Origin of the sequence: Yersinia sp. 1252 StPb PI (genome assembly GCF_048593885.1) — a bacterium.
In the GTDB taxonomy this organism is placed as follows: domain Bacteria; phylum Pseudomonadota; class Gammaproteobacteria; order Enterobacterales; family Enterobacteriaceae; genus Yersinia; species Yersinia enterocolitica_E.
The window spans coordinates 1-48,280 of record NZ_JAZGQE010000014.1; the positions used below are offsets into that span (position 1 = coordinate 1).

Here is a 48,280-nt window from a genome sequence, read left to right on the forward strand (position 1 = left end):
ATTTTATTGTTATAAAGCATCCCTGTAATAAGTAATATGTTAGAACATTGTTATTTAGTCATTCCTATTCACCAGGTTAAAATCTATTTCCCTGAAAAGGTAAAGTAACAATTTACTCTACCAGAGTCATAAACGTCAGGGGACAATTAATGAGCCATTAACCAGAATGGATCACGAAATTTCCTCACCCAGTGTCAGATGAGGAAATCCATGTTGCTTTATAAATTAACTTTCTCATCCTCTAACTTACAGGTATTACAAGGTAGATTTTTGCCAATGAGGAAGCGATAAACTGCGGCCCCGAGGCAAGCACCAATAATCGGCGCCACAATCGGAATAATGAAATAAGGGATATCACGGCCGCCGGTCATTGAGATTTTTCCCCAACCAGCAAAGAAGGTAAATAATTTAGGACCAAAATCACGTGCTGGATTCATGGCAAAACCAGTTAATGGAGCGGTAGAAGCACCAATAACCGCCACCAGAATACCGATCAATAGTGGACCTAATGCACCGCGTGGCACACCGTTACCATCATCAGTTAGTGCCATAATCAGCCCCATAAGAATCGAGGTGATAATAATTTCAACAAATGCAGCCTGCCATACGCTGATTGCCGGTGATGGGAAGGTGCTGAAGATACTGGCTAATTGCAGACTTTCCATGCTGCCACGCACCATCTGGTGTGCGGCTTCGAAATCAGTAAATAAATTATGATAGAGCATATAGGCCAGTGCCGCGCCACCAAAAGCACCGGCAACTTGAGCAATGCTGTACGGGATGACTTTCCGTGCGGGGAAACAGGCAAATAGCCATAACGCGATAGTAATGGCCGGGTTGAGGTGAGCACCGGAAATTCCTGCCGTCAGGTAGACCGCCAGTGAAATACCCAGCCCCCACACGATACAGATTTCCCACAAACCAAAACTGGCACCTGCTACTTTCAATGCAGCTAAACAACTAATACCAAAAAACAAAAACAGCCCGGTACCGAGAAATTCCGCAATACACTGCGCTTTTAGTGAGTCGTTCATAGGGTTACCCTGCTTGTTATTAAATTAATACGTTATATACCCTAAATAATTCAAGTTTCAGGAAGGCGGCAACTGAGTAAATCCCCAGGAGCTTACATCAGTAAGTGACTGGGGTGAGCGAAGGCAGCCAACGCACATGCAGCTCGAAGTATGACGGGTATGGAAATGCACGGCCCATGACCTAGCCACTATAAAGAGAGCAAAAATGAAAGTGTTGTCGTGATGTGCCATTAATTAAATAAAAAATAGACCTTGAATAACAAATTATTGTCATTTCCGTAGAAAAGTTAGCGCCAACACCGTGTTAACAGGCACTTTTATGCTTTATTCCGCTATATGACTTTCTTGCCATTTATTCTTTCCGTTATTGTTATCAAGCTCGCACTTTTGTGGCTACTCCCCCCTCAGGTGTATCATTATATTTATGCGCGCGATCACGCGAACTATTTAATCGGGCAGGCGCGCAATTAGCAAATTTAATAGCTACTGTCACCTAATAAATTGTAATTCTGAATATGTAATAGCCAGTTATTATCACCCAACATCAACGAAATAACGTTTTAAAACATAATATTAAGTTATAGCCATGACAATAATTTGTTATTTCCTCACTAACCATTCCCGTCAGTAAATTCAATACAGCCATTCTTTTTCATTGCTTGTTTGTATATTCGTTCTCAGCACGAACCTGACAACTTTATTTTTAAACTTACCGAATTTGTTTTTTTAAATTTACTGAATGGCCCCAACACGACAATTTTTATTTTAGAACCTGAAGCGCGTTTGAAACCGTAATAGCTGTATTTCCAACGAACAAACATCAGGTCCCTGACATCCCCGTCGAGGTATTTATGCAACAAGAAGCACTAGGAATGGTGGAAACCAAAGGGTTGACTGCGGCCATTGAGGCTGCGGACACCATGGTGAAATCGGCCAATGTGACATTAGTCGGCTATGAAAAAATTGGCTCTGGTCTGGTCACCGTCATCGTACGTGGTGATGTGGGCGCAGTTAAAGCAGCCACTGATGCCGGTGCAAGTGCGGCTGCGAAAGTGGGTGAAGTGAAATCGACCCATGTCATCCCACGGCCACACACCGATGTCGAGAAGTTCTTGCCAAAGGGAAATAGCTAATGAAAAGCAATGACCTGGTCGACCAAATCATGGCGCAGGTGATAGCAAAAGTCAGCGAACACGCTCCGGCGTCTTCTAAACAACCCTCCTATAAACAACGAGATACGGCTATGGCTGAGAAGACTTGCAGTTTAACGGAATTTGTTGGTACCGCGATCGGTGACACGGTCGGACTGGTGATCGCCAACGTCGACAGCGCCCTACTGGACGCAATGAAGCTGGAAAAACGCTATCGCTCCATCGGTATTTTGGGCGCACGTACCGGCGCAGGCCCGCACATCATGGCGGCCGATGAAGCTGTCAAAGCCACCAATACTGAAGTGGTCAGTATTGAGTTACCCCGCGATACCAAGGGCGGTGCCGGTCATGGTTCGCTGATCATCTTCGGTGGTGATGATGTTTCTGATGTGAAACGTGCCGTCGAAGTGGCGCTGAAAGAGCTGGATCGGACCTTCGGCGATGTTTACGCCAATGAAGCCGGTCACATTGAATTGCAGTACAGCGCACGTGCCAGCCACGCATTGGAAAAAGCATTTGGCGCGCCATTGGGCCGTTCTTGCGGTGTGATAGTCGGTGCACCAGCGTCGATTGGTGTTTTGATGGCGGATACCGCCGTGAAATCTGCCAACGTTGACGTGGTGGCTTACAGCTCCCCCGCACATGGCACCAGCTTCAGTAACGAAGTGATTCTGGTTATCTCCGGTGATTCTGGCGCAGTTCGTCAGGCAGTAATTTCTGCCCGAGAGATTGGCAAAACGGTACTAGCGACCTTGGGTTCTGAACCGAAAAACGACCGCCCTTCTTATATCTGACGCCACAGTGAGGCTGTTTCATGAAATCGAAAAGATTTGAAGCGTTGGCGAAACGCCCGGTTAATCAGGACGGCTTTGTCAAAGAGTGGATCGAGGAAGGCTTTATTGCCATGGAAAGCCCGAATGATCCAAAACCTTCCATCAAGATTGTTAACGGTGTGGTGACCGAATTAGACGGTAAGCCACAAAGCAATTTCGACCTGATAGACCACTTTATCGCCCGCTACGGTATCAATCTGGCGCATGCGGAAGAAGTGATGAAGATGGATTCCATCAAGTTGGCCAACATGCTGTGTGATCCTAACGTATCGCGCCGCACCATTGTGCCACTCACTACAGCAATGACCCCGGCCAAAATTGTCGAGGTGGTTTCTCATATGAACGTGGTGGAAATGATGATGTCGATGCAGAAAATGCGCGCACGTCGTACCCCATCACAACAGGCTCACGTCACTAACGTTAAAGATAACCCGGTGCAGATTGCCGCCGATGCCGCCGAAGGCGCATACCGTGGCTTTGATGAGCAGGAAACTACCGTGGCCGTGGCCCGTTATGCGCCATTCAATGCCATCGCGCTGTTGGTCGGTTCGCAAGTGGGTCGCCCTGGTGTGCTGACGCAATGTTCGCTGGAAGAAGCCACCGAGTTGAAGCTGGGGATGCTGGGCCATACCTGTTATGCCGAAACTATTTCGGTTTACGGTACTGAGCCGGTATTTACCGACGGTGATGACACGCCATGGTCCAAAGGCTTCCTCGCCTCGTCCTATGCATCACGCGGTTTGAAAATGCGTTTTACCTCTGGTTCAGGCTCCGAGGTGCAAATGGGTTATGCCGAAGGCAAATCCATGCTGTATCTGGAAGCTCGCTGTATCTATATCACCAAAGCTGCCGGGGTTCAGGGGCTGCAAAATGGTTCAGTGAGTTGTGTCGGCGTGCCGTCCGCGGTGCCATCAGGCATCCGGGCCATCCTGGCAGAAAACCTGATTTGCTCTGCACTGGATTTGGAATGTGCTTCCAGTAACGACCAGACCTTTACCCACTCCGATATGCGCCGTACTGCCCGTCTGCTGATGCAGTTCCTGCCGGGTACTGACTTTATCTCCTCTGGTTTTTCTGCGGTGCCTAACTACGACAACATGTTCGCCGGTTCCAACGAAGATGCCGAAGACTTTGACGATTACAACGTATTGCAGCGCGACTTGAAAGTTGATGGTGGCTTGCGTCCGGTGCTGGAAGCTGACGTGGTGGCGATTCGTAATAAAGCTGCCCGTGCGCTGCAAGCGGTATTTGCCGGTATGGGCCTGCCACCAATTACTGACGAAGAAGTGATTGCGGCGACATATGCACACGGCTCGAAAGATATGCCGGAACGTAACATCGTTGAAGACATCAAGTTCGCTCAGGAAATCATCAGCAAAAACCGTACTGGTTTGGAAGTGGTAAAAGCATTGGCTCAAGGCGGTTTCGAAGATGTAGCGCAAGACATGCTCAACATCCAGAAAGCCAAAATTGCCGGTGACTACCTGCATACCTCGGCGATCATTAAAGGTGACAACCAAGTGCTGTCAGCGGTGAATGACGTCAATGACTACGCGGGTCCAGCTACCGGTTACCGGCTGGAAGGTGCACGTTGGGAAGAGATCAAAAACATTCCAAACGCGCTTGATCCGAATGAGCTTGGTTAAGGGGTTCACGAGATGGTGGATATTAACGAAAAACTGTTACGTCAAATTATCGAAGGCGTATTGCAGGAAATGCAGGGAGACAAAAATACCGTCTCCTTTAAGCAGGATACCCAACCCGCAGCGGCTACGGCCACTGTTGCTGAAGGAAATTTCCTGACCGAAGTGGGTGAAGCCCGCCCTGGCAGCAATCAGGATGAAGTGATCATTGCCGTCGGCCCGGCATTTGGCCTGTCGCAAACGGCTAACATCGTCGGTATCCCGCACAAAAATATTCTGCGCGAACTGATTGCCGGTATTGAAGAAGAAGGCATTAAAGCACGGGTTATCCGCTGCTTTAAATCCTCCGACGTGGCGTTTGTTGCCGTCGAGGGTAACCGCCTGAGTGGTTCCGGTATCTCTATCGGCATTCAATCCAAAGGCACTACGGTGATTCATCAGCAAGGCTTACCGCCGCTCTCCAATCTGGAGTTGTTCCCGCAGGCCCCACTGTTGACGCTGGAAACTTATCGCCAAATTGGTAAAAACGCCGCGCGTTATGCCAAACGGGAATCACCACAACCGGTTCCTACCCTGAACGACCAAATGGCACGGCCAAAATATCAGGCCAAATCAGCGATTCTGCATATTAAAGAAACCAAATATGTGGTGACCGGCAAGAATCCTCAGGAACTCCGGGTGGCGCTTTAACAAAGGAAAACACAATGAATTCCGAAGCTATTGAATCCATGGTTCGCGATGTGCTGAGCAAGATGAACAGCTTGCAAGGCCAGACACCTGCGGCTGCTTGTGCGGCACCAGCAGCCAGTTCGCGCAATGATGCCAAAGTCTCTGATTATCCGTTGGCAAATAAACACCCTGATTGGGTCAAAACAGCCACTAACAAAACGCTGGATGACCTCACGCTGGCTAACGTTTTGAACGGCAGTGTTACTTCGCAAGATTTGCGGATTACACCGGAAATCCTGCGTATTCAGGCATCCATTGCCCGTGATGCGGGTCGTCCACTGTTGGCAATTAACTTCGAGCGTGCGGCCGAGCTGACCGCGGTACCGGATGACAAGGTATTGGATATCTACAACGCCCTGCGGCCATTCCGCTCCAGCAAAGAGGAGCTGAACGCTATCGCCGACGACCTGGAACAGACCTACCAAGCGACCATCTGTGCGGCATTCGTCCGTGAAGCTGCCGTTTTGTATGTCCAGCGTAAGAAGCTAAAAGGCGACGATTAACGCAGTGATATCAATCAAGGGGAAGCGTGCCGTGGGGGTCGTAGCGGCGTAAGCCGCCGGAGCGCCCCTAGTACGATAGCCCCGTTGATCACGACATCCAGTTATTAGTCATTTAAGGATCGGATATGGATTACATCGTCGGTGTGGATATTGGTAACTCATCAACAGAAGTGGCATTAGCACAATGCACGGCTGATGGTCAGTTGCACTTTATTACCAGTACCCTGACCGAAACGACGGGTATCAAAGGGACTCAACGCAATATTTTCGGCATCAACAAGGCGCTGAATATGTTGGTGGAAAAGGCCGGTATTGCGCTAAGCGATATCAGCCTGATCCGCATTAACGAGGCCACACCGGTGATCGGTGATGTGGCGATGGAGACAATTACCGAAACCATCATCACCGAATCCACCATGATCGGTCATAACCCGAAAACCCCCGGTGGACTGGGATTGGGGGTTGGGCTGACCATTACTATTGATGAGTTAGTTACCCGTGACCCTGCCCAACCTTACATTCTGGTGGTGCCATCAGCGGTGGATTTCGCCGATGTCGCGGCGGTGGTAAATGCCGCTAACGGCGCTGGCTACCGCATCACTGCGGTTATCTTGCAACGGGACGATGGCGTGCTGGTCAGTAATCGGCTGGCGTATCCGCTACCGATCGTTGATGAGGTGCTACATATCGACCGCATCCCGATGGGCATGCTGGCGGCGGTAGAAGTTGCGATGCCGGGTCAGGTGATTGAAACCCTCTCTAACCCCTATGGCATTGCCACCGTATTTGAACTGAGTGCCGAAGAAACCAAAAACATTGTGCCGGTGGCACGAGCGTTGATTGGTACCCGCTCGGCGGTGGTAGTGAAAACCCCAGAAGGGGATGTTAAAGCTCGCTCGATACCGGCCGGTCATCTGGAGTTATTTGCCGACGGTCGCACGGTGCGGGTGGATGTGGCGACCGGAAGTGAAGCCATTATGACCGCGGTTAACAGCTTTCGCCATTTGGACAATGTCAGTGGTGAAGCAGGAACCAATATCGGCGGCATGCTCGAACACGTTCGCCAAACCATGGCGGAACTGACCAATAAACCAACCAATGAGATCTTCATTCAAGACTTGCTGGCAGTAGACACTGCCGTGCCGGTCAATGTCACCGGCGGTCTGGCGGGCGAATTCTCGCTTGAACAAGCGGTGGGCATCGCCTCCATGGTGAAGTCTGATCGCCTGCAAATGGCGCATATCGCCAGAGAAATCGAAAAGACTCTGAATATTGATGTTCAGGTTGGGGGGGCGGAAGCCGAAGCGGCGATACTCGGCGCGCTGACCACACCAGGGACGCAACGGCCACTCGCCATCCTCGATTTGGGGGCGGGATCTACCGACGCCTCCATCATCAATGCTCAGGGCCAAATCGTCGCCACCCATCTGGCGGGAGCCGGCGATATGGTCACGATGATCATCGCCTCTGAATTAGATTTACAAGACCGCTATCTGGCAGAGGACATCAAAAAGTATCCGCTGGCAAAAGTGGAAAGTTTATTCCACCTGCGTCATGAAGATGGCAGCGTTCAGTTCTTCCCACAACCGCTGCCGCCAGAGGTCTTTGCCCGACTGGTGGTGGTCAAGCCGGAAGGTTTGGTGCCACTGCCGGGGGATTACGCGCTGGAAAAAGTACGCAATATCCGCCGCTCCGCTAAAGAGCGGGTGTTTGTTACCAATGCGCTTCGCGCCCTGCGTCAAGTCAGCCCGACCGGTAATATCCGCGATATCCCCTTCGTGGTGTTGGTTGGCGGCTCGTCGCTGGACTTTGAAATCCCGCAATTGGTCACCGATGCCCTCTCTCACTACAAATTGGTGGCGGGGCGCGGCAACATTCGCGCCAGCGAGGGGCCGCGTAATGCGGTAGCCACCGGGCTGATTCTGGCCTATCAACGGGAGAATCACGGATGAATTTCACCCATGACACCCCCGCAATAGTAATCAGTCTGACCACACCGACACCCGAAGCCGTCTGGCATCAGGTGCTGCTAGGTATTGAGGAGGAAGGTATTCCCTGGCGCTGGCAACAAGACGACGACGGCGATGTAGCACAACGCGCCTGGCAGGCCGCAACCCGCTCCCCGCTATTGGTCGGGCTGGCCTGTTCCGGCGACGAAGTGGTCGTGCATTTCCGTAACTTACCGCCCGCCAACCCGCTATTTCGCCAGCGGCGCGGGCAGAACGAGGACCAACTACGGCGGCTTGGCAATAACGCAGCCCGGTTAGTCAAAGGATTACCATTTAAATAACCCCATACAAATCTCAGGGCGTTGTCGGTGCAGGCAGTTTGGACTTGGCCAGCGCACAGCCACCGGAGCGTACACCTGGTGTTGTAAAAGCCAAGGTTCGTGAGGATGGCGAGCACTGCCCTGGTTCAAAATGGCAAACAAGATAGCCCTTACTTGATAACAAGGATAAATGAAACATGAATAACGCATTAGGTTTAGTCGAAACCAAAGGTCTGGTCGCTGCTATCGAAGCGGCTGATGCCATGGTCAAATCCGCCAACGTACAACTGGTGGGCTACGAAAAAATCGGCTCCGGTCTGGTCACCGTAATGGTACGTGGCGATGTCGGCGCAGTAAAAGCCGCTGTTGATGCCGGTTCTGCGGCTGCCAGCGCGGTGGGTGAAGTGAAATCCTGCCATGTGATCCCACGCCCACACAGCGATGTAGAAGCCATTTTACCGACCTCTGCCTAAGGGTAAGAAGAGGAGCACAGCGTGAAAACGTCACTGGGTTTACTTGAAGTTAGCGGTCTAGCGCTGGCGATCAGTGCGGCGGATGCGATGGCAAAATCAGCATCTATCAACCTGATAGGTATAGAAAAAACCAATGGTTCTGGCTGGATGTTAATTCGTCTGACCGGTGATGTGGCCTCGGTGCAGGCGGCAATCAGTACCGGTGCCGCCTTTGCCGAACTGCATCACGGATTGGTGTCGCGCGCGGTTCTGGCCCGTCCGACAAAAGCCCTGTTGGCCTATTGGCTGACAGAGACTGTTGAGGTCACGGCCCCCGAAATCGCTGTGGCGATAGAGCCAGTTGTCGCTACAGCGCCTATTAACGAAGAGACGGAAGCAGCAGAGACTCAGCCCGCTGCGGCTACCGCCACAGATGATGTACCTGAACCTGTCTTTAGTGCTGAAAAAATCAGCACCGAAGAAAGTAGTGTGGAAAGTGAGGCTCTAATCGCTCCCCGGGTGAGCTGTAATCTCTGCCTCGATCCGGCTTGCCGACGCCATAAAGGCGAGCCTCGCTTTCGCTGTATCCACTTGGGTAAACGAGGAAAAGTCTGATGGAAAAAGCGTTACTGGAACCCGTTGTCAATAAGATCCTCGACGAAATGCGTCTTCGTCCGATCCCACTTGGGGTTTCCAACCGACACCTGCATCTTTCGGTGCAGGACTACCAACGGCTGTTCCCGCAGCAGCCGATTACTGAAAAGAAAGCGCTGCTCCAGCCCGGCCAGTACGCCGCCGAACAGACGGTAACGCTGGTCGGGCCGAAAGGCAGCCTGAAAAATGTGCGTATTCTTGGCCCGTTGCGTAGCCACAGCCAGGTGGAGATCTCCCGTACCGATGCACGCACGCTGGGTATCAATGCCCCCCTGCGGATGTCTGGCAATCTGGACGATACCCCTGCCATCACGTTAGTCAGCCCGTTCGCGGAGCTGACGTTACCCCATGGGGTGATTGTGGCACTGCGCCATATTCATATGTCGCCGCTGGATGCCCTTATCTATCGGGTAAAACACGGTGACCGGGTACAAGTTGCCATTCAGGGCAGTGGCCGTCGCCTGATTCTGGATGACGTAGCGATCCGCGTTTCACCCCAAATGAAACTGGAAATGCATATCGATACCGACGAGGCCAATGCGGCGGGTGCCGACGACCCTGCGGCATTTGCCACGATATTAACCTCATCAGGGACAACGCGGCCATGAATCTGACTCAGGCGCAAACCGAACAACTGGTCAGCCAGATTGTCACGCGGTTAGTTGAGCGCGAACGCCGGGTTCACGCCCTGCTACTGCCTCAATTGCGCGCCGGGCTTGATCCATCGGTATTCGTACACCATGCCACGCTGCATCTGATGTTGCCAGACCTGGCATTTATCCACCGGCTGGCACAGTTCGATACCACCTGCCCTGCGGTGGCGGCGCTAAACGAGGCATGGTCGTGGGGCATGAAAGTGCATATCAGCTTACATCGCCAACTACTGGCTGCTCTGCCCTGTGCCGCGCTGCACTCATTGCCGCTCAGTTTCAGCGACAGTCAGGGCGTTGCTATACGGTTGCACGCGGGCAAGGTTCTAAGTTATCGCGATATCGCCACTCTCGACTCCGGCTGGCTACTCATTGCAAGCCACACGCTGGTTACACCGCTGGCGCAGGACACCGTGTCAGCCCGTCACATTCAACTGTTAAGGCAGGAGTAAATCATGCAACTGGCCAGAGTGGTAGGTTCCGTGGTCTCAACGCAAAAATCACCCACGTTGATCGGTAGGAAGCTGCTGCTGGTGCGCCGTGTTGCCGGTGATGGCTCACTGCCACCCGACAGCAAAACGCCGGACGAAGTGGCCGTCGATTCGGTCGGTGCCGGTCAGGGCGATTTGGTCTTGCTGTCAGGCGGTTCCAGTGCCAGACGGGTATTTTCCGAGCCGAATGATGCCATCGATTTGGCGATTGTCGCCATCGTCGATGAATGTTCTTACTGATGATTAATGTTCTTACTGATTGAACGGGGACCTTATGAGCATTTATACCAAAACCGGCGATGCGGGCACCACTGCCCTGTTCACCGGACAACGTGTGAAAAAGAGCCATCCCCGGGTGGAAACTTACGGCACGCTGGATGAACTCAATGCAGCACTGAGCTTGTGTGCCCGCGTGACGCAGGGCGAGGAAAACCGTCAATTACTCGATGCCATACAACATCAGTTGTTTTATTTCAGCGCTGAATTGGCAAGCGAAGGTATCGAAACACCGCCTGCCGGGCGCAAAAGCATTAATGAACCCGAGATCCAAGCGCTGGAGCAAGCCGTAGACCGCTGTATGGCGGGGCTGCCACCGGTACAGGGTTTTATTCTGCCGGGTAGCAGTGAAGCCGGTAGCCGATTGCATTTTGCCCGCACTCTGGCACGGCGCTGTGAACGGCGGCTGATTGAACTGGCTGAACAAGTCCCGGTGCGCCCGGTGTTATTGCAATACCTAAACCGTTTATCGGATTGCCTGTATGCACTGGCTCGTGATGAAGACCAGCGCCAACAGTTACAACACACCACGCAAACCGTGGTGGCCCGTTATCTGGCGGCAACAGCACTCCCTCCAGCCACAAGTCAGCCACAAACAGCGGCCTCTCTGGGATTTTCTGATGTTCATCAGTTAGTTAAATTGGCGGTCGATGCCGCTATGAAATTACAAATTGCCGTGGTCGTGGCACTGACTGACCGCCACGGCAACATGATTATGACCTACCGCATGCCAGACACCTTGCTGGTCAGCAGCGAACTGGCACCGAAAAAAGCCTGGACCGCTGTGGCGATGAAAACGGCAACTCACCAACTTAGCGACGCCGTACAACCGGGGGCCGACCTGTTCCAGCTTGAGGCCAGTACCGGTGGCAAAGTGGTGAGCTTTGGTGGTGGCTACCCGCTATGGCGTAACGGCCAATTGGTGGGGGGCTTAGGCATCAGCGGCGGTAGCGTCGAACAAGATATGCACATAGCAGAAGCGGCCATATCGGCTTTACATCTGAGGAATGAATAATGAATACCAATGACCTTGAATCTCTCATTCGCACTATCCTCATTGAGCAACTGACGCCCACACCCGCGTCTGCCTCCAGCGCCATTTTTGCCAGCGTGGATGAAGCTGTCAATGCCGCTCATAACGCATTTTTGCGTTATCAACAAAGCCCGATGAAAACCCGCAGCGCGATTATCCGCACCCTGCGTGAACAGCTAAAAGCACAGTTGCCTTCACTATCAGAACGCGGTGCCAGTGAAACCGGCATGGGGAATAAAGAAGATAAGTTGCTGAAAAACAAAGCCGCGTTAGAAAACACCCCAGGTATTGAAGATTTGTCCACCACGGCGCTGACCGGCGATGGCGGCATGGTGTTATTCGAATACTCGCCTTTTGGCGTGATAGGTTCCGTTGCCCCTAGCACTAACCCAACTGAAACCATTATTAATAACAGCATCAGTATGTTAGCTGCCGGTAATGCCATCTATTTTAGCCCACACCCAGGCGCTAAATCGGTATCACTGGATTTAATCGCCCAAATTGAAGAGATAATCTTCAACAGTTGCGGCATTCGCAATCTGGTAGTGACAGTGAAAGAGCCAAGCTTTGAAGCCACTCAGCAGATGATGGCGCACGACAAAATCGCCTTGCTGGCTATCACTGGCGGGCCTGCCATTGTGGCGATGGGCATGAAGAGCGGCAAAAAAGTGATTGGGGCGGGGGCCGGTAACCCACCTTGTCTGGTGGATGAAACGGCTGAATTGGTAAAAGCGGCGCAGGATATCGTGGCAGGAGCCTCATTCGATAATAACCTGCCCTGTATCGCTGAAAAGAGCCTGATCGTGGTGGAAAGTGTTGCCGACCGGTTGTTGCAACAGATGCAAGCCTTCGATGCATTACTTATCAGTAATCCGCAAGAGGTCGACAGCCTGCGCAAAGCCTGCCTGACCCCTCAAGGCCACGCCAATAAGAATCTGGTCGGTAAAAGCCCGCTTGAACTGCTGAAAGCGGCGGGTATCGCTTGTCCGGCCAAAGCACCGCGCTTGCTGCTGGTTGAAGTAGCCGGTGACGATCCTCTGGTCACTACCGAACAACTGATGCCGCTGTTACCGGTGGTCCGGGTAAAGGATTTTGATGCCGGCCTGACGCTGGCACTGCAAGTGGAAGGCGGCCTGCACCATACCGCCACCATGCACTCACAAAATGTCTCACGCCTGAATCTGGCCGCCCGACTGTTACAAACCTCTATTTTTGTTAAAAACGGCCCGTCCTATGCCGGGATAGGCGTCGGCGGTGAAGGCTTTACCACCTTTACCATCGCCACCCCGACCGGAGAAGGCACCACCTCGGCTCGCACCTTTGCGCGCCAGCGTCGCTGTGTGCTGACTAACGGTTTTTCCATTCGCTGAGCGAGGACGTATGAAGACTTTTTTCCTGCAAACACGTATTTACAGCGGGGAAGGCAGCCTTAAGGTGCTGCAACGCTTCCATCAGCGCAAAATCTGGATTGTCTGCGATGGCTTTCTGGCCACCTCGCCGTTACTGGATCGCTTAAAACAGTCGCTGGCAGAGGATAACCAAATCAGTCTGTTCAGCGACATTACGCCGGACCCGAACATTAACACCGTGGTTAAGGGCATTGAGCAGATGCATGCCTTGCGACCCGATGTGGTGATTGGTTTTGGTGGTGGCTCCGCGCTAGATGCAGCAAAAGCTATTGTCTGGTTTAGTCGTAAACAGGGGATAGAGATCGAGACCTGTATTGCTATCCCGACCACCAGCGGCACGGGTTCAGAAGTGACCAGTGCCTGTGTAATCAGCGACCCGGAAAAGAGTATTAAATACCCGCTGTTTGACGATGAGATTTACCCGGACATCGCCATTCTGGACCCGGCTCTGGTGGTTACCGTGCCGCCAGTTATCACCGCCAATACCGGGTTGGATGTGTTGACTCACGCACTGGAAGCCTATGTTTCACCACGTGCCAGTGACTTTACTGATGCGCTGGCAGAAAAAGCGGTGCAGTTGGTGTTCCGCCATCTGCCCACCGCTTGCCGCAAAGGCGATTGCCTGATTACCCGAGGCAAGATGCACAATGCTTCCACGCTGGCTGGCATGGCATTCAGCCAGGCTGGTCTGGGCATCAATCATGCTATCGCGCACCAGTTGGGGGGGCAATTTCATATCGCGCACGGTTTGGCGAATGCCTTGCTATTGGTGCCGGTGATTCGCTTTAACGCGCTTGATGCACGGGCATGTAAACGCTATGCGCGATTGGCAAAACTGTGCCATTTCAGTGCGGCAAATAGCGATGAGCGCAGTGCAGTTAACCAATTGGTCCATCAGATTGAACAACTCAAACGTCAATGCGGATTACCTCAGCCGCTGGCCGCGATGAAAATCAATGAAGGCCAGTTAGAGCAACGCATTCCCGACATAATTACCGCCGCACTTGCCGACGTGACACTGCGCACTAACCCGCGTGCGGCTGACGGCAATGATATCCGTGGGATTATCGAGGCGCTTTATGAGTGACCTACACATTGCGGATACCTGCTTGCTACCCGCCTACGGTGAACTGGCTGATTGTGATGCCGTGACTATTCAGCAACGGGTTCAGCACGCTGGCGTGGTCGGTGCCGGAGGTGCTGGTTTCCCAACGGCGGTGAAGCTACAAGCGCAGGCCGAGATTTTTCTGGTCAATGCGGCTGAGTGCGAACCAATGCTGAAAGTGGATCAGCAGTTGATGCCGCGCCAGGCAGCCCGACTGGTGCGCGGTGTGCTGTATGGCATGAGAGCCACCGGCGCGCGGGAAGGCATCATCGCCTTGAAAGCCAAATATAGTGAGGCGATTGCCGCACTAACCCCCTTGCTACCATCACAAATCCGGCTGCACATTCTGCCCGATGTCTATCCCGCCGGTGATGAGGTTATCACTATCTGGCTGGCAACCGGTCGCCGGGTGCCACCTGCGGCGCTGCCGGTCAGCATCGGTGTGGTAGTGAATAATGTGCAAACACTACTCAATGTGGCGCGGGCGGTGGAACAGCAGTGGCCGGTGACTCGCCGCACCCTGACCGTAAATGGTGCGGTGGCGAAACCCTTAACCCTGACGGTACCGCTGGGTACCCCGCTGCGCGAAGTTCTGGCGCTGGCAGGAGGGGCTACCATCAACAATCCGGCCTATATCAATGGCGGGCCGATGATGGGCCATGCCCTGCATGACCTTGACCAACCGGTAACCAAAACTACCGGCGGCCTACTGGTACTGCCCGCTGATCACTTACTGATTACCCGCCGCGCCCGCAGCGACCAGGATGTGTTAGCCATTGCTCGTGCCGTATGTGAGCAGTGCCGCATGTGTACCGAGTTATGCCCGCGCCACTTGATTGGCCATGAGCTACCCCCGCATCTGCTGGTGCGCGCGATAACCTACCAACAAGTTGCCACACCAGACATTTTACTCAGCGCTCTGACCTGCTCGGAATGCGGGCTATGTGAAAGCTACGCCTGCCCGGTAGATATCTCACCGATGCGCATTAACCGCCTGCTGAAAACGCAGTTGCGGGCGCAAGGTGCCCGCTATCAAGGGGCGCTACGTGAGGCCGATCCGATGGCTAATTACCGCATGGTACCGATATCAAGGCTGATTGCCCGTCTGGATCTCACCGACTGGTATCAAGCTGCGCCATTCAGCGAACAAGGCTACCGACCACAACAGGTGGTACTGCCATTGCGCCAGCATATCGGGGCTGCCGCCGAACCCGTGGTCACGGTCGGCGAACGGGTCGATCACGGTCAACTTATTGGCCAAATTCCGAATAACGCGTTAGGCGCACCGGTGCATGCCAGTATCAGCGGCACGGTCACGGCCATCAGCGCAAATGCCATCACCATTAAACGGGCTGACGTTTATTAAAAGGAAGGGCTATGTCACAAGCCATTGGAATTGTTGAATTAAGCAGTATCGCCAAGGGCATGGAGGTCTGCGACTTGATGCTGAAAAGCGCTAACGTCAGCCTATTGGTGAGCAAAACCCTGTGCCCCGGTAAATATCTGTTGATGGTCGGTGGCGATATCGGTGCCGTCACCCAGTCGGTACAAAACGGCGAGCGGCACAGCGGGCATCTGTTGGTCGATAGCATCGTCCTGCCCAACCTTCATCCATCCGTATTACCGGCGATCAGCGGCCTGAATACGGTGGAAAATCGTCAAGCGGCGGGTGTGGTGGAAACCTGGAGTGTGGCGGCCTGTATTACTGCCGCCGACCGTGCGGTTAAAGCGGCCAATGTCACGCTGGTGCGCATCCATATGGCGTTTGGCATCGGCGGCAAATGTTATCAAGTGCTCAGCGGCGATATTGCTGATGTACAAACTGCCGTGGACGTTGCCAGCCAGTGTGCCGGTGAGAAGGGATTATTGGTTTACAGCTCAGTGATCCCACGGCCCCATGAGGCGCTATGGCGTCAGTTAGTTCAGGAGGCATGATGGAAAAGAGCAGCACCCCCGAGCGCGTAATTCAGGAATATGTTCCCGGTAAACAGATAACCCTGGCGCATCTGATAGCCAATCCTAATAAGGCACTTTACAAAAAACTGGGGCTGAATGATGTCAGTAGCGCCATTGGCATTCTGACCATTACCCCTAGCGAAGCCTCGATTATTGCCAGTGATATCGCTACCAAATCCGGTGCGGTTGAGATTGGTTTTATCGACCGTTTCACCGGTGCGGTGGTGTTTACTGGTGATGTGTCAGCGGTGGAATATGCGCTGAAACAGGTGATCCACACCCTCGGCGACATGATGAAATTTACCGCCTGCCCAATGACCCGGACCTGATGCCATGCAACGCATCATGTTGATTGGCCCTAGCCAGTGCGGCAAAACCTCGCTTATCCAGCGTTTGCAGGGTGAGGCGCTTAATTACCAGAAAACCCAAGCCATTATCTGGCAGGACAATGCCATTGATACTCCCGGTGAATACCTGGAAAACCGCTGTTTATACAGTGCGTTACTGGCAAGCGCCTGTGAAGCGGATGTGGTGGGGCTGGTACAAAATGCGGATGCGACCCAAAGCTGGTTTGCCCCGATGTTGGCGCAGGTTTTCAACCAGCCGGTCATTGGCATTATCAGTAAAGCCGACACCGTTAACCACCCAGACCAATTGCGTTGGGCTGCTGACAGCCTCACGCAGGCGGGCGCACAACACCTATTTGTGACCTCGGCGCTGAGCGGTGAGGGATTAACCGACCTTATTACTTATTTGAATCATTCTGGAGAGTCGCATGCCCGGTAAGATTATGGCGATTAACGCCGGCAGTTCTTCGTTGAAGTTTCAGTTGTTTTCCTTACCTGATGAAAAAGTGATCTGTCAGGGATTAATCGAACGTATCGGTATGGATGATGCGATATTTAACCTCCGCGCCACAGATGTGAAATGGCGCGAGATTCTGCCTATCGCCGATTGCCGCCAAGGTGCTGAACACCTACTTCACGCGCTGATTGAACACAATATTATTGATTCGCTGGATGAAATTACCGGTGTCGGCCATCGTGTCGCGCACGGCGGTGAAGCATTCGCCGATTCGGTCGTGATAACCCCCGAGGTGCTGGATAAGATAGAGCAGCTTGGCGCACTGGCCCCCCTGCATAATCCGGTTAATGCGCTCGGTATCCGGGTGTTCCAACATGCCCTGCCCCATGCCAGCGCAGTGGCGGTATTTGATACCGCATTCCACCAAACGCTGAGCCAGACCGCCTATTTGTATCCATTACCGTGGCGTTACTATGAAGAGCTGGGTATTCGCCGTTATGGTTTCCATGGCACCAGTCATAAATATGTCAGTGCCGTTTGCGCCGAACGAATGGGGCGGCCCTTGGAAGAACTGCGCATTGTCTCCTGCCATCTTGGCAACGGCTCCAGCATTTGTGCTATCGGCAACGGCCAGTCGGTGAATACCTCGATGGGCTTCACCCCGCAGGCCGGTATCATGATGGGCACCCGCAGCGGTGATATTGACCCCTCCATCCTACCGTTTATTCAGCAAGCGGAAGGAAAAAGCGCCAGTGAAATCAACCATTTGATTAATAACCAGTCCGGCTTGCTGGGTGTCTCCGGCATCTCACACGATTATCGCGATGTCGAACATGCCGCCGCCAATGGCAACCCGCGCGCTAAAGTGGCGCTCGACCTGTTTGCCGAACGTATCCGCGCGGTGATTGGCAGCTATATCGTGCAACTGGGCGGAATTGATGCACTGATATTTACCGGCGGTATCGGTGAAAATGCCCGCACAGCCCGCCAGCAGATCTGCCGTGGTTTAGCCTTTCTCGGTATCGAGTTGGACGAAGAGAAAAATATCAACAATCAGCCATTTATCCAACATGACTCGGCGCCGGTACAGATTGCTATCGTCAATACCAATGAAGAATTAATGATTGCCCGTGATGTCATTCGCGTGGCCCTGAATCTGCCGGTACAACCGGCCCTCGCCGCACAATGAGAGGCAATATGAAAAGTGGGAAAGTTTGGTTGGTAGGCGCCGGGCCTGGGGATGCCGCGCTGATTACGGTGAAGGGATTACATGTTATTCGTCGCGCTGACGCGTTGGTCTATGACCGTTTGGTGTGTGCTGAGTTACTGGCAGAAGCCCCTGATGGTTGTGAAATGATCAATGTGGGCAAAAACCCCAATCACCATTTGGTGCCACAAACAGAAATCAATCAAATTCTGGTTGATTGCGCCCAACGTGGGCTAAATGTGGTGCGACTCAAAGGTGGTGATCCTTATGTCTTTGGGCGCGGCGGTGAAGAGGCTGAAACACTGGCGTTGGCGGGTATTCCGTTTGAGGTAGTTCCAGGGATAAGCTCCGCCATTGGCGGGTTGGCTTATGCCGGTATTCCGGTAACACATCGTGATTATGCCTCAGGCTTTCATGTGATAACCGGCCATTTGCGCCAAGGCAACGAGCCGCAGGACTGGGCAACATTAGCCAAGCTGGAAGGTACGCTGATTATCCTGATGGGAATGACACAACTGGCAACCATTTGCCAGCAATTAGTCGCCGGGGGGAAAGCCCCCACGACCCCTGCCGCCGTGGTGATGTACGCCAGCCACCAGCAGCAACAAGTTGCCAGCGGCACATTGCTTACATTAGCCGATCAAGTTGCCGCGCAGGGTTTATCGGCACCGGCGCTGATTGTCATTGGCGACGTGGTTCGCCTACGAGATGTGCTCGCCTTCACGCCGGAGCTATTGTCGCTAAACGCCATTCCCTCGCTGATATACCCAAAGTCATTGGCGTTATAGGTAGGCTGCAAGTAAACGCATCCCTATGAGTTTATTCATATAGGGTCAACTACAAGTAAGTGATTCGGGTGCGTGAGTGTAGCGAACAACCCTACAGCATCCAGGACGAAGGGTATGGTACTCTAAACGCACAAGTTATATAGGGGAATAGAGTAGCAATGAGTGAGCATGGTGGGAATGTGCTGGAAATGGCACTGAAAATCGGCACAGATGCAGCCAATATCGTTGACTTCAGTGCCAATATTAATCCGCTGGGCATGCCGGGATCCTTGAAAACGGCGATTATCGAACAATTGGCCCGTGCCGAACACTATCCTGATGTTGAGTATCGCCAATTACACGCAGCGCTGGCCCGCGCTCACCACTGCCTGCCAGAGAATATTATGGCCGGCAATGGTGCCACTGAGCTGATTTACGCAGTGGTGCAACATCTGCAACCCCGCACTGCGGTACTGTTGACTCCGGGCTTTGCTGAGTACCGCCGCGCCCTGCAACGGGTCGGCTGCCAGATTCATGATTATCAGATGAGTGAGTCAGATGGCTATCAGCCCGATGAACGCCTACTGGCGCTATTAGCCCAACAGCGCCCAGACTGCCTATTTCTGGCGACACCCAATAACCCGACCGGCCTGATGCCTGATGCCAAATTGCTGCAAGCCATTGTGCAGTGTTGCCATCAGCACCATATTGCTTTAATTATCGATGAAGCTTTTATCGATTTCTTGCCAGATGCGCCGGGGCTTACCCCTCAATTAGCGGATTTCCCACACTTATACTTGTTACGCTCACTGACCAAGTTCTTTGCCATTCCCGGGTTGCGCCTCGGTTATCTGCTCAGTGGCGACCTGGCGGCGCTGGCGCAAATGAAACAGCAACGCGAGCCTTGGACTATCAATGCTTTTGCCGCACTGGCGGGTGAGATTATTCTCGATGACCAACCTTATATTCAAGCCACACATCAATGGTTGGCGCAGCAGCGACCTTGGTTATATCAGCATTTAGCCGCCCTGCCCGCGTTGCAGGTGTGGCAAGGGTGCGCCAATTACATTTTCCTGCGCTGCCTTAAACCTGAACTTAATCTGCAACACGCGCTATTAAAGCACCATATTCTGATCCGCCATTGTGCTAATTACCCCGGTCTAACCCGCGACCACTATCGTGTAGCCATTAAAAGCGCGGCAGATAACCAACGGCTGATCAATGCCTTACAGCAGGTCTTTGGTCATGGCTGAAGCCCGTTGCCCGGCCTCTTGTGGTGAGCTGATTCAGGGCTGGATACTGGGGGGGGAGAAGCTTATCTCCTGCCCGGTCAACTGGTTTAGTACGGTTTCGGTGACCGATGGCGTACCGGGCAAGAATGAACGCCCACGGATGCGCCAGATGTTGGCGGCGGTACTGGCCTATTTTGGCCAACCGGCACAGATGGCTAATGGCCTGCACATCAGTTTTGATTCCACCATTCCGGTAGCAAAAGGACTTGCCAGCAGTACCGCCGATATCGCCGCCACCGCACTGGCAACCGCCCGCCATCTCGGTGAAACACTCAATGAAGCCGCACTGGCAGCACTGTGTGTCAGGCTGGAACCGACTGACAGCACCCTGTTTCAACAACTGACACTGTTTGACCACCAAACTGCCGCAACACAAATCTCTTATAACTGGCAGCCAGCGGTAGATATTTTGTTACTGGAAAGCCCACAGATTCTCAAAACCGAGGATTACCACCGCCGTGATCGTCAACCGGCGCTGTTAGCCAGTGCCATCTCACTGGAACGGGCATGGCAACTGTTTACCCAAGCCGCCGAGCGCCGCGATTGTTCACTGCTGGGCCAGGCCACCACATTGAGTGCGCAAGCCAGCCAGCGTTTACTGGTAAAACCTGACTTTAGCGCCCTGCTGAGGCTAGTGGAGGAGTTGGATTTATACGGGTTGAACGTAGCCCACAGTGGCAGCGTGGTTGGATTATTGCTTGACCGTCAACGGCATGACGTGGAGCAGGTGTTCTGGCAATTGCAGCAGCGCAATATCAACCGCCACTACCCCCGCCAACACCTGTTAACCATGGTGCCCGGTGGCGTGCGTTAGCCCGTAATTCAGCATCAAGCCATGATAGCGAAAAATTGAGAATCATCTGAACCAGAATATCCATGTAAACCTCACTGTTATTAACCTGCCGCTTACCATTTTTATGTAATTCTGTTTGTCTTGCCCCTCAAAATCATGACTTCAGTCACAAACAGGGAATGCAGCTATTTTATCCATGTAAATAGCATTCATGTATATGGGGGAAACTGCTATCAAGGTATTAGATCCCACCAGCAGGAAATGTAGTGAAGATGTAAAATCTGTTTCCTGTTAAATCTTCATTTTTTTAAAAACATAAATAAAATTCATGTAATACAGCATGCTGATTATTGCACCAATACCTTAAATAACAATTACCTCAACCTACATGAGTTCCGGGAGCCTTAAATGAAAAAATTGAGTGTGAAAACCCTGTTGGCAGCCAGTCTGTTCAGCATGATGGTGTGCTCGGGCAGTGCACTGGCGCAGGAAATCGAAGTGGTTAATATCTCAAAAATCGCCGGTATGCCGTGGTTTAACCGCATGGGCGAAGGTGTGGATCGCGCTGGTAAAGATCTGGCTATCAAAGCCTATCAAATCGGCCCTTCCAGTACCGATGCCCCGCAACAGGTTAAAATTATCGAAGACTTAATCGCGAAAAAAGTCAGTGCTATCAGTATTGTGCCCAACGATGCCGATGTACTGGAACCGGTATTCAAGAAAGCCCGTGAAGCCGGTATTGTAGTGTTAACCAACGAATCTCCAGGGCAACCCAGCGCCAACTGGGATATCGAAATCATCGATAACGCCAAATTTGCCGCAGATAACGTAGAAGAGATGGCAAAAGCCATGGGTGGTAAAGGTGGCTATGTGATTTATGTCGGCAGCCTGACGGTGCCACAGCATAACCTGTGGGCCGATCTGTTTGTTAAATATCAGAAAGAGCACTACCCCGATATGTTTGAGGTGACCAGCCGCATGCCTGTTGCCGAGAGTATTGATGATTCACGCCGTACCACGCTCGATTTAATGAAAGCGCACAGTGACCTGAAAGGTATTGTCGCCTTCGGTTCGCAAGGTCCGATCGGTGCTGGCCGTGCCGTGAAAGAGAAACGTGCGAAAAACAACGTCCATGTGTTCGGTATGATGATCCCTTCACAGGCGGCATCCCTGATTAAAAGCGGTGATATCGCAATGGGCGTGACCTATGACCCAGGTTCTGCCGGTTATGCACTGACCGCAGTGGCGGACAAAGTGCTGAAAGGTGAAAAAATTGAGTCAGGTATGGAAATTCCTGGCGTGGGTAAAGCTGAAGTTGACCAAGATAAGCATCTGATCCAGTTCCACAATGTATTACGGGTAACCAAAGACAACGTGGATTCGCTGTATTGATTCACTAAGTTATTGCGGAGCCGGACGCCCTGTCTGGTTCCGCAATTAATTAATTAAGAATCAAAAGGACACAGGATATATGCAGCCATTTATTACCCTGGAAAATGTTAGTAAGACCTTTTATGGCGTCAAAGCGCTAAATAAAGTGGCTATGACCCTGTTACCCGGTGAAGTACATTGTCTTGCAGGGCAAAACGGGTGTGGCAAATCGACCCTCATCAAGATTATTTCCGGCGTCTATCAGCCCGATGCTGATGCCACGATTACCATTGATGGCAAAACTTACTCAAGCCTGACCCCGATTGAATCCGTTCGCTTAGGGATTCAGGTAATTTATCAGGATTTGTCGTTATTCCCGAACCTGACTGTGGCCGAGAATATCGCCATGAACCATTATCACCATCACCTGTGGGTGGACAAACGCCAGATGCGCGCCACGGCTGAGCAGGTGATCAGCAGCATTGATGCGCATCTCAATCTGGATGAACTGGTTGAGAATTTGCCCATCGCCCAGAAGCAACTGGTGGCTATTTGCCGTGCCTTGGCACAGGATGCCCGGTTGATTGTGATGGATGAGCCTACCGCCTCCCTCACCCGACAAGAAGTTAATGGCTTGCTGCGGGTGGTACATGAACTGAAATCACGCAATATCTGCGTAGTCTTTGTCAGCCACCGATTAAGTGAAGTGTTGGAGATTTCAGACCGCATCACGGTGCTAAAGGATGGTGATTGGGTTGGCACTTACCCGGCCACCGAAGTGGACAACCAGCGGCTGGCGTGGCTGATGACCGGCATGAAATTTGATTTTCAGGTGCTACCGCCCTACAGTGCCGCCCGCCCGCCGGTGCTGGCCGTGGAGGAGCTTTGCCGTAGTAATGAATATCACAACATCTCATTGACGCTGCATCCGGGGGAAATTGTCTCGTTGGTGGGCCTGCTCGGTTCTGGCCGCACTGAACTGTGTCTTAGTTTATTCGGTTTGACCTCACCGGAGTCAGGCACCATCCGAATTAACGATAAACCGATGTATTTCAGCAGTAACCGTGATGCTATTGCGGCGGGGGTCGGTTATGTGTCAGAAGACCGAATGAGCACCGGGCTGATTATGGAACAATCCATTCGTGACAATATCAGTGCCACTGTTCTGCATCGCCTGAAAAACGTGTTCCATCTGATGCGTAGTGAGCGGGTCGATACGCTGGTCGAGGATATGGTGAAACACCTGTCGATCAAAATCGGCAACAGCGACCTTCCGGTCAATACGCTGTCTGGCGGCAATGCGCAGCGCATTGCTATCGCTAAATGGCTGGCAACCGATCCGCAAATTTTGATCCTTGACTCCCCCACTGTAGGTGTGGATATCGCTAACAAAGCCGGTATCTATAATATTATCAATGCATTGGCAGCTCGCGGTATCGCTGTGTTAATGGTCTGCGATGAAATTGATGAAGCTTATTTCAATAGCCACCGTATTTTAGTGATGCGGGCCGGGCGACTGGTACAAGAGTTTTTACCGGGTAACAGTAGCGAAGCAGCCATTGCGGAGGTAGTAAATGGCTAACCCCCATGCAGTTAATAAATCTGCGGTAGGTAAAACAGGTTTATTCAATAAAGAACAACTAAAACGCCATGAAGTGATGCTGGCATTCACTATTTTGCTTATTTCGACTTATCTTGCGTTCACCAGCCCGGATTTTCTGACCCTTGCTAATATTTATGATCTGATAAATAACTACGCCATGTTAACCATTTTGGCCTGTGGCTTATTTATCGTATTGATTTCTGGCGGTATTGATATTTCATTCCCAGCAATGACCATTATTTCGCAATATGTCATGGTGACACTAATTGTGAAGTTTGGTGGTAACTTCCCGGTCGCTTTTGCGCTGGCTGGTGGTATCGGCCTACTTTTGGGCTTGGTTAATGCCCTGCTGGTTAACCGCTTACGCGTACCGTCGATCATTATCACCATTTCCACACTGAATATTTTCTACGGTTTACTGTTGTATCTCAGCCGTGGTGTTTGGCTGTATAGCTACCCTGAATGGTTTGAACACGGGCCAATGCTGTTCGCCTTTACCGCTGCCGATGGTTATGACTACGGCCTGTCGCTCCCTATTCTAACGCTGCTAATTACCATTATTGTTACCGCTCTACTGATGACCCGCACCAGTATTGGCAGGCAAATCTATGCCTTAGGGGGCAATCAGGAAGCGGCGTCACGCATGGGGTTCAGTATTCTCAAACTGCAACTGTTCGTGTATGGCTATATGGGCTTTCTGTCCGGTATCGCCGGCGTAGTACAGTCTTATACCGTATTAACTGTAGCGCCTGATTCATTACTGGGCTATGAGCTTACAGTGCTGGCAGCCGTGGTGCTCGGCGGTACCAGTATTGTGGGTGGCCGTGGAACACTTACCGGTACCTTGCTGGGGGTGATTTTGCTGGCAATATTACAAAATGGTTTGAATTTACTGAGCATTTCGTCGTACTGGCATACCGTGGTTATCGGGCTGGTAATTGTCATCAGTATCAGTGTGACGGCCTGGGGCCAACGCCATAAGGTAGGGATATAACTATGTCGAAAACAACGCAACGTGATCATACCGAACGCTGGCTGGTTGCCCTGCTGGTGCTGGTCGGCGTAGGATTCAGCCTATTTATTCCACAGGTATTTTGGTCGGCGGCTAACTTCCAATCCATCGCCTCGCAAATCCCTGTCGCGGGGGTATTAACTCTGGCCATGGCGATTACTATGCTGACCGGTGGGATTAACTTATCGATTATTGCTACCGCGAATGCCAGCGCCCTGGTGATGGCATGGGTTTGTACCCATCTTGCGCCAACCTTTAGTTCAATGATGTTGATGTTACTGGCGGGTGCCTCGGTGGCATTGGTTGTGGGGCTTATCAACGGGATACTTATCTCGGTGGTACGAGTATCCCCTATTCTGGCCACTCTGGGCATCATGACCTTGCTCAAAGGCGTGAATGTACTTATCTCCAAAGGTTCGGCTATCTCAAACTTCCCGAACTATGTACTGGCACTGGATCGCAGCAACTTTCTCGGTGTGCCAGTGCCACTTTATCTGTTCGTCGCGGTAGCACTGACCATCTGGCTGATTCTGGCTAAAACGCCACTGGGCCGCCAAATCTATTTGTCCGGTTCTAATGAGAAGGCCACCTTCTTCTCTGGGATTAACACGCGCCGCACACTGGTTTGGGTGTATGTAATTTCATCTTTACTGTGTGCGGTAGCGGCCTTATTAATGATGTCGAAACTGAACTCAGCCAAAGCATCCTACGGTGAGTCACTGTTACTTATCACTATTTTGGCAACCGTACTGGGTGGGGTAAATCCCGATGGTGGATTTGGCAAAGTTTTCGGCATTGTACTGGCGCTGTTCCTGCTGCAAATGCTGGAAAGCGGGCTGAATATCATGGGTGTCAGTAGTTATATCACTATGGCGCTGTGGGGCTCGTTACTGCTGGCGTTTATCTTTGTCAAAGGTGCTAAAATCCCAGCGTTTAGTTTCTTGCGGCAGAACAAACCGTCAAGTTAGAGCCATTTTAGCCAAAAAAAAGGCTGGCAATTGATGCCAGCCTTTCTCTTAATAGTGTTAAAACAAGCTATCAAACCTTGGTGAAGTTACTTAACTTCGCCCATCGCTTTCAGTTTTTTCGACAATTCACGACGTTCTTTAGACAGATCGGCATTTTTGATGGTGTAATCATCAACACGATCTTCGTAAGCAGTACGCATGTCCGCGATAATGGCCTGAATTTCTTCAATACTCATCCCCGGCTTGATGTAATCACTCAAGTTATCGAGCAACAGAACGCGTTTTTGGTTATCACGGATTTTCTTTTCGTTATCAACGATTTCACGCTGCAACTTGTTTTTGCGACGAAACATACGCACAAACTCCAAAACGTCCTGGAAAGTCGGCTTAATTGCATTATCCATTTTTACACCTTCACTTAAGTTTTACACAAATTCAATTGCTGGTGACCAGGCTACCTGCACCATACCGCTTTGCCGTACCTGGTGACAAGATTCATTGGCTTATCTTACCTGCTTTACTCGCCAGACAGAAATTTCATCTGCCTTCAGCGGCGAGAGATCACCTGCATAACGTCATATTAATCAGATAGTCGAATTCCTCAAGCTGTTTGGTTAGCTCCATCCTCAGCCAAACATAGCCATAAATCGGCGTTTCTACCTGCTGCTCTTGCGTTACCGCCAGCATCAATGATTTCACTGCGGTCGTAATTTCACTTAATTCGGCGGCAACCTCTCGCTCATGTGCTGGACTGACTCAGGGCGGCTTTCAATTTAGGTTCTAAGCGCGGGCAGTTGACACATGCGCTGACAGGTAAGCGGCGTAGATCTGGCTGATAAGCGGATAATCAATGATGAGACATAAACTGGAAAAGTTATTCCCCGCAATCTGTCGTCATGCGGGGAGAAATGTTTATTTAAAATCAACCGCCATTTGCTGCTGGATAGTTATTCCATGGCTGGACTCCACACAACAGGCAATATAATCCGTGAAGCGTGGTGATCTTGGCATACCCAAACTGAGCAGGCGTTCATTACTGAACCGCACATTTAACACTGCAAAAGAGCCATATAAACGCATGGCTTTCAACATTAAGCGCTCATTGCAGGGGCCGAAAATGCTTTTTAGTTGGTTACGCATCTGCACCAAAGCACCGTAGTCTACCTGGCAATAATCTGTACCCATCGGTTTTTGCCGCGCGGCCCATGACATCGCTTGATCAATTTCGGCAAAACTGACGCTGTCTTTTTCTCCGGCAGAAATATGATAAATATTTTCGGTCAAGTGGGGATGGAACAAAATACACAGCAGAGCATCCGCACAATAATCGACCGGGATAACGTCGATATAGTCATCCAATGAACACATAAACTTACGTAGCATTAATGCCATGCGAAATACCCAGAAAATACTGCTAGAGGGCTGACACCCCAAACGGGTATGCCCAACGACAATCGATGGCCGGGCTAATACCAGCGGTAAATTCGGGCATTGCTCTGCCAGCAATCGTTCAATAGCTGATTTGGACTTGGTATATTCCACTAAATGCGCATCATCTTGCGCTGATAATACTTGCTCGCTAACCACCGTTCCGGCATCTGGTGTGCACGACATGGCGGTACCCACGTGGATAAAGCGCTGTAATCCCACTACATTTGCCATTCTTTTGCCAAACGCCAGAGTGCCGTCTACATTTACTTTCCAGATTAAGGGATTATTACCAAATGACGCGACAGCAGCACAGTTAATAACATGGGTCACATCATCGATACGTGGGTCATTAATAAAGCTATCCGGCTCTGCCAAATCGCCTAATAAAATATGGTTGATATTTATTTTATTCAGCCGCTGACTGGGGAGATAAAATTTCGCCAGATTTTCACGGATGCGGTTTAGCCCCTGCTCCGGCGTAGTCGCCCGTACTAATAATAAATAATTAAAATCGGCGTCTGCCAACAATAACTTTTCAAGCACTGCCCCGCCCAGAAACCCTGTTGCGCCGGTTAGCAGAAGTTTTTTCACCATGATTCCTACCGTGTCATTTAGTAGGCGAATTGTATGAATAGCTGAGTAAACGGTAGGTAAATACTAATTAGATCGGCATGTTTCTGGCAAAACATAAGTATGTCGAAATAAATCCTGACGTCTCGGCGCACTTGAAATGATATTCTAACACTAACGTTATTGGTCACTGCGGCTTACCACCAAAACGGTGGCCCATCACTAAAGAATGACCATAGTAAAAAGGGTTAAACCGAATAATGTCAGATAAAAATAAGCAACCTACTTTCTACATTCACGATTACGAGACCTTTGGTCAGCGTCCGGCATTGGACCGGCCGGCCCAGTTTGCCGGGGTGCGCACCGATTTAGATTTCAATATTATCGAAGAGCCATTGGTCATTTACTGTGCTCCCGCCGATGACTATCTGCCACAGCCAGAGGCTGTGATGATAACCGGTATCACGCCACAGCATGCCTTAGCCAATGGCGTGAATGAGGCAGAATTTGCCCGCCAAATCCATCAGGCTTTCAATGTGCCGGGCACCTGTATCCTCGGTTACAACAATATTCGTTTTGATGATGAAGTCAGTCGCAATATTTTCTACCGCAATTTTTACGATCCCTATGCCTATAGCTGGCAAGGAGGGAATTCCCGCTGGGATCTGTTAGATGTGATGCGAGCTTGTTACGCCCTGCGCCCGGAAGGTATCGTCTGGCCGGAAAATGAAGATGGCCTGCCGAGTTTCAAGCTTGAGCATCTGACCAAAGCCAATGGTGTTGAGCATTTGCATGCCCATGATGCGATGTCAGATGTGTATGCCACCATCGCGATGGCGAAATTGGTCAAACAGGCGCAACCCCGCCTATTCGACTATTTATATCAACACCGCAGTAAGCATAAAATAAACGCACTGATTGATATCGCGGAGATGACGCCGTTGGTTCATGTCTCCGGCATGTTTGGCGCGGTGCGGGGCAATACCAGTTGGGTTGCGCCGCTGGCATGGCATCCTGAGAATAAAAATGCGGTGATTATGTGTGACCTGGCCGGTGATATGTCGCCATTGCTGGCGTTGGATAGCGATACACTGCGCGAGCGTCTGTATACCCGCCGCGACAAACTCAATGCACAGGATGCAGCGGTGCCACTGAAACTGGTGCATATCAATAAATGCCCGGTACTGGCTCCGGCTAAAACTTTATTACCGGAAAATGCTGATCGTTTGGGCATTGATCGCCAACGTTGCCTGCAAAATTTACAATTATTGCGGCAAAATCCGCAAGTACGTGAAAAAGTGGTGGCACTGTTCGCCGAAGCCGAACCTTTTGCGGTATCCGATGATGTCGATGCACAACTGTATAATGGCTTCTTCAGCGATGCCGACCGCGCCACCATGAAGATCATTTTACAAACTGAACCGCAAAACCTGCCCGCACTGGATTTGACCTTTCAAGATCCACGGCTGGAAGCGCTATTTTTCCGCTTTCGCGCCCGTAATTACCCCAATACGCTGACTGACAGTGAGCAACAGCGTTGGCTGGAACATCGCCGCGAAGCCCTCAATCCTGAAAGAGTGCAGGACTACGTGCTGCAACTGGAACAATTCTATAACCAGTATGAAGACGATAAAGAGAAGCTGGCACTGCTGAAAGCACTGTTTGAGTATGCCAGAGGCTTGGTGAGCTAGGGTTGTGGCAGCAAATTATCCCATAAAAAACGGAGCCATCAGGCTCCGTTTTAGTCAGCAATTGCGCAATATCAGATGCGACTACTGTGCCAGTTCGCCATTAAATTGAGGCAGAGCCTGACGGAAAGCACGGGTTTTCCAGACCATATAAGCCAGACCAATCGCGCCCCACACCAGCCCCAGTGTCATTGAACTGCTTTCCAGATTCATCCACAGCACCCCCACCGTTCCAGCACCAATCATTGGCAGAATCAGGTAGCTGAAATGATCCTTAAACGTTTTGTTACGGCGTTCACGGATATAGAACTGTGAAATCACTGACAGGTTCACGAAGGTAAAGGCCACCAGCGCACCGAAGTTAATCAATGCGGTCGCCGTCACCAGATCAAAAGAAATAGCTGACAATGCCACGCCACCGACCAACAGTACGTTGATTGCCGGAGTCCGCCATTTCGGGTGCACGTAACCAAATATTTTTTCTGGGAATACCCCATCGCGGCCCATCACATACAGCAGACGCGAAACGCCAGCATGTGCCGCCATCCCTGATGCCAATACCGTGACACAGGAGAAGCACAAGATAACTGACTGGAAGAATTTGCCAGCAACAAACAGCATAATTTCCGGCTGTGACGCATCAGGATCAGTGAAGCGCGAAATATCCGGGAAATAGAGCTGTAAGAAATAAGACACCACAATAAAGATCACGCCGCCAATCAATGCCGTCAAGAAAATCGCTTTCGGGATCACTTTACCGGCATTAGGGGTTTCTTCAGACAATGAACTGATGCCGTCGAAACCCAGGAATGAGAAGCACAGTATCGTGGCCCCGGTTATCATCGGCACCAAATGGGCATTTTCAGAATAGAACGGGCGTGGGCTTACCAATGTGCCCGCACCTTCACCCTGATAAACACCATGAATCAATAGCCCCATAAAGACCACCATGATAGCCACCTGAACCACAACAATAACCGAGTTCAAGTTTGCCACCACGTTGATGCCACGCAGGTTAAACAGCGTCATCAGGCTGACCAGCGCGCCAACAAAAATCCATGATGGCACACCAGGGAAAATCGCTTCGAGGTAAATTTTTGCCAACAGAATATTAATCATCGGCATGAACAGATAGTCCAGCAGTGATGACCAACCCACCATAAAGCCAACATTCGGACTAATGGATTTCTGGGCGTAAGTATACGCCGACCCCGCAGACGGGAAGCGTTTAACCAGTTTGCCATAGCTGATTGCCGTGAACAGCACCGCAATCAACGCAATGGCGTAAGAGGTCGCGACATGACCATCGGTCAAACCGGAAACAATGCCAAAAGTATCGAAAATGGTCATCGGCTGTAAATAAGCCAGACCCATCATCACCACTTGGACCAGTGTTAGTGTTTTTCTGAGTTGGACGCGGTTGTTGGTACCCGTTTGGTTAGTACCGACTGCAACAGTAGCGTTATGCGTCATGATTCAGCCTCCCCATACCTTTAACCCGATTCGCAAGTGTAGCGCACAGGTTAGAGGTGACGGGGAAACTTCGTATCTGCCTGGGATACGTAAGTGGGGAAATAAGAGCGGAGTAACGGGTATTTGCCATACCTGCTGCGCCATAATCGCTGCATGTGCAGCGCATACCGGTGGGCACCGGTGCCAGTGTGAATAATTGCCCCATCTTTCTTTCCTCATAACGGCGATTTCAGTATGTGAATAATCGCTCGCGGACCTGTTTATCTATCCGGATCGTTGTCCGGCCTCTTGATTTGTGAAAACATGAATGCAAAAAAATAACCGACGCGTTTAAACGTCGGTTATTGCATGGCGCGTATTCTGCCCTAAGTTGAGAGCAAAAAACAAGATGTTAAAGCACTTGAAACAATATTCTTATGACAGTTTGATCTATACCCTAAATAATTCGAGTTGTAGGAAGGCGGCAAGCGAGAAAATCCCGATGAGCTTACATGAGTAAGTGATTCGGGTTATTGAGCGTAGCCAACGCACATGCAGCTTGAAGTATAACGGGTATAAACGGTTATTCCCGCGTGCTATCAGTGCTGAGCGGCCATTTCTACCCGCTCAATTGCCGCCCACAGTTTGTCTGAATTCAATGCAATAGGCAGATAATGAATTGATTCACTCGGCTTCAGAATTCGACCAATCACCCGCTCAATAGCATCGCGGTCATTAATATCAACATCCAGCGCCGCTAAATGGGTTGGCAAGCCCAACTTTTTAAACGCCACAATCAATGACTGTAATGCCTCATCCTGCTCCAGCAGGGCTGTCTGGACCAAAATCCCATAGGCCACTTTGGTGCCATGCAGAAAATGCTCAGTTTGGGGTAACAGAGTCAGGCCATTGTGCACTGCATGTGCCGCCGCCACCCGGGTATAACGCTCCCCCAACCCACCAACCATGCCGCCCCCGGCAATAATCGCATCCACCACATCCAGAAAGTCCTGTGTCAGTTCAGCTTGCTTAACCGCCCGTAACGCGGCTTCACTTTGCTTTAGCAGCACATTACGAATATCCAACGCAGCCTGTAATCCGAGGCGAACGGTGAGAGATAACGTTTCCGGCTGTGGGCTAAGTACCACGGCTTCGTACCATTTTGCCAAGGTATCGCCAATACCTGCCAGCAGATATTCCACCGGTGCTTGCAAAATGATGCGCGGTTCAACTAAGACTAAGTGATTAGCATCTTTGAAAATTTCAAAATTCAGTGCCTGCCCAGCGTCGCTATACCAGACGGAGAGTGGCGTCCAAGCGGCGCAGGTTGCAGCGATAGTCGGGATAGCGACCAGTGGCAACCCCAACTTACGTGCCACCACTTTCGCGGTATCCAATACTGCCCCACCGCCGATACCGATCACCACCAGGCGGTCATTGCCCGCCGTTTTCACCAAATCCGCAACAGTAGACTCACTGCAATGGGTTGAAAACGCAGCACGCACCGCTTGCGGCCCGTGGAACGCGGCGGGCAAGTAATCACTGGCTGCCGCCAAAGCACGCTCACCAAAGATCCACAGTGCCTTATCCAGGGCCGCCGGAGGGTAGAACTCACTCAGTTTGTCGATAGCACCCGGAAAAGAAAAATAGTTGGCCGGACCTACCTGTACCCGGATTGCATTCGTGCTCATCGCGCGTTCCTTTTAAATTACGTTCTTATCGCTGTTTTTCTCATCTTAAGGGGTAAGCCAGCAATGTTTAATAATTTTTTGATATACCTTAACTACTTTAGTTTGTTGCGAATAATAGAAACTGTGTTAAAAAAGAAAGCTATCAGCAGCATTATTGACTGCCTGTTTCTCCGGTTGATTGACCTGAGAAAAATCGTAAGCCTATTTCTGAATAGCAAAAAGGGGTAGGTCGCCAAAATACTTTATAGGGCAGTCACAGAAATTTATGTCCAGCATCAGCTCCTCCCGCCTTGAGATGCGCAATATCTCTATTTCGTTTTCTGGATTCCATGCACTACAACAAGTTGATTTTACACTGGAAGGTGGTTCCACCCATGCACTGGTCGGTGCTAATGGTGCAGGAAAATCAACCTTGATGGCTATTCTTTCCGGCGCTCACAGTCACTATCGTGGTGAGATCTATATTGATGGCCAACAGATAGATATTCATTCCCCCCGACAAGCCAAACAACAGGGTATCCATGTGGTTCAGCAAGAGGTTGATGTCGCGCTGATCCCCACCCTGTCTGTGGCGGAAAATATTATGCTGGATACACTGGCGGAGCAGGGACATCTGTTTAACTGGCCGCAGCTTTACCGTCAGGCAGAAGCGCTACTCGGGCAACTTGATGTTAAATTAAATGTGCGTCAACGTCTGGAATCCTGCACGCTGGCAGAGAAACAACAGGTGTTATTAGCCCGCGCCCTTTCCCACCAATGCCGTTTCCTGATTTTAGATGAACCCACCGCACCACTGGATCAAGAAGAGAGCGCGCGCTTGTTCCGCGTAGTCCGCCGTTTGCAATCGGAAGGCATGGCAATCGTTTTCATTTCACATCGCATCCATGAATTACGCGAAATTTGCGATCAATTAACGGTGTTACGTGATGGGCGGCGTGTCAGCCATGATGCCATGGGTGAGCTAAGCGGCGAGCAGATTGTGGAAAAAATGCTTGGCCATACGCTGGATGATATTTTTCCCCCTCGGCGAGCGGCGGTCAGCCGTAAAACACTGCTGGCTGTACGCGGTTTACATGATCAACACAAATTGCGCGATATTTCCCTGACACTGCATGAAGGGGAGATTCTGGGTATTGCCGGGTTAGCCGGTGCGGGGAAAACCGAACTGTGCAAAGCGTTGTTTGGCGCAACACCCAGCCGTGTCGACAGTGGCGAATTACAAGGTAAAACCTGGAAGCCACGCTCGCCCGCCCAATCTGTCGCACAAGGATTGGCATTGGTACCGGAAGAGCGGCGCAAAGAAGGTATTTTTATCCACGAAGGGATTGCGATGAATCTCAGTGTGGCCGCCGATGACAGTTTTTCCCGCTGGAGTATTTTTAGCCGCCGTCAGGAGCTAAATTGGGCCAAAGAGTTAATTCAGCGTCTTGGGATACGTGCCTCTTCGCCGCAACAGAAACTCGCGCGCCTATCGGGAGGCAATCAGCAGAAAGTGGCAATCGGCAAGTGGTTGCGCGGTGATGCGCAGGTACTGATTTTTGATGAACCGACTAAAGGTGTCGACATCAAAGCCAAGCAAGACCTGTTCACTCTGATTGACGCTTTAGCACAGAGTGGGAAAGGCATTATTTATGCATCCGGTGAATTCTCAGAATTGGTCGGTTTATGCTCTCGCATCTGTGTGTTGTGGGATGGGCGTATTGTCGCCGAACTGAACGCCGCCGATGTTGATGAAGAGACATTATTACTATTCTCTACTGGAGGAACCCCTCAGTGAACAAAGAAATCCCCCTAGCCGACGCACAACCATGGCGTCATCAGCTCTTTGATTTTCTCTACAAATGGGGGATGTTACTCACCGTTGTGGCGCTAATCGCGTTATTTGGCTTGGCATCGGATAACTTCCTCGATCCAAACAATATTATCAATATTTTGCGCTCCATCGCCATCGTGACGGTGATTGCCATTGGAGTGTCGATTTCGCTGTCGATTGGTGGTTTTGATCTGTCGGTGGGTTCCACCGCTTCGTTGGCCAATGCCATCGTGGTATCGCTATTTGTCTGGTACGGTTTTGGTACCACTGGCGCCATTATTCTAACGCTACTGATTTGTACCTTGGTCGGCCTGTTTAACGCGTTTCTGATCGTGGTACTGAAGATCCCTGACATGCTGGCCACCCTTGCCAGTCTATTTGTGATTCAGGGCGTGGCGATGACCTACAGTTATGGCGGGTCTATCACGCAAAATATGTTGCTACCCAGCGGCGATATGGCGGAAGGCGTCATTCCTGAGATGTTTTCAGCGCTGGGCCAAGTGCCGGTAATTGTGCTGATTATGCTGGCGGTGACAATTGTAGTGCAGTTGTATCTGTCGCTAACCAAACATGGCCGGCGCATGTATGCAATTGGGGGTAATCCAGAAGCGGCTCGATTGGCGGGTATCCGTACCGTGCGTTATCGGGTGCTGGCCTATGTGCTCTCTTCCCTGTTAGCGGCACTGGGTGGCATTCTGCTGGCATCACGTATTGGCTCGTCGCAGGTGAACGCCGGGGGGAGCTACCTAATGGATGCCGTGGCAGCAGCGTATATCGGTTTCTCTTTGGCCGGTTCTGGCAAGCCTAATGCTTTCGGCACCTTAATTGGCGCGGTGATCTTGGGTGTATTACAAAACGGCCTGGTGATGCTGTCAGTACCTTATTATGCCATGGATATCATCAAAGGACTGGTATTAGCGATGGCGCTGGCGCTGACCTATATCCATCAAAAGCGGTGATAGGGCATTGATTCTTATGTTGTAATGCTTTCAATATCCATTCAAGGCATAGCGAGCGAAAGTAGTTTGGGTGCGGCCAGCGCGCAAAAACCGGAGCGTACACGTAGTACGTGAGGATTTCGAGCACTGCCCAAGCCCAAAATACAAACGCTCAGTAGCCGATAAGATAATTAATTCAAAGGCATTCGATTTGGGTCTGGATATTGATACTCAAACCCCAGCTCGCTACAAATTTTGCTGCCATCAATCTCACGTGGTGCTTCCTCAATATCCTCGGGAGCAAACTCCGGTGGCGTCAATTGTAATGCTCGCGCGCACTCAGGATAGAAATCACGCTTGGCGGGATGGTGTGGCGCACACAAATTATAAATATGGCCGCCCCTTGGCAGCTTAAGCAACAACTCGATGGCTGAAATAACATCTTCCTGATGCACCAGGTTAACCCCCAGTGAGCCGCCTTGCACACCGCATTTCCCTGCCAGAAAACGGCCAGGATGGCGATCGGTGCCCACTAGCCCGGCAAGGCGCAAGATATCCACCGAAGTATTGGGTAACTTATGCAACCAAAGCTCTAGCTCCATCAGTGTTTTACCGGCAGTGGTCACCGGTTGAAGCGGTGAACTCTCTTTGATTCGGCCACGGGTTTCGCCATACACCGAGGTAGAACTGGTAAAAATAATGCGCGGCATACCGAAAGCCAATGCGCTGTCGACCACCATCTGTACCGCCTGAAGATATTGTTCCCCACGTTCGGCGGTGCGGCTGGCAGGTAAGGTAATGACCAAAGCATCAGCGGTCATCAGTTGCTCCAGATCGTCTGGAGAGCAAATCAGTTCCGGTGTCAGTTGCAATTGAAAACAATCAACTCCGCTCATTCTGGCGGCATCGACACCATCTGGCGTAGTCTTACTGCCAACCACTTGTATTCCACGACGGATTAATGATTGCGCCAATGGCATCCCCAGCCAGCCCAACCCAATAATGGCTACTTTCTTCATTTCAATTGCTCTCCACGGATTCATACCGATAACCTATACCCTAAATAATTCGAGTTGCAGGAAGGCGGCTAATGCACATGCAGCTTGAAGTATGACGGGTGTATACCGATAACACACGTAATACGCATAAGTTACGCCAACTACTGTTACCTAACAATTACTCTCTATTATGGGCCTCTTTCTATAAATCGGTATAATGACGCTGGGTAAATATTTCATGCTTATACTGACATAAAACAAAGTGATAATGACTAAGTAGAAAACCATTACTGGTTGATAAGCCGCACCCTTCCAGGGTGAAATAAATGCATCAGGCGAAAAAAAGGTTGCGCGCTACCGAGCAGATGGTTTAGGTTGATTGACAGAAGTTATGCCACGTCATGGCTATATGGATACATCAAGGCTATTTTGATTTGCTCAAAACCGCCCAAACAGAGAAATTATTATGAACTGCGTTCAATTTAATCACCATCATCACCATCATCCTGACTAGTCTTGCAGGCCGATGTGTGCTGGAAGACGGTTAACGAATCTTCCAGGTGGCGGTAGAACGCAATAGAGAAAGCCCTCGGAAGATAATCTTCCGAGGGCTTTTTTGTTGCTCATCATTTTATATGATTAATTAATAGATTGAGGATTTACCATGCTGGATAAAACACGTTTACGCATTGCAATGCAGAAATCAGGCCGCCTGAGTGATGATTGCCATGAATTGTTATCGCGCTGCGGGATTAAAATCAATTTGCAACAACAGCGCCTGATCGCTTTTGCAGAAAATATGCCAATCGATATCCTGCGAGTACGTGATGACGATATCCCAGGACTGGTGATGGATGGGGTGGTTGATCTGGGGATTATTGGCGAAAACGTGCTGGAAGAAGAGTTACTGAGCCGCCGTGCTCAAGGCGAAGATCCCCGTTACTTCACCTTACGCCGCCTGGATTTCGGTGGCTGTCGCCTGTCACTGGCAGCCTCACTGGATACCGAGTATACCGGCCCGCAATGCCTGCAAAATAAGCGCATCGCCACCTCTTACCCACACATTTTAAAGCAATACCTTGATAAACAAGGGGTTACCTTTAAATCTTGTTTACTGAACGGTTCTGTTGAAGTGGCTCCCCGTGCCGGTTTGGCGGATGTTATCTGTGATTTGGTGTCAACCGGTGCCACCCTGGAAGCCAACGGCCTGCGCGAAGTTGAAGTCATTTACCGCTCCAAAGCGTGCCTGATTCAGCGTGATGGCGAAATGCCAGCCGATAAGCAACAACTGATTGATCGCCTGATGACCCGAATTCAGGGCGTTATTCAAGCACGTGAATCCAAATACATCATGATGCATGCACCCAGTGAACGTTTGGACGAAATCATTACTCTGCTGCCAGGTGCCGAGCGCCCTACTATTCTGCCATTGGCCGGTGATAAGAGCCGTGTCGCCATGCACATGGTCAGTAGCGAGACGCTGTTCTGGGAAACCATGGAAAAGCTGAAAGCGTTAGGTGCCAGCTCCATTCTGGTATTACCGATTGAAAAAATGATGGAGTAACTGATGCAGCCGACGAATTTCAATACCCTAATCGACTGGCAGCAATGCAGCGAAGAGCAGAAAAAATCGCTGTTGAGCCGCCCGGCTATTAATGCTTCTGAGCGAATCACCGCAACCGTCAGTGAAATCCTTGACCGTGTGAAAGCCGAAGGCGACAGCGCCTTGCGTGATTTCAGCCAACGCTTTGATACGGTGCAGGTTACCAATATCCGCATCAGTAGCGATGAGATAACTGCCGCCGTCGGGCGCTTGAATGACGACATTAAACAAGCCATGGCGAAAGCAGTATGTAATATTGAAATCTTCCACAACGCGCAGAAAATGCCCGTGGTGGATGTTGAAACGCAACCGGGCGTACGCTGCCAGCAAATCACCCGTCCGATTGCCTCCGTCGGCTTGTATATTCCCGGTGGTTCCGCCCCGCTGCTGTCTACCGTACTCATGCTCGGTACCCCAGCACGCATTGCCGGTTGCCAGCGGGTCATTTTATGTTCCCCGCCGCCGATTGCCGATGAAATACTGTATGCCGCGCAACTGTGTGGGATTAATGAAGTGTTCCAGATTGGTGGAGCACAAGCGATTGCTGCCATGGCATTCGGTAGCGAATCAATACCGAAAGTGAACAAGATTTTTGGCCCCGGCAACGCGTATGTCACTGAAGCGAAGCGTCAGGTAAGCCAACGTTTGGATGGTGCTGCAATTGACATGCCAGCTGGCCCGTCAGAAGTGTTGGTTATTGCCGACAGTGGTGCTACACCGGCGTTTATTGCCTCTGATTTGCTGTCTCAAGCGGAGCACGGGCCGGATTCACAAGTGGTATTACTGACCCCGGATGCCGCCATTGCCCAAGCAGTCGCTGTTGAGGTAGAGCAGCAACTTAAATTGTTATCGCGCGCTGATATCGCTCGTCAGGCATTGGAAAGCAGCCGTTTGATCGTCACCAAAGATTTGCAACAATGTATTGATATCAGTAACCAATACGGCCCAGAACACTTAATTTTGCAAATCCGTCAGCCGGAAGACATTATCGATCAGATTAATAATGCCGGTTCAGTCTTTATGGGTGACTGGTCGCCGGAATCTGCGGGTGATTATGCCTCCGGTACCAACCACGTGTTACCGACTTATGGTTATACCTCAACTTATTCCAGTTTGGGTCTGGCCGATTTTGTTAAGCGAATGACAGTACAGCAATTAACACCACAGGGCTTGCTGGGTCTGGCTTCGACTATCGAAATTTTAGCGCAAGCCGAACAACTCACCGCCCACAAAAACGCCGTTACCCTACGTGTTGCGGCCCTGACAGCCGCCCAAAAGGAGCAAGCATGAGCCAATCTACCAACGTCACCGATTTGGCCCGTGCCAATGTCCGTGCCCTGACCCCTTATATGTCTGCCCGCCGTTTGGGCGGTAATGGCGATGTTTGGCTTAATGCCAACGAATACCCGCTAGCGACCGAATACCAACTTACGGTACAAAACTTCAATCGCTATCCAGAATGTCAGCCGAAACAGGTGATTGAGCGTTATGCCGCCTATGCCGGTTTAGCAACTGATCAAGTGTTAGTCAGCCGTGGTGCCGATGAAGGTATTGAGCTGCTAATTCGTGCATTCTGTGAACCGGATGAAGATGCGATACTCTTCTGCCCGCCAACCTATGGTATGTATGCCGTCAGCGCCGAAACCTTTGGTGTGGAACTGCGTACCGTGCAAACCACCGCGGACTGGCAGTTAGATCTACCGGCAATTAAAGAAAACCTGGATCGGGTGAAATTGATCTATGTTTGCAGCCCAAATAACCCAACTGGCAATTTAATCAACCCAGCCTCTCTGCGTGAAGTGCTGGAACTGGCGCAAGGTCGCGCTATCGTGGCTATCGATGAAGCCTATATCGAGTTCTGCCCACAGGCCTCGGTAAGCGGTTGGCTAAAAGATTATCCGAATTTAGTCATTTTGCGCACCTTATCGAAAGCTTTTGCATTGGCCGGTTTACGTTGTGGCTTTACCTTGGCCAACAGCGATATCATCCAATTGTTGCTGAAAGTGATCGCGCCCTATCCGTTGTCTACACCGGTGGCCGATATTGCTGCACAAGCGCTCAGCCCACAAGGTCTTGAGCAAATGCGCCAGCGGGTAAACGAAGTACGAACTAACCGCGCATGGTTACAAAGCGCGCTGCAAGACTGTGCCTGTGTTGAGCAGGTATTTACCAGTGAAAGTAACTATTTACTGGCCCGTTTTACCGCCGCCAGCAATGTATTCAAAACACTGTGGGACCAAGGCATCATCCTGCGTGACCAAAATAAGCAACCTGGGTTATCCAACTGCCTGCGCATTACGGTAGGCACCCGTCAGGAGTGTGAGCGAGTGATTGCCGCCCTTGCTCCCCTGCCTGGTATCAATAGCCCCAATAGCACTAATACCTCCAGCCTGCGTAAGGAAACGATATGAGCCAGAAATTTCTTTTTATTGACAGAGACGGCACCCTGATTGCTGAGCCACCGGAAGACTTTCAGGTTGACCGGCTGGACAAACTGGCGCTGGAGCCAGAAGTGATCCCGGCCTTGCTGGCACTGCAAAAAGCGGATTATCGTTTGGTGATGATAACCAATCAAGATGGCTTGGGTACCCACAGTTTCCCACAGGAAACGTTTGATCCTCCCCATAACCTGATGATGCAAATATTTAGCTCTCAGGGCGTCAATTTCGAGCAAGTGCTAATTTGCCCGCACCTACCTGCGGATAATTGTACTTGCCGTAAGCCGAAAACCGAGTTGGTAGAAAGTTATCTGGCTGAAGGCGTAATGAATAGTGCTAATAGCTATGTTATCGGCGACCGAGAAACTGACCTGCAATTGGCTCACAATATGGGCATCAGCGGCTTGCGTTATCAGCGTGATGGTTTGAACTGGTCGCAGATTGCCAAGCAGCTAACCCAACGAGACCGTCATGCCTATGTTAACCGTGTCACCAAAGAGACGGCAATTGATGTAAATGTGTGGCTCGATCGTGAAGGGGGCAGCAAGATCAAAACTGGCGTGGGCTTCTTCGACCATATGCTGGATCAAATCGCCACTCACGGCGGTTTCCGTATGGATATTCAGGTCAGCGGTGACCTCTACATTGATGACCACCACACCGTAGAAGATACGGCACTGGCACTGGGCGAAGCGATTAACAACGCGCTCGGTGACAAACGCGGTATTGGCCGTTTTGGTTTTGTCTTGCCAATGGACGAGTGTCTGGCGCGCTGCGCGCTAGATATTTCCGGCCGCCCGCATCTGGAATACAAAGCGGAATTTAACTACCAGCGCGTGGGTGACCTGAGCACTGAGATGGTTGAGCACTTCTTCCGCTCCCTCTCTTATGCCATGGCCTGTACCCTGCACTTGAAAACCAAAGGCCGTAACGATCACCACCGGGTCGAGAGCCTGTTTAAAGTGTTTGGTCGTACTTTACGTCAGGCGATCCGCGTTGAGGGCAATACCCTGCCAAGTTCCAAAGGAGTGCTGTAATGAATGTGGTGATTCTGGATACAGGGTGCGCCAACCTCTCCTCTGTCACCTATGCGGTGCAACGTTTGGGTTATGCACCCGTTATCAGCCGTGACCCTGAGATTGTACTGCGTGCAGATAAGCTTTTCCTGCCAGGTGTCGGTACTGCCCATGCAGCAATGGATCAGTTAAAAGAACGCGAACTTATCGAACTGATTAAGAGCTGTACTCAGCCGGTATTGGGTATCTGCCTGGGAATGCAGTTGCTGGCGACCAGCAGCGAGGAGAGTGGTGGCATTGAAACTCTCGGTATTATTGATACGCCGGTAAAACAGATGATGGATTTTGGTTTACCGCTGCCGCACATGGGCTGGAATCAAATTACCCCACAAGCGGGTAATCATCTGTTTCGTGGGATCCCGGATGGGACCTATTTCTACTTTGTGCACGGATATGCAATGCCAATATGCCCAGATACCATCGCCCAGGCCAATTACGGCGAGCCGTTTACCGCCGCAGTAGAAAAAGACAACTTCTTTGGCGTGCAGTTTCATCCGGAACGCTCCGGTGCGGCTGGAGCCCAATTGCTGAAAAACTTTCTGGAGATGTGAGCACCATGATTATTCCTGCGTTGGATTTGATCGAAGGCAAGGTGGTGCGTTTGCATCAGGGCGATTACGGCCAGCAGCGTGATTACGGTAATCACCCACTGCCTCGCTTACAGGATTATCAGCAGCAAGGCGCTCAGGTGTTACATCTGGTCGATCTTACCGGGGCCAAAGATCCGGCAGCCCGTCAGATCCCCTTGCTGCGCGAGTTACTGGCTGGTGTGGATGTCCCGGTGCAGGTGGGCGGCGGTATCCGTAACGAACAAGATGTGGTCGCACTGCTGGAAGCCGGTGCAACACGGGTTGTTGTGGGTTCGACAACCGTTAAGCAGCCAGAAGTGGTGCAACAGTGGTTTGAGCGCTATGGCGCTGAAGCCATTGTATTAGCGCTGGATGTCCGAATTAATGAGGCGGGCCGCAAACAGGTGGCTATCAGCGGTTGGCAGGAAAACTCAGATGCTACGCTGGAACAAATCGTCGAGCAATACCTGCCGTTTGGCCTAAAACATGTGTTGTGTACTGACATTTCCCGCGATGGCACCCTGAGTGGTTCCAATGTAGAACTGTATCAGGAAGTGTGCCAGCGCTACCCACAAGTGGCATTCCAGGCTTCCGGTGGTATCGGTTGTCTGGATGATATTGCCCGCCTGCGTGGCAGTGGTGTGCAAGGTGTGATTGTGGGCCGCGCGCTATTGGACGGCAAGTTTAACGTGAAGGAGGCGATCGCATGCTGGCAAAACGTATAATCCCTTGTCTGGATGTGAAAGACGGCCAAGTGGTCAAAGGCGTCCAGTTCCGTAATCACGAAATCATCGGCGACATCGTGCCACTGGCGCAGCGTTATGCACAAGAAGGTGCCGACGAGCTGGTGTTTTACGATATTACTGCGTCATCTGACGGCCGTGTGGTCGATAAAAGCTGGGTATCGCGGGTCGCAGAAGTGATTGATATTCCTTTCTGCGTGGCAGGTGGGATTAAAAGCGTTGAAGATGCCGGTCAAATCCTGACCTTCGGTGCCGATAAAATCTCTATCAACTCACCGGCGCTGGCAGATCCGACCTTAATTACCCGTTTGGCCGACCGCTATGGCGTACAATGCATTGTCGTCGGTATTGATACTTGGTATGACGCGGAAAGTGACAGTTATCAGGTTTATCAATTCACTGGCGATGAAAAACGGACCAAAGCCACCACCTGGCAGACCGAGGATTGGATCAAAGAGGTCCAGTTACGTGGAGCCGGTGAGATTGTGCTGAATATGATGAACCAAGATGGCGTGCGCAACGGCTACGATTTACGTCAGTTGAAACAGATGCGAGCCATCTGCCATGTTCCGTTGATAGCCTCTGGCGGTGCAGGTACCCCAGAACACTTCCTTGAGGCTTTCCGTGACACAGATGTCGATGGTGCGCTGGCAGCCTCGGTGTTCCATAAACAAATCATTAATATCGGCGAATTGAAAAAGTATTTGTCTGAACAAGGCGTGGAGATAAGAGTGTGTTAAGCGAACAACAAATTGCCCAACTGGATTGGGATAAAGTCGACAATCTGATGCCAGCCATCGTTCAGCATGCCATTTCCGGTGAAGTTCTGATGATGGGGTATATGAATCAGGCCGCACTGACGGTGACACAGCAAACCGGCAAGGTTACCTTTTTCTCTCGCACCAAACAACGTTTGTGGACCAAGGGCGAAAGCTCCGGTAACGTGCTGAATGTAGTGAATATCTATCCTGACTGCGACAATGATACCCTGCTCATTCTGGCTAATCCTGTTGGCCCAACCTGTCATTTAGGCAATAACAGTTGCTTCGCCCCGGCGGCCAGCGATTGGGGCTTCCTGTACCAGTTAGAGCAGTTATTAGCCTCACGTAAATCAGCCGATCCAGCCAGTTCTTACACCGCCAAGCTGTATGCCAGCGGCACTAAGCGTATCGCACAAAAAGTGGGGGAAGAAGGGGTAGAAACCGCCCTCGCCGCAACAGTGAATGACCGTGAAGAGTTGACCAACGAAGCATCGGATTTGATCTATCACCTACTGGTGTTGTTGCAAGACCAAGATTTGAATCTGAGTAAAGTGATTGGCCGTCTGCGCGAACGCCACGAGAAGTAATTTTCGAGTTAGCTTTCTTATCAGCAAAAAAACGCCCTCGACTCAGCATCGAGGGCGTTTTTATTAAGGCAAATATCAAATACTGAAGTTTTGGTTGCCCGCAGTAAGACAGGAGAAACACTCAGATCGTAAAGACGCCATTAATCCATCCCAGGAGGCTCGAGCCGCACCGTCCTGGCGCGGACGCTTTACTCTTCTGAGCATTCCACCTGTTTTAAGTCATCGAATCCTCTTTGCCAAAAAAATTAAGACAAAGCGTAATCCGTTAAAAGGATTACTCCATCCACTCGGTATGGAACACACCTTCTTTATCAGTACGCTTATAGGTATGCGCACCGAAATAGTCGCGCTGTGCCTGAATCAAGTTGGCTGGCAGTACAGCTGAACGGTAGCTATCGTAATAATTAATCGCCGCAGAGAATGTTGGTGTTGGGATACCGTTTTGAACTGCATAAGACACTACATCACGCAGTGCTTGCTGGTATTCATCAGCGATCTGCTTGAAGTAAGGTGCCAACAGCAAATTAGCAATATCTGCATTTTCTGCATATGCATCAGTGATTTTTTGCAGGAATTGTGCACGGATAATACAACCCGCACGGAAAATCTTGGCTATCTCACCGTAATGCAAATCCCAGTTATTTTCGTCAGAAGCGGCTTTCAGTTGAGAGAAGCCCTGAGCATAAGAGACGATTTTACCCAGATACAACGCACGACGGATTTTCTCGATAAATTCAGCTTTATCACCGACAAAAGGCTGCACTTTAGGGCCAGTCAGTACTTTAGAGGCAGCTACGCGCTGATCTTTCAGAGAAGACAAATAGCGAGCAAACACAGACTCAGTGATCAGTGTTAATGGCTCACCCAAATCCAGAGAACTTTGGCTGGTCCATTTACCGGTGCCTTTGTTCGCCGCTTCATCCAGAATCACATCGACCAGATATTTACCGGCTTCGTCTTTTTTGGTGAAGATATCTTTGGTGATATCAATCAGGTAGCTGTTCAGCTCTCCCTTGTTCCACTCAGCAAAGGTGCTAGCCAGCTCTTCGTTGCTTAAACCTAAAGACTGTTTCAACAGGGAATAAGCTTCTGCGATCAATTGCATGTCACCGTATTCAATGCCGTTGTGAACCATTTTGACGTAATGGCCGGCACCATCGGCACCGATATACGCCACACAAGCATCACCGTCATCAGCACGGGCAGCAATCTTCTCAAGGATAGGCGCAACCAGTTCGTAGGCTTCTTTCTGGCCACCTGGCATGATAGATGGGCCTTTCAATGCGCCCTCTTCGCCACCGGAAACACCAGTACCGATAAAGTTGAAGCCTTGCGCAGAAAGTTCGCGATTACGGCGGATGGTGTCTTTGTAATAAGTATTACCACCATCAATCAGAATGTCACCTTTATCCAGATGTGGAGTCAGTGAAGCGATAGTCTTATCAGTGGCTTCACCCGCTTTCACCATCAGCAGGATGCGACGCGGTTTTTCCAATGAATCAACAAAATCTTCCACGGTATAACTCGGCACCAGATTTTTACCTGGGTTCTCGGCAACCACTTCGTCGGTTTTGTCTGATGAACGGTTAAAGATAGAAACGGAATAGCCACGACTTTCGATGTTGAGCGCCAGGTTACGGCCCATCACCGCCATACCAACAACGCCAATCTGTTGTTTGGACATTAAAAAACTCCTGTCTGAAGGATGACACCTGTTACCGGCCTTGAGGCCAACAGGTTTTTGATGTGGGAAACATGTTAACTCAGGATTATGTCAGCTGGGTAGTGATTGGTGCGATAGATAGCACAACTGGCCAGTTGCTGTTCGCACACGTTTGCTTTGGTAAAGTGCAAACCGATTTGACTCAATTGACCTGGCTGGTTTATAGACAAAAAAAGCAACCCCATGGATTGCTTTTCATTGCTGCTGAAATTGGCTTATGCCACGAACTCTTTCAACCAGGCTTTAAATTCTGCACCTTGTTTGGGGTGACGCAGGCCGTAGGCGACATAAGCCTGCATATATCCGAGCTTCTCGCCACAATTATAGGATTGGCCGATTAATGCCACACCTTCGACTGGTTTAATCGCAGCCAGAGCATCAATGGCATCGGTCAGTTGGATACGGCCCCAAGCACCAGGCTTGGTTTTTTCCAGCATTGGCCAAATATCCGCAGATAAGACATAACGCCCTACTGCCGACAGATTGGATTTGAGGTCAGCCGGACTTTGCGGTTTCTCAACCATTGCGTTAATTCGGCTACTTTCACCCGGTGCCAGATCCGCTTTTTCACAAGAAATGACCGAATAGTTCGATAACGCCTCAGGTTCGACCGAGTGAACCAACACTTGGCTCGTACCGGTCTCTTCGAAACGTCTAACCAACTGAGCCAAATTATCACGGGTTAAATCCGATTTTGCGTCATCAATCAAGACATCTGGCAACAACACCGCAAATGGTGAGTCACCTACTAGCGGTTTGGCACACAACACCGCATGCCCCAAACCTTCAGGATGCCCTTGACGGATATGCATGATAGTCACACCCGGTGGACAGATAGATTGTACCTCATCCAATAGCTGACGTTTCACACGCGCTTCCAACATGGCTTCCAGCTCATAAGACGTATCGAAATGGTTTTCTACCGCATTTTTCGAAGAATGGGTTATCAGAATGATTTCTTTAATACCAGCAGCAACACATTCGTTGACCACATATTGGATCAATGGTTTATCGACAATAGGCAGCATTTCTTTTGGAATGGCTTTAGTCGCGGGAAGCATTCGCATACCTAAACCGGCAACTGGGATCACTGCTTTCAATTTGGTCATAATTAACCTACTGATTTCTTGAAGCGAATTTAAAATCTATTCCTACTCAGCCGCTAAGCTGAAGTTAGTCAATTTGCTGTTTCAGCCAGGCGGTAAAGCTCTCGCCCTCGGTGTTATGGCGCACGCCATAAGTGACAAAGGCTTTCATATAACCCAATTTGTCCCCGCAGTCGTGCGATTTACCGGTCATATGAAAAGCCTCAACATCCTCTTGCTCCATTAACATCGCAATGGCATCAGTAAGCTGAATTTCATCACCCGCCCCGCGTGGCGTTTTCTTCAGCAGCGGCCAAATGTCTTTTGACAATACATAACGCCCAACCACGGCAAGATTAGAAGGCGCATCAGCAAGTGAGGGCTTCTCTACCACTGCCGTCATTAGGGTACTTTCACCCGGAGACAAAGCCACATGATCACAATCAGCAATACCGTACTTGGAAACATCAGCTTTAGGCACCGGCTCCACCATAATCTGGCTACGCCCGGTCTCTTCAAAGCGCTTAATCATACTGGCAAGATTTTCTTTAGATAAATCTGCTGTTGAATCATCAAGTAAAACGTCTGGCAGCAGCACAATAAATGGGTTATCACCCACCATCGGCTGGGCACATAATACCGCATGCCCCAAGCCCTTGGCATGGCCTTGGCGCACTTGCATGATAGTGACATCCGGCGGGCAGATATTTTTAATCTCTTGCAATAGCTGCCGCTTAACACGTGATTCCAGTGCAGCTTCCAGCTCAAATGATGTATCAAAATGGTTTTCTATCGCATTTTTAGAGGAATGGCTGACCAGCACTATCTCTTTTACTCCGGCGGCCACACATTCATTAACGATATATTGGATCAGAGGCTTATCCACCACCGGCAGCATTTCCTTTGGGATCGCTTTAGTCGCTGGCAGCATTCGGGTACCAAGCCCGGCAACAGGGATCACAGCCTTCAATTTCTTTTCCATCTACCATACCTTTTCTGGAGTGGCCATTAAGCAGGCCTTTGAATAGATACAAATACGATCTGGTAATACGAGCAATATGACCGCGCAAGACTGTATTCCAAATCCTACTTATCCTATATTTATATAT

49 protein-coding genes, 1 pseudogene and 1 other annotated feature are annotated in these 48,280 nt (G+C 50.7%); of the genes and pseudogenes, 39 read left to right on the forward strand and 11 right to left on the reverse strand.

The window, feature by feature from the left end; all coding sequences use genetic code 11:
• Window positions 1–218: 218 nt before the first annotated feature.
• On the reverse strand, window positions 219–1,034 hold the full coding sequence (gene pduF / locus V2A85_RS03885) for a propanediol diffusion facilitator PduF (protein WP_083159268.1): 816 nt from the start codon (window positions 1,032–1,034) through the stop codon (window positions 219–221).
• An 851-nt stretch (window positions 1,035–1,885) separates the two neighbouring features.
• Between pduF and pduA the strand changes: the two genes are divergently transcribed.
• From pduA to V2A85_RS04020, 27 genes are all read left to right on the forward strand, one after another.
• The gene (gene pduA, locus V2A85_RS03890) at window positions 1,886–2,167 is read left to right on the forward strand and encodes a propanediol utilization microcompartment protein PduA (RefSeq protein ID WP_032906380.1); all 282 of its coding nucleotides are present in this window, start codon (window positions 1,886–1,888) and stop codon (window positions 2,165–2,167) included.
• Window positions 2,167–2,979, forward strand: coding sequence for a propanediol utilization microcompartment protein PduB (pduB, locus tag V2A85_RS03895; protein ID WP_004699354.1), 813 nt, complete (start codon window positions 2,167–2,169; stop codon window positions 2,977–2,979). Before pduA ends, pduB begins: the two co-directional genes overlap by 1 nt.
• A gap of 20 nt (window positions 2,980–2,999) precedes the next feature.
• The gene (pduC, locus tag V2A85_RS03900) at window positions 3,000–4,664 is read left to right on the forward strand and encodes a propanediol dehydratase large subunit PduC (protein WP_420070912.1); all 1,665 of its coding nucleotides are present in this window, start codon (window positions 3,000–3,002) and stop codon (window positions 4,662–4,664) included.
• 15 nt (window positions 4,665–4,679) lie between these two features.
• The gene (locus tag V2A85_RS03905; protein ID WP_372559863.1) at window positions 4,680–5,351 is read left to right on the forward strand and encodes a propanediol/glycerol family dehydratase medium subunit; all 672 of its coding nucleotides are present in this window, start codon (window positions 4,680–4,682) and stop codon (window positions 5,349–5,351) included.
• Window positions 5,352–5,365: 14 nt separating this feature from the next.
• The gene (gene pduE / locus V2A85_RS03910; protein ID WP_420070913.1) at window positions 5,366–5,893 is read left to right on the forward strand and encodes a propanediol dehydratase small subunit PduE; all 528 of its coding nucleotides are present in this window, start codon (window positions 5,366–5,368) and stop codon (window positions 5,891–5,893) included.
• 125 nt (window positions 5,894–6,018) lie between these two features.
• Window positions 6,019–7,845 carry a diol dehydratase reactivase subunit alpha gene (locus V2A85_RS03915; RefSeq protein ID WP_420070914.1) on the forward strand — a complete coding sequence of 609 codons (1,827 nt, stop codon included), beginning with the start codon at window positions 6,019–6,021 and terminating at the stop codon, window positions 7,843–7,845.
• The gene (locus V2A85_RS03920) at window positions 7,842–8,183 is read left to right on the forward strand and encodes a glycerol dehydratase reactivase beta/small subunit family protein (protein ID WP_372558489.1); all 342 of its coding nucleotides are present in this window, start codon (window positions 7,842–7,844) and stop codon (window positions 8,181–8,183) included. The genes V2A85_RS03915 and V2A85_RS03920 overlap by 4 nt, the downstream gene beginning before the upstream one ends.
• A 176-nt stretch (window positions 8,184–8,359) precedes the next feature.
• A complete protein-coding gene (gene pduJ / locus V2A85_RS03925) occupies window positions 8,360–8,635 on the forward strand; it encodes a propanediol utilization microcompartment protein PduJ (protein WP_004090424.1) in 276 nt (91 codons plus the stop codon).
• Window positions 8,636–8,656: 21 nt separating this feature from the next.
• On the forward strand, window positions 8,657–9,229 hold the full coding sequence (locus V2A85_RS03930) for a BMC domain-containing protein (protein WP_420070915.1): 573 nt from the start codon (window positions 8,657–8,659) through the stop codon (window positions 9,227–9,229).
• Window positions 9,229–9,876, forward strand: a complete 648-nt coding sequence (locus V2A85_RS03935; protein ID WP_050084484.1) for a phosphate propanoyltransferase — start codon at window positions 9,229–9,231, stop codon at window positions 9,874–9,876. The genes V2A85_RS03930 and V2A85_RS03935 overlap by 1 nt, the downstream gene beginning before the upstream one ends.
• Entirely contained in the window at window positions 9,873–10,370 is a 498-nt protein-coding gene (gene pduM / locus V2A85_RS03940; RefSeq protein ID WP_083159274.1) for a microcompartment protein PduM, read from the forward strand. Before V2A85_RS03935 ends, pduM begins: the two co-directional genes overlap by 4 nt.
• Window positions 10,371–10,373: 3 nt before the next feature.
• The gene (locus V2A85_RS03945; RefSeq protein WP_005185294.1) at window positions 10,374–10,649 is read left to right on the forward strand and encodes a EutN/CcmL family microcompartment protein; all 276 of its coding nucleotides are present in this window, start codon (window positions 10,374–10,376) and stop codon (window positions 10,647–10,649) included.
• Between the two features lie 34 nt (window positions 10,650–10,683).
• The gene (locus V2A85_RS03950; protein WP_372558487.1) at window positions 10,684–11,700 is read left to right on the forward strand and encodes a cob(I)yrinic acid a,c-diamide adenosyltransferase; all 1,017 of its coding nucleotides are present in this window, start codon (window positions 10,684–10,686) and stop codon (window positions 11,698–11,700) included.
• The gene (locus tag V2A85_RS03955; protein ID WP_420070916.1) at window positions 11,700–13,088 is read left to right on the forward strand and encodes an aldehyde dehydrogenase family protein; all 1,389 of its coding nucleotides are present in this window, start codon (window positions 11,700–11,702) and stop codon (window positions 13,086–13,088) included. The genes V2A85_RS03950 and V2A85_RS03955 overlap by 1 nt, the downstream gene beginning before the upstream one ends.
• A 10-nt stretch (window positions 13,089–13,098) precedes the next feature.
• Entirely contained in the window at window positions 13,099–14,214 is a 1,116-nt protein-coding gene (locus V2A85_RS03960) for a 1-propanol dehydrogenase PduQ (RefSeq protein ID WP_372558486.1), read from the forward strand.
• Window positions 14,207–15,598, forward strand: coding sequence for a 4Fe-4S dicluster domain-containing protein (locus tag V2A85_RS03965; RefSeq protein ID WP_372558485.1), 1,392 nt, complete (start codon window positions 14,207–14,209; stop codon window positions 15,596–15,598). Before V2A85_RS03960 ends, V2A85_RS03965 begins: the two co-directional genes overlap by 8 nt.
• An 11-nt stretch (window positions 15,599–15,609) precedes the next feature.
• Complete coding sequence (locus tag V2A85_RS03970) at window positions 15,610–16,167, forward strand: BMC domain-containing protein (RefSeq protein ID WP_005185285.1); 558 nt, start codon at window positions 15,610–15,612, stop codon at window positions 16,165–16,167.
• Window positions 16,167–16,517 carry a propanediol utilization microcompartment protein PduU gene (pduU, locus tag V2A85_RS03975; protein WP_032813079.1) on the forward strand — a complete coding sequence of 117 codons (351 nt, stop codon included), beginning with the start codon at window positions 16,167–16,169 and terminating at the stop codon, window positions 16,515–16,517. Before V2A85_RS03970 ends, pduU begins: the two co-directional genes overlap by 1 nt.
• A gap of 4 nt (window positions 16,518–16,521) precedes the next feature.
• Window positions 16,522–16,974: a EutP/PduV family microcompartment system protein gene (locus tag V2A85_RS03980; protein WP_372558484.1), complete on the forward strand. Its 453-nt coding sequence runs from the start codon at window positions 16,522–16,524 to the stop codon at window positions 16,972–16,974.
• Entirely contained in the window at window positions 16,964–18,181 is a 1,218-nt protein-coding gene (locus V2A85_RS03985; RefSeq protein ID WP_420070917.1) for an acetate/propionate family kinase, read from the forward strand. The genes V2A85_RS03980 and V2A85_RS03985 overlap by 11 nt, the downstream gene beginning before the upstream one ends.
• Before the next feature lie 8 nt (window positions 18,182–18,189).
• Window positions 18,190–18,987 (forward strand): uroporphyrinogen-III C-methyltransferase, encoded by a 798-nt coding sequence (gene cobA / locus V2A85_RS03990; protein WP_420070918.1) that lies wholly within the window; start codon window positions 18,190–18,192, stop codon window positions 18,985–18,987.
• 158 nt (window positions 18,988–19,145) lie between these two features.
• On the forward strand, window positions 19,146–20,219 hold the full coding sequence (gene cobD, locus V2A85_RS03995; protein WP_420070919.1) for a threonine-phosphate decarboxylase CobD: 1,074 nt from the start codon (window positions 19,146–19,148) through the stop codon (window positions 20,217–20,219).
• Window positions 20,212–21,072 (forward strand): GHMP kinase, encoded by an 861-nt coding sequence (locus tag V2A85_RS04000; RefSeq protein ID WP_372558480.1) that lies wholly within the window; start codon window positions 20,212–20,214, stop codon window positions 21,070–21,072. The genes cobD and V2A85_RS04000 overlap by 8 nt, the downstream gene beginning before the upstream one ends.
• A gap of 435 nt (window positions 21,073–21,507) precedes the next feature.
• Window positions 21,508–22,443, forward strand: coding sequence for an autoinducer 2 ABC transporter substrate-binding protein (locus V2A85_RS04005; protein WP_420070926.1), 936 nt, complete (start codon window positions 21,508–21,510; stop codon window positions 22,441–22,443).
• Between the two features lie 79 nt (window positions 22,444–22,522).
• Window positions 22,523–24,004 (forward strand): sugar ABC transporter ATP-binding protein, encoded by a 1,482-nt coding sequence (locus tag V2A85_RS04010; RefSeq protein WP_372558479.1) that lies wholly within the window; start codon window positions 22,523–22,525, stop codon window positions 24,002–24,004.
• Entirely contained in the window at window positions 23,997–25,019 is a 1,023-nt protein-coding gene (locus V2A85_RS04015) for an ABC transporter permease (RefSeq protein WP_083159285.1), read from the forward strand. Before V2A85_RS04010 ends, V2A85_RS04015 begins: the two co-directional genes overlap by 8 nt.
• Window positions 25,020–25,021: 2 nt before the next feature.
• A complete protein-coding gene (locus tag V2A85_RS04020; RefSeq protein ID WP_372558478.1) occupies window positions 25,022–26,005 on the forward strand; it encodes an ABC transporter permease in 984 nt (327 codons plus the stop codon).
• A gap of 86 nt (window positions 26,006–26,091) precedes the next feature.
• On the opposite strand, the gene tmaR is transcribed toward V2A85_RS04020, so the two are convergent.
• The 3 genes and pseudogenes from tmaR to V2A85_RS04035 all read right to left on the reverse strand — a co-directional run bounded on the left by tmaR (window position 26,092) and on the right by V2A85_RS04035 (window position 28,027).
• Window positions 26,092–26,409 (reverse strand): PTS system regulator TmaR, encoded by a 318-nt coding sequence (gene tmaR, locus V2A85_RS04025; RefSeq protein WP_005187773.1) that lies wholly within the window; start codon window positions 26,407–26,409, stop codon window positions 26,092–26,094.
• A 157-nt stretch (window positions 26,410–26,566) separates the two neighbouring features.
• Window positions 26,567–26,758 (reverse strand): annotated as a pseudogene (locus V2A85_RS04030) (FUSC family protein); the annotation flags it as partial.
• Between the two features lie 159 nt (window positions 26,759–26,917).
• Window positions 26,918–28,027 carry an SDR family oxidoreductase gene (locus tag V2A85_RS04035; protein ID WP_420070927.1) on the reverse strand — a complete coding sequence of 370 codons (1,110 nt, stop codon included), beginning with the start codon at window positions 28,025–28,027 and terminating at the stop codon, window positions 26,918–26,920.
• 239 nt (window positions 28,028–28,266) lie between these two features.
• Here V2A85_RS04035 and sbcB point away from each other — a divergent pair, with 239 nt between their 5' ends.
• Window positions 28,267–29,697 (forward strand): exodeoxyribonuclease I, encoded by a 1,431-nt coding sequence (sbcB, locus tag V2A85_RS04040; protein ID WP_420070920.1) that lies wholly within the window; start codon window positions 28,267–28,269, stop codon window positions 29,695–29,697.
• A gap of 81 nt (window positions 29,698–29,778) precedes the next feature.
• On the opposite strand, the gene V2A85_RS04045 is transcribed toward sbcB, so the two are convergent.
• The 3 genes from V2A85_RS04045 to V2A85_RS04055 form a co-directional block, all read right to left on the reverse strand.
• Complete coding sequence (locus V2A85_RS04045) at window positions 29,779–31,167, reverse strand: APC family permease (protein WP_083159326.1); 1,389 nt, start codon at window positions 31,165–31,167, stop codon at window positions 29,779–29,781.
• On the reverse strand, window positions 31,157–31,372 hold the full coding sequence (locus V2A85_RS04050; RefSeq protein ID WP_032906857.1) for a hypothetical protein: 216 nt from the start codon (window positions 31,370–31,372) through the stop codon (window positions 31,157–31,159). Before V2A85_RS04050 ends, V2A85_RS04045 begins: the two co-directional genes overlap by 11 nt.
• A gap of 373 nt (window positions 31,373–31,745) precedes the next feature.
• Window positions 31,746–32,837 carry an oxidoreductase gene (locus V2A85_RS04055; protein WP_420070921.1) on the reverse strand — a complete coding sequence of 364 codons (1,092 nt, stop codon included), beginning with the start codon at window positions 32,835–32,837 and terminating at the stop codon, window positions 31,746–31,748.
• A 265-nt stretch (window positions 32,838–33,102) separates the two neighbouring features.
• On the opposite strand from V2A85_RS04055, the gene V2A85_RS04060 reads away from it, so the two are divergent.
• Window positions 33,103–34,614 (forward strand): sugar ABC transporter ATP-binding protein, encoded by a 1,512-nt coding sequence (locus tag V2A85_RS04060; RefSeq protein ID WP_372558475.1) that lies wholly within the window; start codon window positions 33,103–33,105, stop codon window positions 34,612–34,614.
• Window positions 34,611–35,609, forward strand: coding sequence for an ABC transporter permease (locus V2A85_RS04065; protein ID WP_420070922.1), 999 nt, complete (start codon window positions 34,611–34,613; stop codon window positions 35,607–35,609). The genes V2A85_RS04060 and V2A85_RS04065 overlap by 4 nt, the downstream gene beginning before the upstream one ends.
• A 170-nt stretch (window positions 35,610–35,779) precedes the next feature.
• Here V2A85_RS04065 and V2A85_RS04070 read toward each other — a convergent pair whose 3' ends face one another.
• Window positions 35,780–36,607, reverse strand: a complete 828-nt coding sequence (locus V2A85_RS04070; protein WP_372559861.1) for an SDR family oxidoreductase — start codon at window positions 36,605–36,607, stop codon at window positions 35,780–35,782.
• Window positions 36,608–37,052: 445 nt separating this feature from the next.
• Here V2A85_RS04070 and hisL point away from each other — a divergent pair, with 445 nt between their 5' ends.
• The 9 genes from hisL (at window position 37,053) to hisIE (ending at window position 44,363) form a co-directional block, all read left to right on the forward strand.
• Complete coding sequence (gene hisL, locus V2A85_RS04075; protein WP_105877057.1) at window positions 37,053–37,100, forward strand: his operon leader peptide; 48 nt, start codon at window positions 37,053–37,055, stop codon at window positions 37,098–37,100.
• Window positions 37,076–37,206, forward strand: a sequence feature (His leader region). Its footprint overlaps the gene before it by 25 nt.
• Before the next feature lie 44 nt (window positions 37,207–37,250).
• A complete protein-coding gene (hisG, locus tag V2A85_RS04080) occupies window positions 37,251–38,150 on the forward strand; it encodes an ATP phosphoribosyltransferase (RefSeq protein WP_004388789.1) in 900 nt (299 codons plus the stop codon).
• A 3-nt stretch (window positions 38,151–38,153) separates the two neighbouring features.
• Entirely contained in the window at window positions 38,154–39,479 is a 1,326-nt protein-coding gene (gene hisD / locus V2A85_RS04085; protein ID WP_372558474.1) for a histidinol dehydrogenase, read from the forward strand.
• Window positions 39,476–40,600 carry a histidinol-phosphate transaminase gene (hisC, locus tag V2A85_RS04090; RefSeq protein WP_420070923.1) on the forward strand — a complete coding sequence of 375 codons (1,125 nt, stop codon included), beginning with the start codon at window positions 39,476–39,478 and terminating at the stop codon, window positions 40,598–40,600. Before hisD ends, hisC begins: the two co-directional genes overlap by 4 nt.
• Window positions 40,597–41,664, forward strand: a complete 1,068-nt coding sequence (gene hisB, locus V2A85_RS04095; protein ID WP_049603572.1) for a bifunctional histidinol-phosphatase/imidazoleglycerol-phosphate dehydratase HisB — start codon at window positions 40,597–40,599, stop codon at window positions 41,662–41,664. Before hisC ends, hisB begins: the two co-directional genes overlap by 4 nt.
• Window positions 41,664–42,254, forward strand: coding sequence for an imidazole glycerol phosphate synthase subunit HisH (hisH, locus tag V2A85_RS04100; RefSeq protein WP_032906852.1), 591 nt, complete (start codon window positions 41,664–41,666; stop codon window positions 42,252–42,254). Before hisB ends, hisH begins: the two co-directional genes overlap by 1 nt.
• Before the next feature lie 5 nt (window positions 42,255–42,259).
• Window positions 42,260–42,997 (forward strand): 1-(5-phosphoribosyl)-5-[(5-phosphoribosylamino)methylideneamino]imidazole-4-carboxamide isomerase, encoded by a 738-nt coding sequence (hisA, locus tag V2A85_RS04105; RefSeq protein ID WP_420070928.1) that lies wholly within the window; start codon window positions 42,260–42,262, stop codon window positions 42,995–42,997.
• On the forward strand, window positions 42,979–43,755 hold the full coding sequence (hisF, locus tag V2A85_RS04110; protein WP_083159333.1) for an imidazole glycerol phosphate synthase subunit HisF: 777 nt from the start codon (window positions 42,979–42,981) through the stop codon (window positions 43,753–43,755). The genes hisA and hisF overlap by 19 nt, the downstream gene beginning before the upstream one ends.
• Window positions 43,749–44,363: a bifunctional phosphoribosyl-AMP cyclohydrolase/phosphoribosyl-ATP diphosphatase HisIE gene (gene hisIE, locus V2A85_RS04115; protein WP_372558472.1), complete on the forward strand. Its 615-nt coding sequence runs from the start codon at window positions 43,749–43,751 to the stop codon at window positions 44,361–44,363. The genes hisF and hisIE overlap by 7 nt, the downstream gene beginning before the upstream one ends.
• A 274-nt stretch (window positions 44,364–44,637) precedes the next feature.
• Here hisIE and gndA read toward each other — a convergent pair whose 3' ends face one another.
• From gndA to galU (V2A85_RS04130), 3 genes are all read right to left on the reverse strand, one after another.
• Window positions 44,638–46,047: an NADP-dependent phosphogluconate dehydrogenase gene (gene gndA, locus V2A85_RS04120; protein WP_420070924.1), complete on the reverse strand. Its 1,410-nt coding sequence runs from the start codon at window positions 46,045–46,047 to the stop codon at window positions 44,638–44,640.
• Window positions 46,048–46,301: 254 nt separating this feature from the next.
• Window positions 46,302–47,195, reverse strand: a complete 894-nt coding sequence (galU, locus tag V2A85_RS04125) for a UTP--glucose-1-phosphate uridylyltransferase GalU (protein WP_420070925.1) — start codon at window positions 47,193–47,195, stop codon at window positions 46,302–46,304.
• Between the two features lie 64 nt (window positions 47,196–47,259).
• Entirely contained in the window at window positions 47,260–48,153 is an 894-nt protein-coding gene (gene galU / locus V2A85_RS04130) for a UTP--glucose-1-phosphate uridylyltransferase GalU (RefSeq protein WP_372568912.1), read from the reverse strand.
• Between the last annotated feature and the right edge of the window lie 127 nt (window positions 48,154–48,280).

Bases quoted from the DNA above. Each gene is read 5' to 3' on its own strand.
- pduF (WP_083159268.1), bottom strand. From the start codon at position 1,034: ATGAACGACTCACTAAAAGCGCAGTGTATTGCGGAATTTCTCGGTACC.
- pduA (WP_032906380.1), top strand. From the start codon at position 1,886: ATGCAACAAGAAGCACTAGGAATGGTGGAAACCAAAGGGTTGACTGCG.
- pduB (WP_004699354.1), top strand. From the start codon at position 2,167: ATGAAAAGCAATGACCTGGTCGACCAAATCATGGCGCAGGTGATAGCA.
- pduC (WP_420070912.1), top strand. From the start codon at position 3,000: ATGAAATCGAAAAGATTTGAAGCGTTGGCGAAACGCCCGGTTAATCAG.
- pduE (WP_420070913.1), top strand. From the start codon at position 5,366: ATGAATTCCGAAGCTATTGAATCCATGGTTCGCGATGTGCTGAGCAAG.
- V2A85_RS03915 (WP_420070914.1), top strand. From the start codon at position 6,019: ATGGATTACATCGTCGGTGTGGATATTGGTAACTCATCAACAGAAGTG.
- V2A85_RS03920 (WP_372558489.1), top strand. From the start codon at position 7,842: ATGAATTTCACCCATGACACCCCCGCAATAGTAATCAGTCTGACCACA.
- pduJ (WP_004090424.1), top strand. From the start codon at position 8,360: ATGAATAACGCATTAGGTTTAGTCGAAACCAAAGGTCTGGTCGCTGCT.
- V2A85_RS03935 (WP_050084484.1), top strand. From the start codon at position 9,229: ATGGAAAAAGCGTTACTGGAACCCGTTGTCAATAAGATCCTCGACGAA.
- pduM (WP_083159274.1), top strand. From the start codon at position 9,873: ATGAATCTGACTCAGGCGCAAACCGAACAACTGGTCAGCCAGATTGTC.
- V2A85_RS03945 (WP_005185294.1), top strand. From the start codon at position 10,374: ATGCAACTGGCCAGAGTGGTAGGTTCCGTGGTCTCAACGCAAAAATCA.
- V2A85_RS03950 (WP_372558487.1), top strand. From the start codon at position 10,684: ATGAGCATTTATACCAAAACCGGCGATGCGGGCACCACTGCCCTGTTC.
- V2A85_RS03955 (WP_420070916.1), top strand. From the start codon at position 11,700: ATGAATACCAATGACCTTGAATCTCTCATTCGCACTATCCTCATTGAG.
- V2A85_RS03960 (WP_372558486.1), top strand. From the start codon at position 13,099: ATGAAGACTTTTTTCCTGCAAACACGTATTTACAGCGGGGAAGGCAGC.
- V2A85_RS03965 (WP_372558485.1), top strand. From the start codon at position 14,207: ATGAGTGACCTACACATTGCGGATACCTGCTTGCTACCCGCCTACGGT.
- V2A85_RS03970 (WP_005185285.1), top strand. From the start codon at position 15,610: ATGTCACAAGCCATTGGAATTGTTGAATTAAGCAGTATCGCCAAGGGC.
- pduU (WP_032813079.1), top strand. From the start codon at position 16,167: ATGGAAAAGAGCAGCACCCCCGAGCGCGTAATTCAGGAATATGTTCCC.
- V2A85_RS03980 (WP_372558484.1), top strand. From the start codon at position 16,522: ATGCAACGCATCATGTTGATTGGCCCTAGCCAGTGCGGCAAAACCTCG.
- V2A85_RS03985 (WP_420070917.1), top strand. From the start codon at position 16,964: ATGCCCGGTAAGATTATGGCGATTAACGCCGGCAGTTCTTCGTTGAAG.
- cobA (WP_420070918.1), top strand. From the start codon at position 18,190: ATGAAAAGTGGGAAAGTTTGGTTGGTAGGCGCCGGGCCTGGGGATGCC.
- cobD (WP_420070919.1), top strand. From the start codon at position 19,146: ATGAGTGAGCATGGTGGGAATGTGCTGGAAATGGCACTGAAAATCGGC.
- V2A85_RS04000 (WP_372558480.1), top strand. From the start codon at position 20,212: ATGGCTGAAGCCCGTTGCCCGGCCTCTTGTGGTGAGCTGATTCAGGGC.
- V2A85_RS04005 (WP_420070926.1), top strand. From the start codon at position 21,508: ATGATGGTGTGCTCGGGCAGTGCACTGGCGCAGGAAATCGAAGTGGTT.
- V2A85_RS04010 (WP_372558479.1), top strand. From the start codon at position 22,523: ATGCAGCCATTTATTACCCTGGAAAATGTTAGTAAGACCTTTTATGGC.
- V2A85_RS04015 (WP_083159285.1), top strand. From the start codon at position 23,997: ATGGCTAACCCCCATGCAGTTAATAAATCTGCGGTAGGTAAAACAGGT.
- V2A85_RS04020 (WP_372558478.1), top strand. From the start codon at position 25,022: ATGTCGAAAACAACGCAACGTGATCATACCGAACGCTGGCTGGTTGCC.
- tmaR (WP_005187773.1), bottom strand. From the start codon at position 26,409: ATGGATAATGCAATTAAGCCGACTTTCCAGGACGTTTTGGAGTTTGTG.
- sbcB (WP_420070920.1), top strand. From the start codon at position 28,267: ATGTCAGATAAAAATAAGCAACCTACTTTCTACATTCACGATTACGAG.
- V2A85_RS04045 (WP_083159326.1), bottom strand. From the start codon at position 31,167: ATGACGCATAACGCTACTGTTGCAGTCGGTACTAACCAAACGGGTACC.
- V2A85_RS04050 (WP_032906857.1), bottom strand. From the start codon at position 31,372: ATGGGGCAATTATTCACACTGGCACCGGTGCCCACCGGTATGCGCTGC.
- V2A85_RS04055 (WP_420070921.1), bottom strand. From the start codon at position 32,837: ATGAGCACGAATGCAATCCGGGTACAGGTAGGTCCGGCCAACTATTTT.
- V2A85_RS04060 (WP_372558475.1), top strand. From the start codon at position 33,103: ATGTCCAGCATCAGCTCCTCCCGCCTTGAGATGCGCAATATCTCTATT.
- V2A85_RS04070 (WP_372559861.1), bottom strand. From the start codon at position 36,607: ATGAAGAAAGTAGCCATTATTGGGTTGGGCTGGCTGGGGATGCCATTG.
- hisG (WP_004388789.1), top strand. From the start codon at position 37,251: ATGCTGGATAAAACACGTTTACGCATTGCAATGCAGAAATCAGGCCGC.
- hisD (WP_372558474.1), top strand. From the start codon at position 38,154: ATGCAGCCGACGAATTTCAATACCCTAATCGACTGGCAGCAATGCAGC.
- hisC (WP_420070923.1), top strand. From the start codon at position 39,476: ATGAGCCAATCTACCAACGTCACCGATTTGGCCCGTGCCAATGTCCGT.
- hisB (WP_049603572.1), top strand. From the start codon at position 40,597: ATGAGCCAGAAATTTCTTTTTATTGACAGAGACGGCACCCTGATTGCT.
- hisH (WP_032906852.1), top strand. From the start codon at position 41,664: ATGAATGTGGTGATTCTGGATACAGGGTGCGCCAACCTCTCCTCTGTC.
- hisA (WP_420070928.1), top strand. From the start codon at position 42,260: ATGATTATTCCTGCGTTGGATTTGATCGAAGGCAAGGTGGTGCGTTTG.
- hisF (WP_083159333.1), top strand. From the start codon at position 42,979: ATGCTGGCAAAACGTATAATCCCTTGTCTGGATGTGAAAGACGGCCAA.
- gndA (WP_420070924.1), bottom strand. From the start codon at position 46,047: ATGTCCAAACAACAGATTGGCGTTGTTGGTATGGCGGTGATGGGCCGT.
- galU (WP_420070925.1), bottom strand. From the start codon at position 47,195: ATGACCAAATTGAAAGCAGTGATCCCAGTTGCCGGTTTAGGTATGCGA.
- galU (WP_372568912.1), bottom strand. From the start codon at position 48,153: ATGGAAAAGAAATTGAAGGCTGTGATCCCTGTTGCCGGGCTTGGTACC.